Genomic DNA, 56,804 nt, shown 5'->3' on the forward strand with positions numbered 1-56,804 from the left:
AACTTCAAGAGCCCCATCGACTACGAACACGACTACTGGGCCAGCTTCACCGAGGAACTGGCTGTATAGGAAGGTCTCCACAGTTCGAGGGGATTGACACGTGTGGTAGGTGACGAACTGCATCTGCGCCCGAGTGGTTCCGCCGCAACGGCATCGATCGTCACGAGATCTTGCAATACTGCCGCAGGCCTTGCAGCGCCACTGGTTAGGGAACGGCTCGACGAGGACGCCACGGTGCTTGTTTAGCTCAACCACCTCGACTCTGATGCGAGCGCGTAGGTCGCGCTCCAGGCCGTCGTCATTCCTGGTCGCCGACCACGGTGTTATGGCTCCAAGTAGTGCTCTCCGTACTGCGTCCTGGTCGAGGGCCATGGGTATCGGATCGAGCCACTGCGTGACCTTCCAGATACGGCCCTCCAGGTCGGCGGTCTGCCCGGGGAGAAGGCCGAATAGAATCTGTGACGCACCACGCTCGACTTTCATGATCGACCTCCTCGCGAGAACACGGGTACCTGCTCCTCGACGTCCCGCAGAGACCGCATCGGCCCCCCAGTTGGGAAGAGATCGCTCACCCACTCTGCGCTGCTCGCCGGATCATTGAGCGCCCGGTAAAACTCGCGCAGGTAGCGCTCAAGGTCGCAACGGAGGTTCTCATCAAGGGGCCCTTCGATGTCGAGCATCTCAATGAGCGCCTGCAACTCGTCCTGCTCAAGCACCGGCAGCTGGCTGAAGGCTCGCCGCACCGTCATCGGTTTGGTCAGCTGGCGCATGTTCGCCGCGATCGCGGCGGGTTCGTGGATGCCGTATACCCGCGCCTGGACGAGGCCGGCGAAGGTGAGTTCCAGGACGCGACGGCTCTTTGCTGTGATCGGAACGGGATCGATCAGTCGGCTGGCATGTTCTACGAAGGAAGGAAAAGTTCGGTACACAGCGGCGTCCCGCTCACGCCCGATTTTGTGGAGGACAATCACGAGCCCGGGATGCGTGCGACCGACACGCGACGTTGTCTGGATGAACTCCGCGGTCGCCAGCGGCAGCCCGAGCATGACCATGACGTTGAGACGGTTCACATCGACCCCGTGAGAGAGCATTGACGAAGCTGCCACGAGATGGAGGCGATCATAGAAGTCAGGTTCGGGCGTTACGAGCCGTTCCAGATTAGTGCGGACCTCGTCTAGAGGAGTGCGCCCGGTGAGGGTCGCCGCATTGATCGTGCGGTCCAGCTGGAGCTGTGTGTCGAAGGACCTGGCGACGGCTTCGACGTCCTTGAGGTTGGAGCCATAGACGACGTCGACGCCATATGCGTCGACCAGGTGCGGAATCGCCGAAAGGTCGATGCCCGTTGCCTTGGCGATGGCTTCAGGGTTCTCGAGCGCGCTCCTGGTCACGCGCTGCAGCGATTCGGTCAGTTGGTCTGTGGCGTACTCAAGCGTGACGCCGCGCGGTGCGAGACCTGCGAAGCGGCGAGCGAGGTTGTCGGTCGTACGTGACCAGAACGACCAGCCTGCCCGGGGCCCGGGACGGGGGAAGGTACGACCGCTACGCCGGTACAGCGCGCGTACCTGGTCGTCGTGGCCGGCGAGGGTTGCCGACGAGGCGATGACCTTTGGAACTGATCCGTAGTGCTGCTGCAGTGCGTCGAGAACTGCCTCGTAGTGCGAGTCGACAGCACCGAGACTGTCTCGAAGCAGGTGCAGCTCATCCTGCATGCGCACGGTCGGGGCGTAGAGCGCCTCGGGTTGGGCGAGAGGCCCGGTTGCGGATTGACAGCCCGGGAAAAGGCAGCCTCCGGGGCCGGGTAAACCGCTACGAGGCGCATAGGTGAAGCCGTGCCCCATCTCCGGGCAGCGGCCAGACGGGGGGCCGTAAAAGCCCCGCATTGCTGCTTGCATCGCGATACTCGCGGCCTTGTCAAGGGTGCCCAACACCACGGTCGGAAGCGAGCGGAAGATCTCGTCATCGACGATGCGGAACGGCAGCGGCCGTCCCCCCCACGGACACTCGGGTGCTGTGCATATGTGATTGAGGGTCCAATATTTCTGATCGAAATCCATGCGCAGCTGCTCTGAGCCGCAGAATGGACAGCGCAACAGGATCTGATAGCGCTCTGGCATGCCAGGGTCATTCGGATCAGGCTCTCCGGGGCGGGCACTGTTGCCGCGCTGGATGCGGTTCGGAGTGCCGCCGGCCCCGACCAAAAAACCGAGTGAGAACTCCCGGCCAGCAATGCCCTCGTCGCGGCGGACCAGTTCGGCGGCGGCCATAACGTCGGCAAAGCGCTGGGTCTGCTGCAGTGAAAGCATTCGCAGGGGGAACCGGCCCCATGAAGTGATGCCTTCATATTTCCCGCGCAGGCGGTCGTAGAATGCAGTGGTCACTACATAGAGCAGGTAGGTCTCTGTTTTCCCCCCACCGGTTGCGAACCAGAGGGTGTCAACGATCGAGCGATCGCCGTCAGCAGATTCGTCGATGATGGAGGTGGCGTTCGCGAGTACGAAGCCGAGTTGGAAGGCGCGCCATTCGGTGTGAGTGATCAGTGGGGAATTGGCGAATGAGCGGTTGGCGAGCATGAAGCTGCGCCGTAGGTTGGCATCGGTTTCGAGCAGTGTCAGCCCGGAGCGTAGACGCTCTAGTTCCTCTTCGAATAAGGCTGCCTCGTCGGCGGCACTCTGCCGCATCCCGGCGTCCCACTCCTCGGCCTCGGCGCGACTGTCGAGCACGTGCTCGGCCCAGTGTGTGGCGCCCCATCTCTCGCATGCCGTGACCAGCGCGCGCAGAGACGGGAGGGGATCGGCGGCGAGCGTTGCGAAGCTCAGGTCCGGTATCGGCCCAACATCGGGGTCCCAGTAGGAGGGTCTTGGTTGATCGTGGGTCGCGGCGTCCTCCGTGCGGAACACATCCGCGGCGACCTGAACCACACCGCCGTTGATCCCGTAGGCAGGAACCTCCCTGCTGTAGCGGAACGAGTCAGGAAGATTGTCGAGAGTGAAGGGCTGGGTGCGACCGGCATGTACTTTGAGGCTTGCTTCGTAGACGTTGGTGTCCCAGTGAGGTATCTCCTGGAGTGAGACGTTCACGAGAGTAATCACTAGCTCAGGGCCGTCCTTGCCGGCCTCCAGTTCTGCGTGGAACTCGCATGCCATGCCGTCAGCGCCAATGGCATGAAAGGCAGCCTCGAAGTCGGCCCTACCGGCGCTCGTGGCGGCATCGCCGATGGCGGCGGGCGTCTGGAGGACAGCTGTGACCTCAATGGGGGTGCTCTTACGCCAGCGTGGCGCGTCGGGGGCGTCGTCTCCTCCGTCGAATTCGTTCCAGACGACGAGTCGGGCGTGACAGCTGACCGGTTGTCCGTCGAGCGCTTCGGGCCGAAGGCGTATGCCGACCTCGCAGGGCTCAAGTCGCTCGCTCCGCTCGCCTAGCGGGCTGCTTTGCACGACAGCTTGGGGTGCGAGCCTGCCGAGCCAGAGCCGACCATTGGGCGCCACTGGCAGAACTGTCATGTAGTCGCCACGAGCCTCGGCAACGACTGCATCAAGCATCCAGGCGATGAAACGGGTTGCGTCGGCATCGGTGAAGTTGGGCATCGGTCCTCCATGATTCCGAGGAGTGTGGCGGGGGCGGGCCGCGCACCCGGCGTGACCGCGAGGACCCTGGTTGGCTTCCCGCAGGTCAATGATCACGAACCTGGCCGTTCCGGCTACACATAGAGCTAGGCTCCGGCGGAAAAGCTCACGGCTCTTCCCCGCAACTGGCGCGGATCGCAATGACCTGCTGATAGAGATTTCCGACGGCCGCGATGTTGTCAATCACCCGCGGGCTAGCCACGTGACAGGGAGCTGTTGTGGCCGGGACCGGGCTTCACACCACCAGGACGGCCTCATTCTCGATCCCCCCATGCAGTCGGACTGACCCAGGCTGCAGCAACCCATGCGGATTTGCGAGTTGCCCTCTGCCCCTCAACGTAGCCTCGAGCTGAAGCATAGCGCCGCAGCGATCAAGACATGAGCTCTTTCAGCCCTCACTGTCTCGGCCGTCTCTGGGTCGTTCGAGGCCGCTCGACCGTGGCCAACGACGACCACTCTCGACCGCCTACGGCCGGCGGGGGACTCATCAAGACACTTGTGCCTGACAGCTCAGTGGCCCAGCCATGTGACTGACAGTCGGCTGACACGCCGGCTGCAAAGCCGGGTCAGCTGGCGAAGCCGTACTCAGCGTCGGTGTCGTTGGGTGCCTCGGCCGTTGCGGCGTTAAGCGCGGCACCGAGGTCTCTCATCGAGGCGACCTCTTCCTCACTCCGGAGGCTGACGCCTAGGTACCGCTCTGGCTCGTCAGCGTCGCAGAAGTCGTCGAAGAGTGTGTAGAAGACATGCTCCAGGTCTTCGTACGCCGACGGGTCGAGCCACACGTCCTGCTGCCACGGTGGATTGGCCAGGGCCAGCACAACGGGTACGACGTGAACTCTGTGGTTCGCTATGAGTCAGGCGGCTTCGCTCACGAGTCCGAGCGTAGCGACCGCACGGGGGCGCACACCAGCGTGCAACAACCTCAGGGGGCGCTTCATCAGCGCAGTTATCCGCGTGTGGTCCGCTTGGCCGTTGAGCTCGGCCGCGAGATCGTCAGGACACAACTCGTAGAGATCCCCCCACCATCGCCGTCCTCGGTTGTCCCAGATCCGGTATCCACCGGGCACGCCTCGGGCGACGTAGCGCCTCGTGCTCACAGTCCGTCGTTCCCGCAGAACCCGAGCCGTCCTTCAGCGACTCCCTTCATCGCAGGGAGCAACAACGGGAAATCGTCTGCTGAAGAACAGTAGAGAGACATTCCGCGACGTCCTTTAAAAAAATTAGATAGCCCTCCACCTCGAACCTCGTCGGCTTCTCGGATCTGTCACCGTGCGCTATCTTATTTCGCCTGCTTACGATTTCTTCGAGCTTGACACCTACCTTGATCCGCGTTGCGTCATCCCCGCGGTCAGAAAGAGCCTGGTTCACATGGCTATCCATTTGGGTAACGATGTCCTGGACATCAAGCAGGGAGAAAACGCTGTCCAAAACCTCGGGGCGAGCATTAGTAAATTGCCGGGTCAATACTCGAGCCGAGAGAATCCTTGGGTTAATCGTTCGATCTGCATCCCAGAGAGGTGCGTATGCGGAGAATAGTCGGCGGGTTTTGTGAATTCTGTCAGGTCCTGTTGTGCCGAAAATTTCCTGTATCCGCTCGCGAGTGTGCAGCTCGAGCAAGCCCTCCGGGATGCGGCGAGTCGGCGGCTGCGCTTCGCAAATCTCGTCAATCAACTCTGTGAGAGCAGACTTTACGAACCCCTCGAAATGCGAGACCAGCATCACCATGGCAGAGCGATTGACTGCGTTCACCAAGTCGCGATGCTGGGATTGGATGGAGGTGTCGCCCGCACCCAGCGGCTGTGACGGTGCTGCGGCAAGTAGAGTTTCAACTTCACCTAGGCTGTCAATGAACTCGGAGAGGGCCCCGAGAGGAGTGTCGGCCATAACCTTCCGCCTAGTCCGGGAGCCTAGGGAGATCGCAGCGTACACCGAGCTTCACCAGCCCTCTGGCGAAAGCTGAGATACGCCCATGCATACGGGTTCGGTCGGCCGTTGCGCGACCGATGGCGGTCAGAAAACTCTCGCGATCCAGCAACTCTGTTCGTAGCTCCCTGATCTCCTCCGCCTTACTTACAGCAGCGCCTCTGTCTGAGTATGCAAGGGGCAGCATGATGGAGTCAAAGAGCGCTTTATTGAAGGCGCCGAGCTTTCCTTCCCTGACCAGCCTGAAACCTTCATCCCCGAAGATTTGGTAAACCGCTTCACAGGTCTCAATGAAGACCCGTACGGCGTCGCCATCCGGAGTGCCCGTGCGGTGTTTCCGCATATATCTGTTCAGCAATTGCCTCAATGGAGGGCGATATCCCTCCAGATCCTCGTACAGGGCAAAGAAACGCAAGGCGAGCTCTTCGTAGGCCATCCGGCTGTTTTTGAGCCCTCCGAGGATGCGGGAGAAACGTCGGTTTTCTGCCATTTCCTTAAGGAAGGTGTTCAGATCCCCCCGGTAGATGCAATTTCTGAGTTCCTGGGCGGCCAGCATCGCCGACCCTGTGTTTAGGCGCTCAAAGACGTCAAACTTAATGTCAGGATGAGAGTCGTCGGTAATGACAATGCAGCGAATTGTCCTATTGCTGAGCCTCCGCTGCTCCTTCAATGGAAGTTCTTCGTAGTGGAGGCCCTCGAATTCGCTCACAACTGAGACACCACGCAGCGGGAATTTTCCGGTGAGGAAGTCCTTGACTGTCTGGATTCGCTGGAGTCCGTCAATTACCTCATAGGAGCCGTCCTCGTTTTCTGCAAAGTAGCAGACGGGGACGGGGATGTTCAGGAGGAAACTTTCGATGAGTCGACTGGCTTTCGACCTATCCCACACGTATTTCCTCTGATACTCGATACTCAAGAGGAGCCGTTCCCTCTCGATGTCATCGACCAGAGTGGCGAGCGACAAGTCGTACGGTTGGGTGACGAGCCGCCGCTCCTCCAGTGGCACCGAAAGGGGTTCTGACTGCTCGGCAGTCACGTCTTCCTCTTCCGTGTCGTCGAACAGGGGGGTCTGGTCAGACTGCCTCGCCACTATGCGGGTTCACCTCATTGGTCGCTTGTGCCCGATGTTGACGAGAGAACTGTAGATCGCTTCGGCCTGCTCGAGTATGGGATTGTCGGAACTTACGGCGCTGGCGCGCTGGCAACGAGGTCGGCGGAGCGGCTTTGGGGTGGCGCTGCTTTGGCGCGAGTGATCATGGCCCCGTAAGCTTGCGGCGCGTCGGGCAGTCTGTGGACCTGCCCGGTAAAGCACGACGTTGGGGCCATGATCTTCGAGGCTCGCGCCAAAGTGGCTCCGTAAAGCCGTGGAGCCGACCGCCCCAGCCACGACGTACCCCTTCTCTGACATCAGACGGCTGATTGCTGTGCGCGCGGCACGGGCGCCGGCCGGGCTGGAGCGGGACGGAGGCAGGAGCGCAGGCCCGGCCGGGGGCCGGGCCGCGCGCGGTGAGCGGAGCGAGCCGCCTTGAACCCGTGAAGAAGGTTGTTACTCAGTCGGCCGCGTGGGGCTGTCTGGTCCCGCGTTAGGCTTGAAGTCGTATGCGCATGCTGGGAGTTCGACGCCCTGCCGATGTATGAGCGGCAGGAAAATCACTGGGCGGATCGTCCATGTGATCCGAGTGCTGTCCTGGGTGACTGTCACTGTGCAGGGCTCGGCTCGCAGGAGTGCCTTCCTCGTGGCGATGCGGCCGTCGTACAGCCACTCCCATGTTTGCTGGGATGCGTCGGTGTCGAATGCTGGGGAGATCGTGCGGAGTGCGATCGCCACCCATCTGTCTGCCTGCGGTGCGGAGTAGGCGTCGAAGGACGCGCGGAGTACTGGCTGCTCCGCCTCAATGAGGTCTTCGGTCCAGCACTCGCACCAATAGCCGCGCGGCGGCTTGTCCATCAGCATCTTCCTGGGCGTGTCGGCCTGGTGGTCGTCCTGTTTGGGCCTTATGAGCACGCTGACGACTCCTGGAGGTGAGCCGCGATGCGGAGTTCGGCGGTCACGGTGCGGCCCGCCTCGTCGCCCTGGACTACGACCCTGTCGGCGAGGGCGGCGACCATGCCGAGTCCGCGGCCGTGGGTGGAGTTGAGGGATGGGCGCTGAACCTCGGGAGCGGTTTTGGTGTCTCCGGAGTCGGTCACTGCGATGGCGATGGTCAGCTCGGAGACCGTGAGCGTGACATGGAAGGCGCCGGCCGCGTCGCCGCTGGCGGTGTGCATGAGGGCGTTGGTGCCGAGTTCGGTCACGATCAGCGCGGCGTCTTCGGAGTGGGGGTGGCCGTTCAGCGTGGCGCGGGTCCAACTGCGTGCCGCGCGGAGTTCTTGAGGATCCCCGGGGAAGGTGCGTCGGTGGGTGGGCAAGGCGTCCTCCATGGCAGGTGACCTGCTGCTTCCCGTGCTTGCCGTGCCGACCGGCTGACACGGACCATGCAGAGCCGTACAATTAGTACTAGCACCGTACCGAATGTGCGCGTACTTGGAGTGCGGGTTCGTACTTTTCGTGCGGGCGGTCGGCGCATAGCGTTCGCCGCGCGGTCCGGTGTTGACCTGGATTCCGCTGGAGAGAGGACTTCGCATGTTCGGCCTGTTTGTGCGCTTCACCTGCAAGGACGAAGAGGCGGCGGCTGCGTTCGATGACCTGGTGGCTCGGACTGGCGAGCAGATCCGCGCGAATGAGCCCGGGACGGTGATTTACACCGTGCACCGCGTTGACGGCCGTCCGTTGGAGCGCGTGTTCTACGAGCTCTACAAGGACAAGGACGCCTTCGAAGAGCACGAGTCCAAGGACTACGTGCGTGTCTTCCTCTCCGAGCGGAACCAGTACCTCTCGGCCACGGAGGTCGATCGCTTGGATTTCGTGTCCGGCAAGGGTGTGGACGTTGAGCACTGAGTATCAGAAGGCGCTAGGTCGCAAGATCGCCTTCAATCGCAAGCGCCGAGGGCTGTCACAGAAGGAGTTCGCCGGCCTGCTGGGGCGCTCTGAAGCATGGGTGTCTCAGGTGGAGCGGGGCGTACGTCGCATTGACCGGATGACCGTGCTGGAGAAAGTCGCTGATGTCCTGGAGGTTCCGGTCGCCGAGTTGGCGGCTGAGGCCCCCATCGTGGCGTCGGTGGCCGAAGGCGAGCCGCCTGGGGCAAGTCGACTGCGCCTGGTGCTCAGTGCGGCACACTCGCTTAAGGCGATCCTCGGTCAGCAGAACCCCTCGCCCGATGTGCCGGCGCTTCGGGCCGAGGTCGACCGTGCCTGGTCACTCACGCACCAAGGCAACTACGCCGACCTGGCCGAGCTGCTCGAAGGACTGGTCCCTCGACTGGAGTCGGCCACCCGGTCGGTTCCTGAGTCCGACCGTCCTGAGCTGTTCCGGCTGCTTGCGGTCATGTATCACACCTGTAGTGGTGCGCTCGCGAACATGGGTGAGCCCGAGGCGGCATGGATCGCGGTCGACCGTGCCGTGGTCGCCGCCGAGAGGGCGAATGATCCGCTGCTGATGGCGGCCGGTGAGTTCCGGTTGTCGCTCGTCTTCCTCGGTGCGCGTCATTTCGAGCAGGCGGCCCAGGTGTCTGGGAGCGCGGCTGACGCGCTGCGGCCTCTGGCGGAGTCCGGACAGGTCGAGGCGGTGGCGCTACATGGTGCACTGACCCTCCAACGGGCGGTCGCCGCCGCCCGGTTGAACCTGGCCGATGACGCCTACGGGTTTCTACGCGCGGCTCGAGAGATGGCCGAACAGGTCGGAGACGGGCGGAACGACTACAACACCGAGTTCGGGCCCACCAACGTCGGCTTGCACGAAGTCTCCGTCGCGGTCGATCTGGGGGATGCCGGAGTCGCTCTACGGGCTGCGCAGGGCGTCGATGCGTCGGGGCTGTCCGCGGAACGGCAGACCCGTTTCCAGATCGATGTCGCCAGGGCCTACGCCCAGCGACGACAGGTAGCTGACGCCGTATCAGCCCTGCTGAAAGCGCGGGAGCTTTCGCCCGAGATGGTGCGTGCTCTGCCTGCCGTGAAGCAGCTTGCGGCGGACCTTCTGGCCATGAGTCCATCGCCGTCCGAGGATCTGAGGTCCCTGGCGCGGGAGTTGGGCGTACAAGAAGTACGGACTGGTACCTGAAGTACTAGACAGTACTTGGAGTGCGGGTTACTGTGGTTGGTGTCGGCGCACCCCTTCGCGTCCAGCGGAGTTGGTAGCGCGGGCATGCGAACGGGCCGGAGCAGGAAGGCAGACCTGCACCGGCGCGTAAGCGGAAGGGCCACAGAAAGAGATGTGGCCTGAGCGGGAGGCAGCCCACTCAGGCCGGGTGCGTCTTTGGCATCAACGCTCCTGGAGCGTATCGCGCCCTGTCGGTATGAGGTCAACCTCCCGTTGCGTAGTCATTCGTCACTACATGCGGCCGTACGCGTGTGCGGCGCAGCGCAAGGGAGAGCAGTTCTGTGCGTGTGATCCGTGTGGAGACTTCGGCGGCCACCATCCTGCTGACCGAAGCCCCGGAACCCAAGGTTCGGGACCGTCAGACCGGGGAGATCGCCAAGGACGCCGTCAGCGGCGAGGCGCTGATGACTATCGGCGCCGTCTACATCGAGGACGGCGATTCCTCGCTGATCAAGGTCACCGTTCCGGAAAGCGGCATCACCGAGGGCCTGGCGCTCGGTGCTCCGGTCTCGCTGCCGGGGCTGGTGGCCCGGCCGTGGGAAAGCGTGTTCAACGGTCAGCAGCGGCACGGCATAGCCTTTCGTGCTGCCGCTGTCACACCGGCCGCCTTCCCGGTTTCGGCCGAAGCCTCGGCCTGATGTCGGACTGGTCGACGCTACTGGAGGTAGGTGGTCCCCTCGCCGCGCTCGGTGGCGGGGCCGCCTACACCCGGGCTCGTCACCCGGGCGTCTACTGGCCCACGGTCGGCCTGCCGATATCGGCGGTCCGGCTTCTGTGCTCGTACGGCTCCGTCATGGAAGCGTGCGGCCTGACCGTCCAGCCTTCCCGGTTGCGGGCTCTGGCAGTCACGGCGACGACTCGACGTGAGGTCCGGCCTGTGCCTCCTCGCCGGGGGATCATCAGGCCTACATCGACGGGTCTGCGGGTTCGGCTTCGACTGGCTCCGGGGCAGGAGCCGGCGGACGTCGCCGCCTCGGCAGAGCGGTTGCGGCATGCCTGGGGCGTTCACGCCGTGTACGTGAGGGACGTGAAGCCGGGGGTGGTGGAACTCCGGCTCGTCGGTTTCGACGTACTTAGCAACGTCCGGATGCCAAGGAAGGCAGGCGGCGGACTCCTCAAAGTGCCGGTGGCCCTGAGGGAGGACGCTTTGGCCTTCGTACGTGACTACCGGACCATCCCGCATCAACTCACCCTCGGCGCAACGCTGTCGGGGAAGTCCATGTACCTGCGGCACCTGGTCACCGGGCTGGCACAGCAGTCGGTCGCACTGGTCGGAATCGACTGCAAGCGGGGCGTGGAGCTGGCGCCCTTCGCCCCGCGCCTGTCGGCGCTGGCGACCGATCCTCAGCAGGCGGCCGAGCTGCTGCCGGTCCTTGTGAGGGAGATGGAAGACCGGTACGACCTGATCAAGGCCCGGCAGGGCATCGCGCCCGACGCCCAGGACGAGGAGATCACCTCTGATATCTGGGGCCTGCCCGAACACGAACGACCCGTGCCCGTCGTCCTGTTCGTCGACGAGATCGCTGAGCTCTTCCTCGTCGCCACGAAGAAAGATGAGGAGCGGCGGGATGAGATGGTCACCCAGCTCATCCGGCTCGCCCAACTCGGCCGCGCCGCGGGCATCTATCTGGAGGTGTGCGGGCAGCGCTTCGGCGCCGAGCTGGGCAAGGGCGCGACCATGCTCCGCGCTCAGCTGACCGGCCGGGTCTGCCACCGCGTGAACGACGAAGCCTCCGCCAAGATGGCGCTGGGCGATATCGCCCCTGAGGCGGTCTTCGCCGCCTGCGCAATCGCCCCGGAACGGCCCGGCTTGGCCGTGGCCGGTGACACCTCTGGTGGCTGGTCCCGCATCCGTACGCCGTTCCTGTCCCTCGCCAATGCTGCTGCGGTCTGTCGGGAAACGGCGCACCTCGTCCCGGATCTGCCAGCACTGGCATCCTTCCGGCCCGCCGTACCGCTCAGGCCGACTGACGCCCCGGCATCGCTGCTCAAGCCCGCCTCGATCACCGAGTAGGCCGCTCGACCCACCTCATCGGTCAGCACGTCCGTCTCGTGCCAAGTCCCTACCCCGTCATGCCCAAACCCGAGGGGGCCACCTTGTCCCGCCCGTCCATCTCCGAAGTCACGGCACTGATCGCCGACCTGGCCGACCACCGCAAGTTCGGGCTCGGCAGCTACCGCGAACTCATGAGCCGTAAGGCGGACCTGCTGGAACGTATCGCCGCCGGCCTGCCCGGTGACACCGAAGCGGCCGAGATCGCCGCGGCTGCCCGAGCACGAGCCGATGAGCTCAAGTCCACTGGCTGACTACAGGGGAGGGAATCGAATCGTGCGCGCCTCCTTGGCCCGCGTCGACGCGGGGCTAGTTCAGGCCGTGATCGCCGCCGCACTGTCCTTCGCCCACCTGCACGACCTCGCCTCGGCGGCTGGGCAGCACGGGTGGAAGGCGTGGGCGTATCCGGTCTCTGTCGACCTGCTGTTGGTGGCGGCCTGGCGGCGACTGCGCTCCGGCGGATCGAAAGCGGCTGGGTGGTGCTGGTTTCTCGTCGCGCTGACCGCGTCACTGGGTGCCAACGTCGCCACCGCCGGCTTGCTCGATCTGGGTGCCGTACCCGCTTGGCTCCGCATCCTGGTCGCCGGATGGCCCGCGGTCGCCTTCTTGGGCGGCACCCTCCTCGCCCACACGGGAGGCGACTCGACCGGGAATCCCGAACCGGCGCTCCCTGAGCCCACTGCTCCTGAGCCGACCAGCCCTGAGCCGACTCGCTCGGCGCCCGAGCCGCGGCCGGTCAGCGTGCCTTCCCCCGCGCCGGTCCCGGCCGCCCTGGTCGACCACGCCCGAAAGGTCGCCGCCGAACACCGTGCGCGAACCGGGGCCGCCATCGACACCCCGATCCTCCGCGCACGACTCGGCGTCCCTCCGCAGCTTGCCGAAGCCATCGCCGCACAGCTCTGAAAGGAGCGCACATGCCCGCCAACCGCCGCTTTCGCAACGTCGTCCGTATCGGTCCGGTGCAGGTCGGCACCGCCTACGACGGTCGTGGCCGCGAGAAGCACACCGCCGTCTGCACCGCCCCTCGCTGCGGCTTCTCCAACGACTACGACACCCGCGCCGCCGCCGAACTCGCCGCCCGCACCCACCGCTGCCGCGTCCGCTGAGGAGATCCCGTGACCGTCTCCCTCCCACTCGTCTTCGTCCTGGGCGTCATCGCCTGGGCCGCGATCAAGTTTCTCGGCGTCCGCATGTGGGTCGCCGTCGTGATCGCTCTCTTCGGCTTCTGGCTCTCCCACACCTTCCTCGCCCCCGCAATCGAGTCCGGCACCCGCTCCGGTGTCGGCGTCGTCAACGGCGACAACCGCTGAAAGGAGCTCCGCCATGTTCCGTCCCAAGCTGCCCGACACCCCGCACGTACCGAGCATCACCACGCACGTCCCGCAGGACCACGCGCCCGCTCACCCGGTTGGTCGTCCGGTCGCCCCGTACGTGGGCATCGGGGCCGGCGTGGTCGTCGTCGGCATCGTGCTCACCGCGCTCCTGGCGGCCGTCGCCATATCGGCCGTGTCCGTGGCCATCGCCGCCGTCGTCCTGCGCTCTCTCCTCAACGGCGCGAACAGGCGCTGACCGGCCGCCGGGGCGGCAATAAGCCGCCAAGCATCCCGCCGCCCCGGGGCCGTCCCTTCCCACCGCCGAAACAGCCGAAAGGAAGTCCCATCATTACCCGGCAGACCCCGCCCCCGCTGGCGGAACTCTCCATGCTGGCCTCCCTCGGCACCATGCCCGAGCTGGCCCAGCAGCTCTCCGGCCTGGGTGGCTGCACCCACCCGGTCCGCCTCGACGGCCACCGCACGGAGTGCGCGGTCAACACGACAACCGGCGAGATCGGCAACGTCCTGCACCACCTGGACTCCGCCGCTCTCCCTGCCGGTCAGCTCCTCGTCCGCTGCAACAACCGCCGTGCCACCCGCTGCGCCGCCTGTGCCGAGACCTACCGCCGCGACACCTACCACCTGATCACCGCCGGACTGCGGGGAGGCAAGGGCACTTCGGAACGAGTAGCGACCCACCCTCGTGTCTTCGCCACGTTCACCGCCCCCGGCTTCGGCCCGGTCCACAACCGCCCCTCGGGCGGCCGCGACTGCCGCTGCGGCGTTCGCCACGACGAGCAGGACCCCGCGCTGGGTACGCCCCTCGACCCGAACACGTACGACTACGAAGCGGCCGTTCTCTGGAACGCGCACGCCGGTGCCCTGTGGCGGCGCTTCTCGATCTACCTCCGTAGGGAGGTCGCCAAGCGCGCCGGACTCACACAGCGGGAATTCCGGCACCATGCCCGCGTCTCCTTCGCGAAGGTGGCCGAGTACCAGAAGCGCGGTGCTGTCCACTTCCACGCCGTCATTCGCCTCGACGGGCCCGAGGGAGGCGACACGTCACCTCCGGACTGGGCCACGGCGGAGCTGCTCACGGACGCCATCCGAGCCGCCGCCACCTCCGCGTGCGTCGAGGGACCAGAGGTTGACGGCCGGGCGCACAGCTTCGTCTTCGGCCGCCAACTCGACGTCCGCCCGATCCGCTCCGCCGACTTCGACGACGGCCAGGATCTGACCGAGCGAGCCGTAGCGGCGTACATCGCCAAGTACGCCACCAAAGGTGCCGAGACAGCAACCGGCACACTCGACCGTCCAATCCGCTTCCTCGCCGAGCTGGCTCAAGCCCGAATCACCGACCACGCCCAGCGCATGATCCGCACCACCTGGGCCCTCGGCGCGCGCCCCGAGCTGGCAGACCTCCGCCTCCGGGCCTGGGCGCACATGCTCGGCTTCCGCGGTCACTTCTCCACCAAGTCCCGCCGCTACTCCACCACCCTCGGCGCCCTCCGCGACGCCCGAGCCGACTGGCGACGTGCCCAAGCCGCGCCCACAACAGCACTGCAGGACGGCGAGACCACGCTCGTCCTCGCCCACTGGGTGTTCGCCGGCACCGGTCTCAGCCATGGCGAGACCTGGCTTGCCGCCTCTCTGGAAGCCGCCCCCGGAACGGAAGGAGAACCGACATGGACCCCCGTCGCGACGAGCTGATGACCGTTCGCCAAGTCCTGGACGAGCTGGGCGGTGTTTCGCGCCGGACGTTCTACCGCTGGCGTGAGCTGGGATACGGGCCATCAGCGTTCAAGCTGCCCAACGGGGAGCTTCGGGTGTGGCGGAGCGACTTCACCACATGGCTGCGGCAGCTGGAGGCGGCGGCGTGAAGTCTCTCGACATCAAGGTCTGGGGCGTACGCAAACGCGATACCAAGACGCCCTCGTACGGCGTCCGCTGGTCCGTGGCGGGCAACGTCTTCTCCGACTCCTTCCGCACCAAGGCGCTCGCCGATCACTACCGCACGAAGCTCATGCGCGCGATGCGGGACGGCGAGGAGTTCGACACGGAGTCGGGCCTTCCAGCCTCGATGGAAGAACAGAAGTCGGCCGTTTCGTGGTACGCCTTCGCCCTCAGGTACCTCGCGATGAAGTGGCCCCATGCTGCCCCCAATACGCGAGACGGCGTCAACGAAGCGCTGACCAACGTGACGATGGAACTCCTGGACGAGCACGCCGGACGGCCGTCCGACGAGATGATCCGCAAAGCGCTCCGCAACTGGGCGTTCGTGTTGCCTGGGCCTGATGACCGGGAAGTCCCCGACGACGTGCGGAACGTCCTGCACTGGGTGTCGAAGGCATCCCGGCCCCTGGCCGATCTCGCCGAACCTGCCACGGCGCGCGCATTACTCGATTCGCTGAAACTCAAGCTCGACGGCACGTCGGCAGCCGCTGAAACCGTGCGGCGTAAGCGTCGGACGCTCGTCAACGCCGCGAATTACGCCGTCGACCTGGGGGAGCTGCGTGAGAACCCGATCACGGCTGTCCGCTGGCAGAAGCCGAAGGTGTCCAACCAGGTGGACCCGCGCGTTGTCGCCAACCCTGAGCAGGCTCGCAATCTCCTGGCGGCCGTTTCCTACGTGGGCGGGTACCGGCGTGCCCGTGGTCGGCGCCTTGTGGGTCTGTTCGCCGCCATGTACTTCGGTGGCCTCCGGCCGGCTGAAGCCGTCGGCCTCGTCGAGACGGACCTGTCCCTCCCTATGCAGGGCTGGGGATCGGCGCTGCTTCACCGAACTCGCCCGTCGGTCGGCAAGCAGTGGACCGACTCGGGGGAGACCCACGACGACCGTGGGCTGAAGAACCGACCGACCGAGGATGTCAGGCGGGTGCCTATCCCGCCTCACCTCGTCGCCATGCTCCGCGAGCACCTGGCCACCTTCGGCACGGCGGACGATGGGCGATTGTTCTTCAGCGAGAAGGGCTCAGTCGTCCCGTCGTCGACCTACTACCGCGTGTGGCAGGAGGCCCGGCTCCTCGCGCTCCCGCCGGCAGTCGCGGCCTCCCCACTCGCGAGTCGGCCGTACGACCTCCGTCACTCGGCGCTGTCGACCTGGCTCAACGCTGGTGTCGACCCGACCGAGGTGGCTGAGCGCGCTGGCAACAGCGTGGAGGTGCTGCTGTCCCGCTACGCGAAGTGCCTCGACGGACGGCAAGACGTTGCCAACCGGCGTATCGAGGATCTGCTTCGCGAGTACGAGTGAGCTCACTGGATGTGCCCGAGGCCCCTGGAGTTGTCCAGGGGCCTCACTGTGATGCGATGTGCGCGGGCCGATGGACGAATAGCCCTCAGACGCTCGCGGTGAAAGTCGTGGGGCCTGATCTCTTCGCCTACTTGCGGACCTTCGTCAGAGCCAGCTGCACGAGCTTCAGTGCTGCCTTAACGGAATCATCGTCGCGGAGTGGGCAGTTCACGACGTACTGGTGCCCCGGTCGGACATCGCGGTAGCTGACGTGCGACTCGTTGAGATCGGTTACGTCCTCCTTGGTCAAGCGCAACGTCAGGCCACCGTTCCGGGGCTTGACGTATGCCACAGCCCCGTAGCGGCGGATGCCGGCGTCGTGCACCATCACGTAGTCAGTGAGACCGTCCGGAGTGCGCTCGGACGTGCCTGGACCGATCTCGACATCGCCGAGGTCGACCACCCCCCGCAAGAAGTCCAGAACTCGCTTGGCGACATCTGCGCTGCGGGCTCGACCGTTTACTAGATCACTGATCTGGGCCCACTCCAGCGCGTCGACAGGTGTGTCGGTGGCAACCTCGACGGGCGCCCCCGAGTCGCTGTCCTCGTCCGTGCCGGTGAGCCGAAGGAACTCGGCGATCTCCTGCGGCGTGCCATCAATTAGGCGCATTGATCCCTCCCTCTCAGGAACACTTCAGGCTGTGTTCGCTGACTCAAGCTTACTCACACGTGCTCACGCGTGCACAAGCAATCGTGTGTAACTGCGTGTGCCCCGTTGGTGTGAGTCCGCGTCGCGAGTCAAAGGCGGGCTCCGCAGCGTGCGGACAAGGAAGGGGGCCTCGACTCGATCGAGTTGTTGAGCAGTGAGCTTGGCGCGGAGCTGCTGGCAGACGTGGTGAGCTCTTCAGTAATCGCTGTCTAGTTGCTTCGGTGAGCGCATAGGCGGACGCCGATCGGCCGGGGGTGCGGTTCGTGAGGTGAGCGGCGTCCCTGTCCGCGCTGGGTGCTGGCCCTGTAGGCCCCGCTTCAGCCGGCGCTTACCTGCGGCGATGCTTCAAGATCCCGTCCACGCCTCGTCCACGGATCCCGACATACAGCCGCTCCGGGCTGCATCTGCCTGCACATACGCGAAGACCCCGTCTCAGCGAAAGCGCTGATGGCGGGGTCTTTGGGCACTGAATCAAGGTGCCCCCGGCAGGATTCGAACCTGCGCACACGGCTCCGGAGGCCGTTGCTCTATCCCCTGAGCTACGGGGGCGTGTCGGTGGTGAGCTGTTTGCTCGCGGCGACGGGTAGAACACTACCAGCTCTGTCGGGGTGATCAGGAACGGGTTTTGAGGTCGCCGGGAGGCCGGTGTATCGCTCGAGTGGGGTGGAAGTCGGGAAAAGCCGGACGCGGTGGCCGGGTCCGACCTACTCTCGAGTTGTGCCAGGCGCGTCGGGTCGGGTGCTTGTTGTGGACGACAACAAGGTCATCCGGCAGTTGATCAGGGTCAATCTCGAGCTGGAGGGCCTCGAGGTCGTGACCGCGTCCGATGGTGCCGAGTGTCTTGATGTCGTTCATCAGGTGCGGCCCGATGCCATCACCCTCGATGTTGTGATGCCTCGGCTGGACGGGCTCAGTACCGCCGCCCGGCTGCGTGCCGATCCGCGGACCCGGGCCCTGCCTCTCGCCATCGTCAGTGCTTGTACGCAGTACGAGATCGAGGCCGGGCTCGATGTAGGCGTGGATGCCTTCCTCGCCAAGCCCTTCGAGCCTGCGGAACTCGTGCGGCTCGTCAGGCAGTTGGTCGAGATGGGGCAGGGGCGTGGCGACGGGGGGAGTGGGGGTGCTCTCGGTTCGGCGGGTGAGGCGGAGCGGGCCGGGCACGCCGGCGGCTGATCTTCCGACTGACCGTGCCCGTCTCTGCGGCCGTTCCCATCGCCCGGCCTCGAAGGTGTCCGGCCACCGGTCCCGTCGCCCGGCCTCGAAGGTGTCCGGCCACCGGTCCCATCGCCCGGCCTCGAAGGCGTCCGGCGACCGGCCCCGTCGCCCGCCTCGAAGACGTCCCCGCTGACCTTCGCGCCACCCCAGTCTGTCCACATCCCGGACCCCACCCAAACGGGCTCGCCTACCCACCCCCCTCCTCCCCTACGCTTGTCCCGTGACCCCCGTCGAGCTCTCGCGCACCGTGCTGCATGCCGTGCGTTGTGCTGTTGACGAGGGGGAACTGAATGTGACCGTGCCGGAACGGGTCGTGGTGGCGCCGCCGGGGCCCGGTGGGTGCGGTGACTACGCGACCAACGTCGCGCTGCAGCTCGCACGGCCCGCCGGGCAGCCTCCCCGGCGCGTTGCCGAGGTGCTTCGGCCGTACCTCGTGCGTTCGGACGGTGTCGACGGCGTCGAGATCACCGGGCCCGGGTTTCTCAACATCCACCTCGAGCGGTTCGCGTCCTTCTCCGTCGTGCGGGAGGTGCTTGAGGAGGGGGAGCGGTACGGGCACTCCGACGCCCTCGCCGGGCAGCTCGTCGAGTTGCGGGTGCCGTACGAGATCCGTGCCGAGGTTCTTGCCGACGCGCTGATCCGGATCGTCGGGGCGCAGGGCGGGCGGGTGGAGGTCGAGCATCGGGAGCCCGTCAATGTGCGGCCCGTGCCGGCGCCGGAGGATCCCGCCCCGCTCGGGCTGGATGCCGCCCGGTGGGCTCTTCTTCATCCCGCTCCGCACGACCGGCCGCGTATCAGTGCCGAGCACCTCGTCCAGCGGGAGAGCAACCCTCTCTTCCGGGTGCGTTACGCCCACGCCCGCACCCGGGCCGTGAGTCGCAACGCCGCCGACCTGGGCTTCACCGCTGACATCGGCTTCACTTCCGGCCCCGGCCCGGTCCACGGCGACCTCACCGCCCCCGCTCTCCTCGCCGCCCTCGCCGATCACCCCCGCGTCCTGGTCCAGGCGGCCGCGCACCGCGCGCCCCATCGCCTCGCCCGGCATCTCGTCACCGTCGCGGATGCCGCGCTCGCCGTGCTTCCCGGTGTCCTCCCGCGTGGTGAGGAGAAACCCTTGGCCGCCCACCGTGCCCGGCTCGCGCTCGCCGAAGCCGCCGGGGCGGTGCTGGCCGGCGGCCTGTCCCTGCTCGGCATCGACGCACCCGACCATCTCTGAGAGAACACAGATCAGACCATGAGCCGATCCGCACATCCCGCCGGGCCCCGTTACGCCGACGTCATTCCCGAGGGCCACTACTCCGCTCCGCCCGCCGACCTCAACGTCCTCGACCCCAAGGTGTGGGCCCAGACCGTCACCCGGGATCCCGACGGTGTCGTCACCGTCGGCGGGCTTGCGGTCACCCGGCTCGCCGAGGAGTTCGGCACGCCGGCGTACGTCCTCGACGAGGCCGACTTCCGGGCGCGTGCCCGTGCCTGGCGCAGCGCCTTCGGGGCCGACGCTGACGTCTTCTACGCCGGCAAGGCGTTCCTCTCCCGTGCCGTCGTCCGCTGGCTGCACGAGGAGGGGCTCAACCTGGACGTCTGCTCCGGTGGTGAGCTCGCCACCGCCCTCTCCGCCGGCATGCCGGCCGACCGCATCGCCTTCCACGGCAACAACAAGTCCAGTGACGAGATCCACCGGGCGGTCAGCGCGGGCGTCGGGCGGATCGTGCTCGACTCCTTCCAGGAGATCGTCCGCGTCGCCCACATCGCCGAGTCCCTCGGCAAGCGGCAGCGCGTCCAGATCCGTATCACCGTCGGCGTCGAGGCCCACACGCACGAGTTCATCGCCACCGCGCACGAGGACCAGAAGTTCGGGATTCCGCTCGCGGGCGGGCAGGCCGCCGAGGCCGTGCGGCGGGCGCTGCAGCTGGACGGGATCGAGCTCATCGGGATCCACAGTCACATCGGGTCGCAGATCTTCGACATGTCCGGGTTCGAGGTCGCCGCGCACCGGGTGGTCGGGCTGCTCAAGGACGTCCGGGACGAGCACGGCATCGAGTTGCCCGAGATCGACCTCGGGGGCGGGCTCGGGATCGCGTACACCAGCGACGACGATCCGCGTGAGCCGCACGAGATCGCCAAGGCGCTCACCGAGATCGTCAGCCGTGAGTGTGAGGCCGCCAAGCTGCGCACCCCGCGCATCTCCGTGGAGCCGGGGCGGGCCATCGTCGGGCCGACCGCCTTCACGCTGTACGAGGTCGGCACCATCAAGCCGCTCGACGGGCTGCGGACGTACGTCTCCGTCGACGGCGGCATGTCGGACAACATCCGTACCGCGCTGTACGACGCCGAGTACAGCGTCGCCCTCGTCTCCCGTACCTCCGACGCCGCGCCGATGCTGGCCCGGGTGGTCGGCAAGCACTGTGAGAGTGGCGACATCGTCGTGAAGGACGCGTTCCTGCCGGCCGATGTGGCACCGGGTGACCTCATCGCCGTGCCGGCGACGGGGGCCTACTGCCGGTCGATGGCGAGCAATTACAACCACGTGCTGCGTCCGCCGGTCGTCGCCGTCAACGATGGCGAGGCCCGCGTCATCGTCCGTCGCGAGACCGAGGAGGATCTTCTGCGTCTCGACGTCGGGTGAGCAACCTCCAAGCGGACAGCGCCCGGAGGACAACAACAAGAGGGGTGGAAGATCTACGGTTTTCCACCCCCGCACAAATGAAATCGACGTCTCACAATCCGGACATGGGATAGAAACTCCCGTTCGGTGAGTGAGACTGGTCCCACCGTAGACGGTATGAGGAAACGAGGTCGGATGATGCGTACGCGTCCGCTGAAGGTGGCGCTGCTGGGCTGTGGAGTGGTCGGCTCAGAGGTGGCGCGCATCATGACGACGCACGCCGACGACCTCGCCGCCCGTATCGGTGCCCCGGTGGAGCTCGCGGGTGTCGCCGTGCGGCGGCCCTCCCGGGTGCGGGAGGGCATCGCCCCCGACCTCGTCACCACCGACGCCACCGCCCTCGTCAAACGCGGTGACATCGACGTCGTGGTGGAGGTGATCGGCGGGATCGAGCCCGCGCGGTCCCTCATCACCACCGCCTTCGAGCACGGTGCGTCCGTCGTCTCCGCCAACAAGGCACTGCTCGCCCAGGACGGTGCCGCGCTGCACGCCGCCGCCGAGGAGCACGACAAGGACCTCTACTACGAGGCCGCCGTCGCCGGCGCCATCCCGCTGATCCGGCCGCTGCGCGAGTCCCTCGCCGGTGACAAGGTCAACCGGGTGCTCGGGATCGTCAACGGGACCACCAACTTCATCCTCGACAAGATGGACTCCACGGGCGCCGGTTACCAGGAGGCGCTCGACGAGGCCACCGCCCTCGGGTATGCCGAGGCCGACCCCACCGCGGACGTCGAGGGGTTCGACGCCGCCGCCAAGGCCGCCATCCTCGCCGGCATCGCCTTCCATACGCGCGTACGTCTCGACGACGTCTACCGCGAGGGCATGACCGAGGTGACCGCCGCCGACTTCGCCTCGGCGAAGGAGATGGGCTGCACCATCAAGCTGCTCGCCATCTGTGAGCGGGCGGTGGACGGCGGATCGGTCACCGCGCGCGTGCACCCCGCGATGATTCCGCTGAGCCACCCGCTCGCCTCCGTGCGCGGCGCGTACAACGCCGTGTTCGTGGAGTCCGACGCGTCCGGGCAGCTCATGTTCTACGGGCCGGGCGCCGGCGGCGCCCCCACGGCCTCCGCCGTACTCGGCGACCTCGTCGCCGTCTGCCGCAACCGGCTCAGCGGGGCAACGGGGCCCGGCGAGTCGGCCTACGCCGCGCTGCCCGTCTCGGGCATGGGCGACGTGGTGACCCGGTATCACATCAGCCTCGACGTCGCGGACAAACCGGGCGTTCTCGCCCAGGTCGCGACCGTGTTCGCCGAGCACGGGGTGTCGATCGATACCGTTCGCCAGCAGGGCAAGGATGGCGAGGCGTCCCTCGTCGTCGTCACCCACCGCGCGTCGGACGCGTCCCTCACCGGGACCGTCGAGGCGTTGCGCAAGCTCGACACCGTGCGGGGTGTCGCCAGCATCATGCGGGTTGAAGGAGAGTAACCAGCAATGACCCACCAGTGGCGCGGAATCATCGAGGAGTACCGGGACCGGCTGCCGGTATCCGACACCACGCAGGTCGTGACGCTCCGTGAGGGCGGCACGCCCCTCGTGCCCGCGCAGGTGCTCTCCGAGCGCACGGGCTGCGAGGTCCACCTGAAGGTGGAGGGTGCCAACCCCACCGGGTCCTTCAAGGACCGGGGCATGACCATGGCGATCACGCGGGCAAAGGAGGAGGGCGCCAAGGCCGTCATCTGTGCCTCCACGGGCAACACTTCCGCCTCCGCGGCCGCGTACGCGGTGCGCGCGGGAATGGTTTCGGCCGTTCTTGTGCCGCAGGGCAAGATCGCGCTCGGCAAGATGGGGCAGGCGCTGGTCCACGGCGCCAAGATCCTCCAGGTCGACGGCAACTTCGACGACTGCCTCACCCTGGCCCGTGCCCTGAGCGACAACTACCCGGTGTCGCTGGTCAATTCGGTCAATCCGGTACGTATCGAGGGCCAGAAGACGGCCGCGTTCGAGATCGTCGACATGCTCGGCGACGCTCCCGACATCCATGTCCTGCCGGTGGGCAACGCGGGCAACATCACCGCGTACTGGAAGGGCTACACGGAATACGCCACCGACGGCGTGGCCGGAAAGACGCCCCGCATGTGGGGATTCCAGGCCTCCGGCAGCGCCCCGATCGTGCGCGGCGAGGTCGTCAAGGACCCCTCGACCATCGCCACCGCGATCCGTATCGGCAACCCCGCGTCCTGGCAGTACGCGCTGGCCGCGCGGGACGAGTCCGGGGGCCTCATCGACGAGGTGACGGACCGTGAAATCCTGCGCGCCTACCGGCTGTTGGCGGCTCAGGAGGGTGTCTTCGTGGAGCCCGCGTCCGCCGCGTCCGTGGCCGGTCTGCTGAAGGCCGCCGAGCTGGGCAAGGTCGACCCGGGCCAGCGGATCGTGTGCACCGTCACCGGCAACGGCCTGAAGGACCCCGACTGGGCCGTCGCCGGCGCTCCGCAGCCCGTCACCGTCCCGGTCGACGCGGCGACGGCGGCCGAGCGCCTCGGCCTCGCCTGACCGCCGACCCGGCCGTCCTCCTGATCGGTCACCTGATCAGGCGCCTGAAGAGGTGACTGATCAGACGCATGAAACGGCGTTCAACGGGTTAACCCTTCCGAGGATGCACAGGGGGCTTACGACACGCATCGTGCGCCTCCTGTGCGCCCTATGTCGCCACAGAACCTTCCTTCGATAGGCTGTACTGAACCCGCCCGCCGCATATGCCCTCGCATATGGCCGGCGCCGTGCCGCTTTCCGCGGCCGAGGGTTTTCCCGTACGTATCGAATGTCATTCGACAGTCACGCTTCAAGGAGAGTCATCGAGCGATGGCCGGTCCAGCGTTCCGCGCCGCCGCCGTCCGGGTGCGCGTCCCCGCCACCAGCGCCAACCTCGGCCCGGGCTTCGACGCCCTCGGCCTGGCCCTGGGGCTGTACGACGACGTGGTCGTCCGGGTGGCCGACTCCGGGCTGCACATCGACATCGCGGGTGAGGGCAGCCAGACGCTCCCGCGCGACGAGAGCCACCTCCTCGTACGCTCCCTGCGCACCGCCTTCGACCTGCTGGGCGGCCAGCCGCGCGGCCTGGAGATCGTCTGCGCCAACCGCATCCCGCACGGCCGGGGCCTGGGCTCCTCCTCGGCCGCCATCTGCGCCGGCATCGTCGCCGCGCGAGCCGTGACCATAGGCGGCGAGGCCAAGCTCGACGACACGGCCCTGCTGGAGCTGGCCACCGAGATCGAGGGCCACCCCGACAACGTGGCGGCCTGTCTGCTCGGCGGCTTCACGCTCTCCTGGATGGAGGCCGGCAGCGCCCGGGCGATCAGGATGGAGCCAGCCGATTCCATCGTTCCGGTGGTTTTCGTACCGGGGAAGCCCGTCCTCACGGAGACGGCGCGAGGGCTGCTCCCGCGCACCGTGCCGCACGTCGACGCCGCCGCCAACGCGGGCCGCGCGGCCCTGCTCGTCGAGGCCCTGACCAGGCGCCCCGAGCTGCTGCTGTCCGCCACCGAGGACCGCCTGCACCAGGAGTACCGCGCCCCGGCCATGCCGGAGAGTGCCGCACTGGTGGAGCGGCTGCGGGCCGACGGGGTCCCGGCGGTCATCTCGGGCGCCGGACCCACCGTCCTCGCGCTGGTCGACGGCGACAGCGCCGACAAGGTGTCCCATCTGGCAGGCGAAGGGTGGGCCGCGAACCGGCTCGACCTCGACGCCCAGGGAGCGAGCGTGCTGCCGCTTGCCACCTGACACACGGTTGCCGGATTTCGAGAGGGGGAATGTTTGTTGGATCCGGTAGTGTTAACCTCAAGTCTGCACCCGACCCCACCATGGCGAGGTGCTTCGTGTCCCCGTCCGGGACAGACATTCTTCCGGGAGTCTCCCAAAAAACCACTCTGTGCTCTGTATGTCGTACCTGGGCAGTACGCCGTACGCGGGCATTGAGCGGGTCACTGGGCACGCTCCGGAACAGGTGCTACCACGCCACGTGACACCGGGTGTCACGGCTCGAGGAAGCGCCATCACCAGAAATCTCTTCCGCCGCTTTGGCGGACAACCGCCCCGGCTTCGTCCACACCACAAGGACCGGAGTCGGACAGCACAACCGGTCGCCGAGCCAGACAGGCCGACGTCCGCTCCAGGGAAGGACCCTTCGTGAGCGACACCACCGATCTGATGGGCGCACGTGTCGAGGAGACCGCTGCCGCGCCCGCCACGGACGCCTCCGCGCCTGCCAGCGGTGCCGGCTCCCGGCGGCGCCGCGGTACCGGCCTCGAGGGCATGGTGCTGGCCGAGCTGCAGCAGGTCGCATCCGGCCTCGGAATCAGGGGCACCGCGCGCATGCGCAAGAGCCAGCTGATCGAGGTCATCAAGGAGGCGCAGGCGGGAGGGGGTGCCGCCCCGGCCGCGAAGGCCGAAGCCGCCGGCGAGACCAAGCCGAAGCGCCGCGCCACCTCCAAGGCCCGTACGGGCGAGGCCGCCGCCGAGAAGAAGGCGGAGAAGGCGGCTGACGCCCCCGCCGAGAAGGCCGTGGCCCAGCAGCAGATCGAGATCCCCGGCCAGCCGTCCCCCAAGGCCTCGGCCCCGGCCGAGCAGGGCGCCCCCGCCGCCGACGACGCCCCCGTGGAGCGCCGTCGCCGCCGCGCCACCGCCGACGCGGGCGCGCCGGCGAGCAGCGGCGCCGAGACCGTCGTCGCCGAGGCCAAGAGCGAGCCCAAGGCCGAGACCCCGGCCCAGCCGCAGGGTGACGCCAAGGCCGACGCGGACGGCGGCGAGGGCCGTCGCCGGGACCGCCGTGAGCGCGGCCGCGACCGCGGTGAGCGAAGTGACCGCGGTGAGCGCAGTGACCGCAGCGACCGCGGTGACCGCCGTAAGGGCGACGACCAGCAGGGTGGTCAGCAGCGCGGTCAGCAGCAGAGCCAGCAGCAGGGCGGCGGCCGTCAGGACCGCAACACCGGTCCGCAGGACGACGACGACTTCGACGGCGGACGCCGGGGCCGTCGCGGCCGCTACCGCGACCGCCGTGGCCGCCGTGGTCGCGACGACATCGCCTCCTCCGAGCCGCAGATCGCCGACGACGACGTCCTGATCCCCGTCGCGGGCATCCTCGACATCCTCGACAACTACGCCTTCATCCGTACGTCGGGCTACCTGCCCGGGCCGAACGACGTGTACGTCTCCCTCGCCCAGGTCCGCAAGAACGGCCTGCGCAAGGGTGACCACATCACCGGCGCCGTGCGACAGCCCAAGGAGGGCGAGCGGCGCGAGAAGTTCAACGCGCTGGTGCGCCTGGACTCCGTCAACGGCATGGCGCCCGAACACGGTCGTGGCCGACCGGAGTTCAACAAGCTCACGCCGCTGTACCCGCAGGACCGGCTCCGTCTGGAGACCGACCCGGGTGTGCTCACCACCCGCATCATCGACCTGGTCTCGCCGATCGGTAAGGGCCAGCGCGGTCTGATCGTGGCCCCGCCGAAGACCGGCAAGACCATGATCATGCAGGCGATCGCCAACGCGATCACGCACAACAACCCCGAGTGCCACCTGATGGTCGTCCTCGTCGACGAGCGTCCGGAAGAGGTCACCGACATGCAGCGGTCGGTCAAGGGCGAGGTCATCTCCTCGACCTTCGACCGTCCGGCCGAGGACCACACGACGGTCGCCGAGCTCGCCATCGAGCGTGCGAAGCGGCTGGTCGAGCTGGGCCACGACGTGGTCGTGCTGCTCGACTCGATCACGCGTCTGGGCCGTGCGTACAACCTGGCCGCGCCCGCTTCCGGTCGCATCCTGTCCGGTGGTGTCGACTCGACCGCGCTGTACCCGCCGAAGCGGTTCTTCGGTGCGGCGCGCAACATCGAGGACGGCGGTTCGCTGACCATTCTGGCGACGGCTCTCGTCGACACCGGGTCCCGCATGGACGAGGTGATCTTCGAGGAGTTCAAGGGCACCGGCAACATGGAGCTCAAGCTCGACCGGAAGCTGGCCGACAAGCGGATCTTCCCGGCGGTGGACGTGGACGCGTCCGGTACCCGTAAGGAAGAGATCCTGCTCGGCAACGAGGAGCTCGCGGTCGTCTGGAAGCTGCGGCGGGTGCTGCACGCGCTGGACCAGCAGCAGGCGATCGAGCTGCTGCTGGACAAGATGAAGCAGACGAAGTCGAACGGCGAGTTCTTGATGCAGATCCAGAAGACGACGCCGACTCCGGGTAATGGTGACTAGGCGCTCCGCTGGGAGAGCCGAAAGGTTGTAGGCGGCTGCGGCTGAGTCGTGGCTTGTCGCGCAGTGCCCCGCGCCCCTGGAGGGGCGCGTCGGGGCCGCCCCCTGATTGCAGGGGGCGGCCCCTTTTTTGCTTGCCGGCTGCGAGATCTTTGCCACAGGAAGGTCGGGTGCGCGGCGCTCGGCGCAGTAGCGTCTCGGCGGGAAAAGGTGCAGGTGAGAGGGGCCTGAGGCCCGGTCGGCGACTACGGTGCGTGCACAATACTCCACAGGTCGGACACATTCCGTTGTGCAACCCTTTCCCGAGTTTCGCCGTCTGACCGGACGGAGTGACGATGGTGCGGTACAGGCGCCGACACACCAGGCCAGACCCTGACCGCAGGGGGTAACCGACCGGACGAAACCGAGGAGCACATGTCTGCCGAGAGCACGCCGGGTCCCGGCATACCGGGCCACAGCACCGGCCCGCGTCACCGCGCCAAGGGCCACCGTCGCAAGCCCAAGGGCCGGCGCAGAGGCCTGTTGGTCATGGCCTGGACGGCCGCGGGCATCGTCGTCCTCGGCGGCACCGGAGCCGGCTACCTGTACTTCAAGCTCAACGGCAACATCAAGAGCGTCGACATCGACCAGGCCCTCGGCACCGACCGGCCCGAGAAGGCCGACAACGGCTCCGAGAACATCCTGGTCCTGGGCTCGGACACGCGCGCCGGCAGTAACAAGAAGATCGGTGGCGGCACCGACGACGGCAGCGCCCGCTCCGACACGGCGATGATCATCCACGTCTACAAGGGCCACCAGAAGGCCAGCGTGGTCTCCGTCCCGCGTGACACCCTCATCGACCGCCCCGCGTGCACCGACACCAAGGGCGACACCCACGACGCCGCGTCCGACGTGATGTTCAACTCCGCCTACACCACCGGTGGCGCCGCCTGCGCGGTGAAGACGGTGGAGTCCCTCACCGGCGTGCGGATGGACCACTACCTCGAGGTCGACTTCTCCGGCTTCCAGAAGCTCATCGACCAGCTCGGCGGCGTCGACATCACCACCACCAAGGACATCGACGACCCCGACAGCCACCTGAAGCTGAAGGCCGGCGAGCACACGCTCAACGGCAAACAGGCCCTCGGTCTGGTCCGCACCCGGCACGGCGTCGGCGACGGCTCCGACCTCGGCCGCATCCAGCTCCAGCAGGCCTTCATCAAGGCCCTGGTCAACCAGGTCAAGCACATAGGCCTCTTCAGCGACGGCACCAAGCTGTACGACCTGGCCAACACCGCCACCAAGGCCGTGACGACCGACTCCGACCTGGGCTCCCTGAACTCCCTGATGTCGTTCGCGAACGGCCTGAAGGGCATCAGCGCCTCGCACATGAACATGGTGACGATGCCGGTGCAGTACGACCCGGCCAACCCCAACCGGGTGCTCATGGAGAAGACCAAGGCGCAGCTGGTCTGGAACGCCCTGAAGAACGACAAGCCGATCCCGAAGAGCGCCACGAAGGGAACGGCCACCGGCGAGGCCGGCGGCGTCGTCAGCGGCTCCTGAGGGCCGCGCGGCGACCCTCGACGACCCACCGGGAACAAACGAGCGCACCCCCTGGTTTTGGGGGATGGGCCCAGTCCTGGCAGACTGGTACGTCGGCTCCGGTTCACGCTTCCGCATCCCGCGGTCGCGACCCGGCGCCCTCCCGAAACTAGGAGACACCTTGAAGCGCGACATCCACCCCGAGTACGTCGAGACGCAGGTCAGCTGCACCTGTGGCGCGTCGTTCACCACCCGCAGCACCATCGAGAGCGGCACCATCCGCGCCGAGGTCTGCTCCGAGTGCCACCCGTTCTACACGGGCAAGCAGAAGATCCTCGACACCGGTGGCCGTGTGGCCCGCTTCGAGGCCCGCTTCGGCAAGGCTGCCGCCGGCTCCAAGAAGTAGCGAGCCCCTCTTCGCCGGTCCACGGCCGCGCGCTCTTCCGAGGCGTGCGCCGGGACCGGCGTTTTTGGTCGCCCGCCTTCCCTTCCCCCGCAGTACAGGAGCCGAAAGATGTTCGAGGCCGTCGAGGAGCTCGTCGCCGAGCACGCCGACCTGGAGAAGAAGCTCGCCGACCCGTCGGTCCACTCCGACCAGGCCAACGCGCGCAAGCTGAACAAGCGCTACGCCGAGCTCACCCCGATCGTCGCCACGTACCGCTCCTGGAAGCAGACCGGCGACGACATGGAGACCGCGCGCGAACTCGCCGCCGACGACCCCGACTTCGCCGCCGAGGTCAAGGAACTGGACAAGCAGCGCGACGAGCTGACCGAGAAGCTCCGCCTCCTGCTCGTCCCGCGCGACCCGAACGACGACAAGGACGTCATCCTGGAGATCAAGGCGGGCGCGGGCGGCGACGAGTCCGCCCTGTTCGCCGGTGACCTCCTGCGGATGTACCTGCGCTACGCCGAGCGGGTCGGCTGGAAGACCGAGATCATCGACGCCACCGAGTCCGAGCTCGGCGGCTACAAGGACGTCCAGGTCGCCGTGAAGACCAAGGGCGGCCAGGGCGCCACCGAGCCCGGCCAGGGCGTGTGGGCCCGCCTGAAGTACGAGGGCGGCGTGCACCGCGTGCAGCGCGTCCCGGCGACGGAGTCCCAGGGCCGTATCCACACCTCCGCGGCCGGTGTCCTGGTCACCCCGGAGGCCGAGGAGGTGGACGTGGAGATCAACCCCAACGACCTCCGCATCGACGTCTACCGCTCCTCCGGACCCGGTGGCCAGTCCGTCAACACCACCGACTCCGCCGTGCGCATCACGCACCTCCCGACCGGAGTCGTGGCCTCCTGCCAGAACGAGAAGAGCCAGCTGCAGAACAAGGAGCAGGCGATGCGTATCCTGCGCTCCAGGCTGCTCGCCGCGGCGCAGGAGGAGGCGGAGCGGGAGGCCGCGGACGCCCGCCGCAGCCAGGTCCGCACCGTAGACCGCTCCGAGAAGATCCGCACGTACAACTTCCCGGAGAACCGCATCTCGGACCACCGCGTCGGATTCAAGTCGTACAACCTGGACCAGGTCCTGGACGGCGACCTCTACGCGGTGATCCAGGCCTGCGTCGACGCCGACTCGGCGGCGAAGCTGGCCGCCGCGTAAGACGCGTAGGACACGTACGTACGAGTACGACACGGAGGACTTGCGTGAACCTGCTGCTCGCAGAGGTGGCCCAGGCCACCCAGCGGCTGGCCGACGCCGGCGTGCCCTCGCCGCGCAACGACGCGGAGGAGCTCGCCGCGTTCGTGCACGCCGTGAAGCGGGGCGAGTTGCACTCCGTGAAGGACTCCGACTTCGACGCCCGGTACTGGGAGGTCGTCGCGCGCCGTGAACAGCGGGAGCCGCTGCAGCACATCACCGGGCGTGCCTTCTTCCGGTACCTGGAACTCCAGGTCGGGCCCGGCGTGTTCGTCCCGCGCCCGGAGACCGAGTCGGTCGTCGGATGGGCCATAGACGCCGTCCGCGCGATGGACGTCGTCGAGCCGCTGATCGTGGACCTGTGCACCGGCTCCGGCGCCATCGCGCTCGCCCTCGCCCAGGAGGTCCCGCGCTCCCGCGTGCACGCCGTGGAGCTGTCCGAGGACGCCCTGCGGTGGACCCGCAAGAACATGGAGGGGTCCAGGGTCGACCTGCGCCAGGGCGACGCCCGGGACGCCTTCCACGACCTCGACGGCCAGGTCGACCTCGTCATCTCCAACCCGCCGTACATCCCGCTCACCGAATGGGAGTACGTCGCTCCCGAGGCGCGGGACTACGACCCCGACCTGGCCCTGTTCTCGGGCGAGGACGGCCTCGACCTGATCCGCGGTCTGGAACGCACCGCACACCGGCTGCTGCGCCCCGGCGGTGTCGTCGTGATCGAACACGCGGACACCCAGGGCGGACAGGTCCCCTGGATCTTCACCGAGGAACGGGGCTGGGCCGACGCGGCCGACCACCCCGACCTCAACAACCGCCCGCGCTTCGCGACGGCCCGCAGGGCGATGCCGTGAACGCGACCGCGACATTCGAGACCCCGACTTTCGACCCGCAGCACCCGCAGCAGTACGTGTACGAGGAGGCCCGCTAAATGGCACGGCGATACGACACCAACGACGCGACCGACCGCGTGACCGGTCTGCGTGAAGCCGCGTCCGCGGTCCGCCGTGGTGAACTGGTGGTCCTCCCCACCGACACGGTGTACGGCATCGGCGCCGACGCGTTCACCAAGGAGGCCGTGAGCGACCTCCTCGACGCCAAGGGCCGGGGCCGCAACATGCCCACCCCTGTGCTGATCGGCTCCCCGAACACGCTCCACGGTCTCGTCACCGACTTCTCCGAGCTGGCCTGGGAGCTCGTCGACGCGTTCTGGCCGGGCGCGCTGACGCTCGTCGCCAAGCACCAGCCGTCCCTCCAGTGGGACCTGGGGGACACCCGAGGCACGGTTGCCGTGCGCATGCCGCTGCACCCGGTCGCCATCGAGCTGCTGACGGAGGTCGGGCCGATGGCGGTCTCCTCCGCCAATCTCACCGGGCACCCCGCGCCGGAGAACTGTGACGCGGCGCAGGAGATGCTCGGGGACTCCGTCTCCGTCTACCTCGACGGGGGGCCGACGCCCGGCAACGTGCCGTCGTCGATCGTCGACGTCACGCGTGAGGTGCCGCTGCTGCTGCGCGCGGGCGCGATCTCGGCGGACGAGCTGCGGAAGGTCGTACCCGACCTCGAGGTGGCGAATTGACAGCCCCTGACACGGGGCGTGGCATAGGCAGCGGGGAGCGTACGGCGGAGGAAACGACCACTTTCGGGTTTCCGCGCGACAGCTTCCGCATCCTCCACGTCAGTACCGGCAACGTGTGCCGCTCGCCGATCACCGAGCGGCTGACCCGGCATTTCGTGTCGCAGCGGCTCGGGGTGCTGGGCGGCGGGCTGATCGTGGAGAGCGCGGGTACCTGGGGTCATGAGGGCGCGCCGATGGAGGCGAACGCGGAGGCGGTGCTGGCGGAGTTCGGGGCGGACACGTCGGGGTTCGTGGGGCGGGAGCTGCTCGACGAGCACGTCATCATGGCGGACCTGGTGCTGACGGCCACGCGGGACCATCGGGCGCAGGTGATCTCCATGGGGCATTCGGCGGGGCTGCGGACGTTCACGCTGAAGGAGTTCACGCGGCTGGTGAAGGCGATCGACCCGGCGACGTTGCCTCCGCTGGAGGACGGGGTGGTGGCTCGGGCCCGGGCGTTGGTGCGGGCCGCCGCCGCGTTGCGGGGGTGGCTGCTGGCGCCCACGGCCGAGGCGGACGAGGTGTATGACCCGTACGGGGCGCCGTTGCCGTTCTTCCGGTCGGTGGGGGACGAGATACATCAGGCGCTGGATCCGGTGGTGACCGCGTTGACCGGGGTGGCGGCGCGGGCGTAGGGCCGCTGTTCCACTGCCGGGCGGGGGTGGCCCCCGCGGCCTACATTGGTCGTACGTCACCGGCGACGTTCGGAGCACACCATGACGGTCAGCCCTGCCCTCGAGGCCGACATCCTGCGGCAGCGGGATCCTGAGCTCGCGGACGTGCTGCTGGGGGAGCGGGAGCGGCAGTCGACGACGTTGCAGTTGATCGCCGCGGAGAACTTCTGCTCGCCGGCGGTGCTCGCGGCGCTCGGCTCGCCGCTCGCGAACAAGTACGCGGAAGGGTATCCGGGCGCCCGGCACCACGGTGGCTGCGAGATCGTCGACGTCGCGGAGAGCATCGCCGTGTCGCGCGCGAAGGCCCTGTTCGGGGCCGAGCACGCCAACGTGCAGGCGCACTCCGGGTCCTCCGCCGTCCTCGCCGCGTACGCGGTCCTGTTGCGCCCAGGGGACACCGTCCTCGCGCTCGGGCTGCCGTACGGCGGACATCTCACGCATGGCTCGCCCGCGAACTTCTCCGGCCGCTGGTTCGACTTCGTGGGGTACGGCGTCGACGCGGAGAGCGGGCTCATCGACTACGAGCAGGTGCGGACGCTGGCCCGCAACCACCGGCCCAAGGCGATCGTGTGCGGGTCGATCGCCTACCCACGCCACATCGAATACGCCCTGTTCCGGGAGATCGCCGACGAGGTCGGGGCCTATCTCATCGCCGACGCGGCGCACCCGATCGGGCTGGTCGCCGGGGGAGCGGCGCCCAGTCCGGTGCCGTACGCCGACATCGTGTGCGCCACCACGCACAAGGTGCTGCGCGGGCCGCGCGGCGGGATGCTCCTGTGCGGCTCCGAACTGGCCGAGCGGGTGGACCGGGCCGTGTTCCCCTTCACTCAAGGCGGGGCTCAGATGCACACCATCGCCGCCAAGGCCGTCGCGTTCGGGGAGGCGGCAACTCCGGCGTTCGCGGTGTACGCCCATCAGGTGGTCGCCAATGCGAGGGTTCTCGCCGACCGTCTCGCGGCCGAGGGGCTGGCGGTCACCACCGGCGGGACCGACACCCACCTCATCACCGTCGACCCCGCGCCCCTCGGTGTCGAGGGGCGCGCCGCGCGCGGGCGGCTCGCCGCCGCCGGGATCGTGCTGGACTGCTGTGCCCTGCCCCATGACTCCGCCCGCGGCCTGCGGCTGGGCACCGCGGCGCTGACCACGCAGGGCATGGGGGAGCGGGAGATGGAGCGCGTCGCGGCGCTGCTGGCCGGCGTGCTGCGGGAGGACGTGGAGGCCAAGCGCGCACGTGAAGAAGTGCGGGATCTCACTGGGGGATTTCCGCCGTATCCCCGCTGAACGGGGGTAGGCGCGCATCCGTACACAGCCACACGTGCAACCATCGTCGATACCCGGAAGTCCCCAACCATATGCAGCCGTCGCTAGGGTGTGGGGCTGAGATGGCCAGCGAGACCTGTGGGGAAGCCCGTGCGTGAATACCTGCTGACGCTCTGCATCACGGCCGCGGTGACGTATCTGCTGACAGGGCCGGTACGGAAGTTCGCGATCGTGGCCGGAGCGATGCCGGAGATCCGGGCACGTGACGTGCACCGGGAGCCCACTCCGCGGCTCGGCGGGATCGCGATGTTCTTCGGCCTGTGCGCGGGCCTGCTCGTCGCCGACCACCTCACCAACCTCAACGAGGTCTTCGAGAAGTCGAACGAGCCGCGCGCGCTGCTGTCCGGGGCGGCGCTGATCTGGCTGATCGGTGTCCTCGACGACAAGTTCGAGATCGACGCCCTGATCAAGCTGGGCGGCCAGATGATCGCCGCCGGTGTGATGGTCGTGCAGGGTCTGACGATCCTGTGGCTGCCGATCCCCGGAGTCGGCACGGTCGCGCTGACGCAGTGGCAGGGCACGCTGCTCACGGTCGCGCTGGTCGTCATCACGATCAACGCGGTCAACTTCGTGGACGGCCTCGACGGCCTCGCCGCCGGCATGGTGTGCATCGCCGCGGCCGCGTTCTTCATGTACGCCTACCGCATCTGGTACTCGTACGGCATCGAATCGGCTGCCCCGGCCACACTGTTCGCGGCGATCCTGATGGGCATGTGCCTGGGCTTCCTGCCGCACAACATGCACCCCGCGCGGATCTTCATGGGCGACTCGGGCTCGATGCTGATCGGCCTGGTGCTGGCGGCCGGCGCGATCTCCGTCACCGGGCAGGTCGACCCGGACGTGATGAACATGTTCTCCAAGTCGGAGCGGGCCACCGTGCACCAGATGGTGCCGGTCTACATCCCGCTGGTGATGCCGCTGACGATCATCGCGATCCCGGCCGCCGACCTGATCCTCGCCATCGTGCGGCGCACCTGGCGCGGTCAGTCGCCGTTCGCCGCGGACCGCGGGCACCTGCACCACCGGCTCCTGGAGATCGGGCACTCGCACAGCCGCGCGGTGCTGATCATGTACTTCTGGTCGGCGCTGATCGCGTTCGGCGCGCTCGCCTACTCCGTCAACTCGGCGTCCATGTGGATCGTCCTGGGCGTCGTCGTCCTCAGCGCGATCGGTCTCGCGCTGCTCCTGCTGCCGCGCTTCACGCCGCGCGCGCCGCGCTGGGCCGAGCACTTCGTGCCGCCGCGCTACCGCCGCCGCCGGGCCGCCGTCGCGGCGGCGCGGGAGTCGGCGCGGGAGGCGGTGCCTGCGGCCGTGCCGGCCGCCTCGGTGGTCGTGGCGGAGGGGAACACGGAAGAGCAGCGCACGCCCGTTGTGGCAGGAGTGTCCGGAGTCAACGGAGCGACTGCTGTGGGCCCCCGTTCACGGCTCCCAAGGTAAGAATCTGACTAGAGCATTGCCAAGTCGTGGGAGAGCAATGGGGGGCCAAAGCGCCTCTATATCAGACAAAAGGGCGCGGTTCCTGCACAGACGCGCACTGTCACTCTCATGTGTGACAGCTGGCACACCTTCGAGGTAAAGACCTCATCAAATAGTTTGTGATACCGTTCACGAGAACCCCGGACAGAGTCGAAGGACCGCAGTGCGACGGTCCATGGGCGCGAGTCTCCAGCACTCCACCCCGGGGACTACGCTCGTCCATGACGACACCCCTGCCCCCCTGCGAAAGCGGAGTTGCCGCCATGCCGTCCAATGACGCCCGGATCCTGGCCCAGGCCGCTGTGCCCACAGCCGCCGTCGGCGCTGTCGCCGCCGTCATCAGTGCGGTCGTGGCCGGTGGCGAGGGTGCGATCGGGGCGGTCGTCGCGACGCTGGTGGTGATCCTCTTCATGGGGATCGGCCTGTACGTCCTGCAGCGCACTGCCAAATCGCTTCCGCATCTCTTCCAGGCGATGGGCCTCATGCTCTACGCGGCGCAGATCCTGCTGCTGTTCATCTTCGTCGCGGCCTTCAAGCACACGACGTTGTTCAACCCCCGGGCCTTCGCTCTCACGCTCGTCGCCGGCACCCTCGCTTGGATCGGCGCGCAGACGCGTGCCCACATGAAGTCCAAGATCCTCTACGTCGAACCTGATTCGGGCACCTCCGCCAACGGTGACAAGCCCGAAAAGACGGGGCACTCGTCGTGAGAGGTAGGGCCGGGATAAAGGCGCACGAGAAGTCCTGCTATCGTCCGGTGCCAACTGCGGCATCGCGGGCGCGGGCATCCGAGCTGACGCCTGCTCAAGCGCGAGGCGAGATGCCCCTGAGCCGCCCCCACATCCGTAACACCAGTCCCGTGCCGAACCGCGGCAGCGTGCCGCGCCGACACAACGAGGTTGCCGTACCTATGCGCCACGCTGAAGGAGCCCGCGGTGAGTGCTGACCCGACGCAGGTGCTCGCCTTCGAGACCGATTGCCACATCTTCGACGGCTGTGGATTCCCCTCTCCTGGCCTGCACTCGTTCCTGTTCGAGCCCATCTGGGGCGACGGGGACAGCAACGTGTACTTCAACAAGACGATGCTGCTGGCGCTGCTCGGCTCGATCATCATCGTCGGGTTCTTCTGGGCCGCGTTCCGCCGGCCGCAGGTCGTCCCGGGCAAGCTGCAGATGGTCGCCGAGGCGGGCTACGACTTCATCCGGCGGGGAGTCGTCTACGAGACGATCGGAAAGAAAGAGGGTGAGAAGTACGTACCGCTCGTCGTCTCCCTCTTCTTCTTCGTCTGGATGATGAACCTCTGGGCGATCATCCCGCTCGCCCAGTTCCCGGTCACCTCGGTCATCGCCTACCCGGCGGGACTCGCGGCCATCGTCTACATCCTGTGGGTCTCACTCACCTTCAAGCGGCACGGATTCGTCGGCTTCTTCAAGAACGTCACCGGCTACGACAAGTCGCTCGGCCCGGTGCTCCCGCTGGCGATGGGCATCGAGTTCTTCTCGAACCTGCTGATCCGCCCGTTCACCCACGCCGTGCGACTCTTCGCGAACATGTTCGCTGGTCACACCCTGCTGCTGCTCTTCACGATCGCCAGCTGGTACCTGCTGAACGGCATCGGCATCGCGTACGCGGGTGTCTCGTTCATCATGACCGTCGTGATGACCGCCTTCGAGCTGTTCATCCAGGCCCTGCAGGCCTACGTCTTCGTGCTGCTGACCTGCACCTACATCCAGGGCGCGCTGGCCGAGCACCACTGAGTCACCGCGCCGTCCGCCCTCAACGAATCGTCCGGTGGCCAACCCCCACCGGGTCCGTAAAGGAAAAGGAAGAACTGGCATGTCCCAGACCCTTGCCGCCGTCACCGGCTCGCTCGGTTCCATCGGTTACGGCCTTGCTGCCATCGGCCCCGGCGTCGGCGTCGGCATCATCTTCGGCAACGGCACCCAGGCCCTGGCCCGCCAGCCCGAGGCCGCCGGCCTGATCCGTGCCAACCAGATCCTCGGCTTCGCCTTCTGTGAGGCGCTCGCCCTGATCGGTCTGGTTATGCCGTTCGTCTACGGCTACAACTAAACCGCCACCCGGACCAGCCGACTAGACGAAAGGCCATACACATGAGCCCGCTGCTCACGATCGCGGCCGAGGAGATGGAGAATCCCCTCATCCCGCCGATCCCCGAGCTTGTCATCGGCCTTATCGCCTTCGTCATCGTCTTCGGCTTCCTCGCCAAGAAGCTCCTCCCGAACATCAACAAGGTTCTGGAAGAGCGCCGCGAGGCCATCGAGGGCGGTATCGAGAAGGCCGAGGCCGCCCAGACCGAGGCCCAGAGCGTCCTCGAGCAGTACAAGGCCCAGCTCGCCGAGGCCCGTCACGAGGCCGCGCGGCTGCGCCAGGAGGCGCAGGAGCAGGGCGCGACGCTCATCGCCGAGATGCGCGCCGAGGGCCAGCGGCAGCGTGAGGAGATCGTTGCCGCCGGTCACGCGCAGATCGAGGCCGACCGCAAGGCCGCCGCGTCCGCGCTGCGCCAGGACGTCGGCAAGCTCGCGACCGAGCTGGCCGGCAAGCTCGTCGGTGAGTCCCTCGAGGACCACGCCCGCCAGAGCCGTGTCATCGACCGCTTCCTCGACGAGCTCGAGGAGAAGGCCGAGGCCACGCGATGAACGGAGCGAGCCGCGAGGCCCTGGCAGCCGCACGCGAGCGTCTCGACGCGCTGACGGACTCCACGTCCGTGGACGCGGCGAAGCTCGCCGACGAGCTGGCCGCCGTCACCGCGCTGCTCGACCGCGAGGTGTCGCTGCGTCGGGTCCTCACCGACCCGGCGCAGTCCGGCGAGGGCAAGGCCGAGCTGGCCCAGCGCCTGTTCGGCAGCCAGGTCAGCGGGGAGACCGCTGACCTGGTGTCCGGACTGGTGCGCTCCCGCTGGTCGCAGTCGCGCGACCTGGTGGACGCGCTGGAGGACCTGGCGAACATCGCCGACCTCACCGCCGCGCAGCAGGCCGGCACGCTCGACGACGTGGAGGACGAGCTGTTCCGCTTCGGGCGGATCGTCTCCTCGAACACCGAGCTGCGCGCCGCGCTGACCAACCGCAAGGCCAGTGTCACGGCCAAGGGCGAGCTGCTGCGCAGCCTGCTCGGCGGCCGGGCCGTCCGGGGCACCGAGCGTCTGGTGACGCGCCTCGTGACCGCGCCGCGGGGACGTAGCCTGGAGGCGGGACTCGAGTCCCTGTCCAAGCTGGCCGCCGAGCGGCGGGACCGTGTCGTGGCCGTCGTCACCTCGGCGGTGCCGCTGAGCGACCCGCAGAAGCAGCGCCTGGGCGCCGCCCTCGCGAAGCTCTACGGGCGCACGATGCACCTCAACCTGGACGTGGACCCCGAGGTCCTCGGCGGGATCCGGGTGCAGGTCGGCGACGAGGTCATCAACGGATCTCTCGCGGACCGCATCGAGGACGCCACCCGCCGTATGGCGAGCTAGCAGCAACACAAAAAGACGTAGAAATACGGCCCGAGTTGGGCCGTGCAGAGGATTCACCTCGTTCAGGGGGGAGTCCCCCATCCCCCCAAGTGAAACTTCGGGCCCAACAAGGAGAGCAGGGAACCCAGATGGCGGAGCTCACGATCCGGCCGGAGGAGATCCGGGACGCGCTGGAGAACTTCGTCCAGTCGTACAAGCCGGACGCGGCCTCGCGCGAGGAGGTCGGTACGGTCACCCTTGCCGGCGACGGCATCGCGAAGATCGAGGGTCTTCCCTCGGCCATGGCCAACGAACTGCTGAAGTTCGAGGACGGCACCCTCGGCCTCGCGCTCAACCTGGAAGAGCGCGAGATCGGCGCCATCGTCCTCGGTGAGTTCAGCGGCATCGAGGAGGGTCAGCCGGTCACCCGTACCGGTGAGGTGCTCTCCGTGGCCGTCGGCGAGGGCTACCTCGGCCGCGTCGTCGACCCGCTCGGTGCCCCGATCGACGGCCTCGGCGAGATCGAGACGTCCGGCCGCCGCGCCCTTGAGCTGCAGGCCCCGGGCGTCATGGCCCGTAAGTCGGTGCACGAGCCGATGGAGACCGGCTACAAGGCCGTCGACGCGATGACCCCGATCGGCCGTGGCCAGCGTCAGCTGGTCATCGGTGACCGTCAGACCGGCAAGACCGCCCTGGCCGTCGACACGATCATCAACCAGCGCGACAACTGGCGCTCGGGCGACCCGAAGAAGCAGGTCCGCTGCGTCTACGTCGCCATCGGTCAGAAGGGCTCGACCATCGCCTCCGTGCGTGGCGCCCTCGAAGAGGCCGGCGCGCTGGAGTACACGACCATCGTCGCCGCCCCGGCGTCCGACCCGGCCGGCTTCAAGTACCTGGCGCCGTACACCGGCTCGGCCATCGGCCAGCAGTGGATGTACGAGGGCAAGCACGTCCTGATCATCTTCGACGACCTGTCGAAGCAGGCCGACGCCTACCGCGCCGTGTCGCTGCTGCTGCGCCGCCCGCCGGGCCGTGAGGCCTACCCGGGTGACGTCTTCTACCTGCACTCCCGGCTGCTGGAGCGCTGCGCGAAGCTCTCCGACGAGATGGGCGCCGGTTCGATGACCGGTCTGCCGATCGTCGAGACCAAGGCCAACGACGTCTCGGCGTTCATCCCGACCAACGTCATCTCCATCACCGACGGCCAGTGCTTCCTGGAGTCGGACCTGTTCAACGCCGGTCAGCGTCCCGCGCTGAACGTCGGTATCTCCGTCTCCCGAGTCGGTGGTTCCGCGCAGCACAAGGCGATGCGCCAGGTGTCCGGTCGTCTCCGCGTCGACCTCGCCCAGTTCCGTGAGCTGGAGGCGTTCGCCGCCTTCGGTTCCGACCTGGACGCCGCGTCGAAGGCGCAGCTGGAGCGCGGTTCGCGCATGGTCGAGCTGCTGAAGCAGGCCCAGTACCAGCCGATGGCCACCGAGGACCAGGTCGTCTCCATCTGGGCCGGCACCAACGGCAAGATGGACGAGGTTCCCGTCGCCGACATCCGCCGCTTCGAGAAGGAGCTCCTGGAGTACCTGCACCGCAAGGAGCAGGGCCTCATGACCTCCATCAAGGAGGGCGCGAAGATGTCGAACGACACCATCCAGGCGATCGACGACGCCATCGCGGAGTTCAAGAAGCAGTTCGAGACGTCCGACGGCAAGCTGCTCGGCGAGGACGCCCCGGCGGCTGTCAACGTCTCCAAGTGACGTAAGGAAGGGACCTGACTCATGGGAGCCCAGCTCCGGGTCTACAAGCGTCGCATCCGATCCGTCACCGCGACCAAGAAGATCACGAAGGCGATGGAGATGATCGCCGCCTCGCGCGTCGTCAAGGCGCAGCGCAAGGTGGCGGCCTCCACGCCGTACGCGCAGGAACTGACCCGCGCGGTCACGGCGGTCGGTACCGGTTCGAACACCAGGCACCCGCTGACCACCCAGGCCGAGACGGTCACCCGGTCCGCGGTGCTGCTCCTGACGAGCGACCGTGGTCTCGCCGGTGCCTTCAACTCCAACGCCATCAAGGCCGCGGAGAAGCTGACCGAGCGCCTGGAGCGCGAGGGCAAGCAGGTCGACACGTACATCGTCGGCCGCCGCGGTGTCGCCCACTACAACTTCCGTGAGCGCACCATCGCGGAGTCGTGGACCGGCTTCACCGACGAGCCCACGTACGCGGACGCCAAGAAGGTCGCGGCTCCCCTGATCGAGACCATCGAGAAGGAGACCGCGGAGGGCGGCGTCGACGAGCTGCACATCGTCTTCACCGAGTTCGTCTCGATGATGACGCAGACCGCGCTCGACGACCGTCTGCTCCCGCTCAGCCTCGAAGAGGGCGAGCAGGAGAAGACGACGAAGGACGAGATCCTTCCGCTGTACGACTTCGAGCCGTCGGCGGAGGACGTCCTCGACGCCCTGCTGCCGCGCTACGTGGAGAGCCGGATCTACAACGCGCTGCTCCAGTCGGCCGCCTCCAAGCACGCCGCCACGCGGCGCGCGATGAAGTCGGCGACCGACAACGCGGGAGAGCTCATCGAGACGCTGTCCCGGCTTGCCAACGCGGCCCGCCAGGCCGAAATCACCCAGGAAATCAGCGAGATCGTCGGAGGCGCGAGCGCCCTGGCCGACGCGACCGCGGGGAGTGACCGCTAATGACCACCACTGTTGAGACGGCCACGGCTACGGGCCGCGTCGCCCGGGTCATCGGCCCGGTCGTCGACGTGGAGTTCCCCGTCGACGCGATGCCGGAGATCTACAACGCCCTCCACGTCGAGGTCGCCGACCCGGCGAACGCCGGCGAGAAGAAGATCCTGACCCTGGAGGTCGCCCAGCACCTGGGTGACGGCCTGGTCCGCACCATCTCCATGCAGCCCACCGACGGTCTGGTCCGCCAGGCCGCGGTCACCGACACGGGTACGGGCATCACCGTCCCGGTCGGCGACTTCACCAAGGGCAAGGTGTTCAACACCCTCGGTGAGGTGCTGAACGTCGACGAGCAGTACGAGGGCGAGCGCTGGTCCATCCACCGCAAGGCCCCGAACTTCGACGAGCTCGAGTCGAAGACCGAGATGTTCGAGACCGGCGTCAAGGTCATCGACCTTCTCACCCCGTACGTCAAGGGTGGAAAGATCGGTCTGTTCGGTGGTGCCGGCGTCGGCAAGACGGTGCTCATCCAGGAGATGATCTACCGCGTCGCCAACAACCACGACGGTGTCTCCGTGTTCGCCGGTGTCGGTGAGCGCACCCGTGAGGGCAACGACCTCATCGAGGAGATGTCGGACTCGGGCGTCATCGACAAGACCGCCCTGGTCTTCGGTCAGATGGACGAGCCCCCGGGCACCCGTCTGCGCGTCGCGCTGGCCGGCCTCACCATGGCCGAGTACTTCCGTGACGTCCAGAAGCAGGACGTGCTGTTCTTCATCGACAACATCTTCCGCTTCACCCAGGCGGGCTCCGAGGTGTCGACCCTGCTCGGCCGTATGCCCTCCGCGGTGGGTTACCAGCCGAACCTGGCCGACGAGATGGGTCTCCTCCAGGAGCGCATCACCTCGACCCGTGGTCACTCGATCACCTCGATGCAGGCGATCTACGTCCCCGCGGACGACCTGACCGACCCGGCCCCGGCCACCACCTTCGCCCACCTCGACGCTACGACGGTTCTCTCCCGTCCGATCTCCGAGAAGGGCATCTACCCGGCCGTGGACCCGCTGGACTCCACGTCCCGGATCCTGGACCCGCGCTACATCGCGCAGGACCACTACGAGGCCGCCATGCGCGTCAAGACGATCCTGCAGAAGTACAAGGACCTCCAGGACATCATCGCGATCCTCGGTATCGACGAGCTCGGCGAGGAGGACAAGCTCGTCGTCCACCGTGCCCGTCGCGTGGAGCGCTTCCTGTCCCAGAACACCCACGTCGCCAAGCAGTTCACCGGCGTCGACGGGTCGGACGTCCCGCTGGACGAGTCGATCGCGGCCTTCAACGCGATCTGCGACGGCGAGTACGACCACTTCCCGGAGCAGGCGTTCTTCATGTGCGGTGGCATCGAGGACCTCAAGGCCAACGCCAAGGAGCTGGGCGTCTCCTGAACTCCCTGAGTTCCGGTGAGGGGGCGGGCGCGTCCCGCCCCCTCATCCACGCCCACTAGACTTGTAACCAACACCCGGCCGAACCGCCGGGTGGTGACCCGAGGAGCCACCTTGGCTGCTGAGCTGCACGTCGCGCTGGTCGCGGCCGACCGAGAGGTCTGGTCCGGCGAGGCCACCCTGGTCGTCGCGCGCACCACGTCCGGCGACATCGGCGTCATGCCCGGTCACCAGCCGCTGCTCGGTGTGCTGGAGTCGGGCCCGGTGACCATTCGTACGAGTGACGGTGGAACGGTCGTCGCCGCGGTGCACGGCGGTTTCGTCTCGTTCGCCGACAACAAGCTGTCGCTGCTGGCCGAGATCGCCGAGCTGTCGGACGAGATCGACGTCCAGCGCGTGGAGCGGGAGCTCGAGCGCGCGAAGGCGGAGGGCGACGCCGCCGCCGAGCGCCGCGCGGACGTACGACTGCGTGCGGCGGCGGCGCGCTGACCCCAGCGCCCGTCACGCGATGACGTCACTCAGCCGCGGCCGGCACCGGAGCAATCCGGAGCCGGCCGCGGCTGAGGCAGATTTGGATGTTTTTTCCGTTCCGTTACCTGTATTGAAGGTACCTAGGAGACGAGGAGGTCGGTGCCGATGGTCCTCGCTCTGACTGTGTGCGGAATCGTCGTGGCCCTGGTGGTACTGGGGCTGTTCGTCTTCGGCCTGCGCCGCAGGCTCATCCAACGCTCCGGCGGTACCTTCGACTGTTCCCTGCGCTGGGACGTCCCCGACCATCCGGACACCAGCGGCAAGGGCTGGAGCTACGGTGTCGCCCGATACAACGGCGACCGTGTCGAGTGGTACCGCGTCTTCTCCTACGCCTACCGCCCGCGCCGCGTTCTGGAGCGCGCGTCGATCGAGGTGGCCGGCCGCCGGCTGCCCGAGGGCGAGGAGGAGCTGGCGCTGCTCTCCGACGCCGTCATCCTGACCTGTCTCCACCGGGGCACGCGCCTCGAACTCGCGATGAGCGAGGACGCGCTGACCGGTTTCCTCGCGTGGCTGGAGGCAGCCCCGCCCGGTCAGCGCGTGAATGTGGCGTAACTCGCCGAACTGTTCTACGACAGTCCGCTGTTGATGGCGCTCACCAGCTCGCCGCCGGCGGTGTCGCCGCTGAACTCCCAGAAGAACGCGCCGCCCAGGCCCTGGTTCTTCGCCCAGCTCATCTTCCCGGCGATCGTGGCCGGGGTGTCGTAGGACCACCAGTTGGTGCCGCAGTGCGCGTACGCCGTACCGGCGATCGTGCCGGTGACCGGGCAGGACGTCTTGAGGACCTTGTAGTCCTCGATGCCCGCCTCGTAGGTGCCGGGTGCCGCGCCGGTCGCCGTGCCGCCGGGGGCGGACTGGGTGACTCCGGTCCAGCCGCGGCCGTAGAAGCCGATGCCGAGGAGCAGCTTGGCCGAGGGGACGCCCTTCGCCTTCAGCTTGGCGATGGCGTCGGCGGAGTCGAATCCGGCCGTCGGGATGCCTGAGTACGAGGTGAGCGGCGAGTGCGGGGCGGTCGGGCCGGTGCCCGCCCAGGCGCCGAAGTAGTCGTAGGTCATCACGTTGTACCAGTCGACGGAGGCCGAGGCGCCGCCGTAGTCGGCCGCGTCGATCTTGCCGCCGGAGGAACCGTCGGCGGTGATGGCCGCGGTGACCAGGTAGTCGGGGCCGAACTCGGCCCGCAGGGCGGCCATCAGGTTCCTGAAGGCCGCGGCACCGGAGGTGTCGCAGCTCAGGCCGCAGGCGTTCGGGTACTCCCAGTCGATGTCGATGCCGTCGAAGACGTCGGCCCAGCGCGGGTCCTCCACCACGGCCTTGCAGGACTTGGCGAAGGCCGTCGGGTTCTGCGCGGCCTGGCCGAAGCCGCCGGAGTAGGTCCAGCCGCCGAACGACCACAGCACCTTGAGGTGCGGGTACTTGGCCTTCAGCTGGCGCAGCTGGTTGAAGTTGCCGCGCAGTGGCTGGTCCCAGGTGTCGGCGACGCCGCTCACGGACTGGTCGGCGGTGTAGGCCTTGTCGGTGGCCGCGTAGGAGTCGTCGAGGACGCACTGGCCGTTCTTGACGTTGCCGAACGCGTAGTTGATGTGGGTGATCTTGGCCGCCGAGCCGGAGGTCACCAGGTTCTTGACGTGGTAGTTGCGGCCGTAGACGCCCCACTCGGTGAAGTAGCCGAGCTTGACCTTGCCGCCGGTGGGCGGGGGCTCGGTCGTACCGCCGGTGGTGCGCACGGCGCGGGCGCCGCTGACCGGGCCGGTCTGGTCGGCGGTGTCGCGGGCCTGGACGGTGTAGGAGTAGTCGGTGCCCGCGGTCAGGCGGGTGTCGGTGTACGACGTGGCCGTCACCGTGGCGACCTTGGCGCCGTCGCGCAGCACGTCGTAGTTCTTGACGCCCTTGTCGTCGGTGGCGGCGCTCCAGGCCAGCTTCACCGAGGTGTTGGTGATGTCGGAGGCGGTGGGGGTGCCGGGCGCGGAGGGAGCCGCGTCGCCGGGGACGGAGGTGCCGTCACAGCTGCCGCCGTTGAGCTTGCAGTTGGCCGGGGAGCCGGATCCGGTGCCGTTGAAGCCGAAGGAGACGGCGGCGCCCGGGGCGAGGGAGCCGTTCCAGGACTTGTTCCTGGCGGTCCAGTGGGTTCCGGAGGAGGTGACGTCGGCGTCCCAGGCGGAGGTGACGGACGTGCCGGAGGGGAAGTCCCACTCCACCGTCCAGGAGTCGATGGTGGTGGTACCGGTGTTCTTGACGGTCCACTTGCCTTCGAATCCGGTGCCCCAGTCGGAGGCCTTGGTGTAGGTGGCGGTCGCGGTCGTCGCGGCCTGGGCGGGGCTCGCGAGGCCGACGAGTCCTGCCAGCGGGAGCAACAGGGTCGCGAACCCTGCCGCGGCTCGGTGTCCGAAGCGCATGCTGCGCCTCCTTGTGTGGGGTTGGGGGAGCGCGTGACTGAGCCTCACGCCCTCGCACGGTGCCGCGAGAATAGAAAGGTCTGGACCAGACCGTCAATAGGTCTGGACCATCGAGGGGTTGCTGCTGCTAGATCCCCAATTCCTGTGCCAGTACGGCCGCTTGCACCCGGCTGCGCAGCTCCAGCTTCCCCAGCAGACGGCTGACGTGCGTCTTCACCGTCGCCTCCGCCATGTCGAGCCGGACCGCGACATCGGCGTTGGAGAGCCCCTCGCCGAGGCAGGACAGCACGTCCCGCTCGCGCCGGGTCAGCGTCTCCAGGACGGCCGGATCGGCCTTCGGCTCCCGTACGGGTTTGGCGGCGAACTCGGCGATGAGCCGGCGGGTGACGGCCGGAGCGACGATGCCCTCGCCGCCCGCCACCGTGCGCACGGCCGTGAGCAGGTCCTTGGCTTCCGTGTTCTTCAGCAGGAACCCGGCCGCACCGGCCCGCAGCGCCCCGAAGACGTACTCGTCGAGGTCGAAGGTGGTCAGCACGAGCACGTCGGCGAGCCCCTCGGCCACCACCTGCCGGGTGGCCGACACCCCGTCCAGACGCGGCATCTGCACGTCCATCAGCACCACGTCCGGACGCAGTTCCCGCGCCCGCGCCACCGCCTGCTCACCGTCCGCGGCCTCCCCGACCACCTCGATGTCGGGCGCGCTGCGCAGGATGAGGACAAGACCGGCCCGGACGGCGGACTGGTCCTCGGCGACGAGGACCCGGACGGGCCGGCTCATACGGGGTCTCCTTCAAGGGCGAGGGGCAGGGTGGCGCGTACGGTCCACAGGGTGCCGTCCGGTCCGGCCGCCAGCGTGCCGCCGAGCAGCGTGGCCCGCTCCCGCATGCCGACCAGACCGGCGCCCGAGCCCGGCGCGCGGGGGCCGTTCCGGCGACCGTACGGGCTGCTCACCCGCACGTCGAGGGCGGCGTCGAGCCGGGTGAGCGAAACGGTGACACGGCCCGGACCGGCGTGCTTGAGGGCGTTGGTCAGCGACTCCTGCACGATGCGGTAGGCCGCGAGCTCCACCGGTGCCGGGACCGTGCCGTGGGCGGTGTCGAGAACGACGTCGAGGCCGTTGGCACGCGCGGTGTCGACCAGGGCCCCGAGGCCGTCGAGGGTGGGAGTGGCGGCCGGCTCGCGCTCCGGATCGCTGTCGCGGAGGATGCCGATCAGCCGCCGCATCTCCGCCAGTCCCTCGACGCTGTTCTCGCGGATGACGGTGAGGGCCTCGCGTGAGGTCGCGGGGTCGTCGAGGGAGAGCGCGGCGGTGGAGTGGATGGCGATGGCGGAGAGATGGTTGGCGACCATGTCGTGCAACTCCCTCGCCATCCGGGCGCGTTCCGCGGTGACCGCCTGGGTGCGGTCCATCTCGGCGAGCAGCGCGGTCTGCTCGGCGCGCAGCCGGGCGGCCTCGGCGGCGTCGCGGTGGTTGCGGACGATGAGCCCGGTGGACGCGGGCGCCAACGCCACGATGCCCACGGCCACGCCGATCAGCAGCGCCTCGGGCACCCGCCACAGCGCGAACGGCACCACCGTCGCCGTCACCGACAACAGCCCGGAGATCCAGGGGATACGCCGGGCCGACCCGGGAGTGCCGTACAGGACGGCCGCGTAGATGACGTCCGTGAACATCAGGAGGGTGACCAGATTGCCCTGGGTGACAGTGTCCAGTGTCAGCGCGGCCATGGCGGTGAGCAGCGCCGTACGCGGGGCGGCCCGACGCAGCAGCTCGCAGCCGGCCGTCACGGCGAGCGGTAACAGGATCGGCCAGCGGCCCGGGAGGAGCACGATCGGTTCGGCGGCCGGCCGGGTGCCCAGCCCGATCCCCCACAGCAGGATCCCGCCGAGCAGCCCGCCTCCCGCGATGTACATGTCGATGCGGTGCGGGCGGGGGAGTCGTACGGCCATGACTCCATCAAACACGGCTGGGGGGCCGTCCGCCTGCTCCATGGGAACGGTCCTCAACTGCATCTTTCGATGTACCGCGAGTTCGTCACCGACGACGACGAAGGGCGCGGATCCCGACGGGAGCCTGGAAGGGGGAACGAAGGGAGTCCGTCGTGATCGTCGCGTTGATCGTCGCCTGCGAAGTCGGTTTCTGGGTGCTGCTGGCCCTGGGCCTGGCGGTGCGTTACCTGCTGAAGTGGCGGCGTACGAGCGTCGTCCTGCTGTTGTGCGAGCCGGTTCTGGAGCTGGTCCTGTTCATCGCGACGGCGATCGACCTGAAGAACGGCGCGGAGCCGAGCTGGGAGCACGGCGTGGCGGCGCTGTACATCGGTTACACGGTCGGATTCGGCCACTACACGATCCGCTGGATCGACGGTCACGCCGCCCACCGCCTGGCCGGCGGGCCGCCCCCGCCCAAGCCGCCGCGTCACGGCGTCGCCCGCGCCCGGCACGAGACGAAGCTGTGGCTGCGCGGGGTCCTCGGGGGCGCGGTGGCGCTGGCGCTCCTCCAGTCCGCCGTCTGGTACGTCGGCGACTCGGGCGACGTCGGTTCCCTGCGCGCCTTCCAGTGGGCGGCCCTGCGTGCGGTGGGCATCTACGGCCTGATCACCCTCGCGTACTGGATCTGGCCGAAGAAGGCGCCGGCCGAGCCGCGGAAGCTGTCCGAATCCGGGACGGAGAGGGGCCGATCATGAGCCGGGCGTCGAAGAACCTGCTGGAAGGGGCCGTCACCCTCGTGATCGGCCTGGCCCTGAAGCTCTTCGCCGTGGGAGTGGACCTCCCGGTCGTCGCCCCCACGAAGGTCGGCGTGGTCCTGATGTGCGTCGGGGGCGCACTCGTCGCGACGGGCCTCTACCAGGCGACGCGGGCGGACTAGCGCTCCCCGCCCGGCACCCACAGCACATCGCCGACCTCCCCGTTGGCCGCCCGCGCCAGGATGAACAGCAGGTCGGAAAGGCGGTTGAGGTAGGTCGCGGTGAGGGGGTTCATGAGCTCGCCGTGGGCCTCCAGGGCGGCCCAGGTCGACCGCTCGGCCCGGCGGACCACCGTGCAGGCCTGGTGGAGCAGGGCCGCGCCCGGGGTGCCGCCGGGCAGGATGAAGGAGCGGAGCTTCTCCAGCTGTTCGTTGAAGCGGTCGCAGTCCGCCTCCAGCTTGTCGATGTAGAACTGCTCGACCCGCAGGGGAGGGAACTCGGGGTTCTCGACCACCGGCGTCGACAGGTCCGCGCCCACGTCGAACAAATCGTTCTGCACGCGGGTGAGGACCTTCACGATCTCCTCGTCCAGGCTCCCGAGCGCGATCGCCGTCCCGATCACCGCGTTCGCCTCGTTGGCGTCCGCGTACGCCGCGATCCGCAGATCGGTCTTGGCGACCCGGCTCATGTCACCGAGGTTGGTGGTGCCCGTGTCCCCGGTCTTGGTGTAGATGCGCGTCAGATTGACCATGAGGCCAGCCTAATTACGCCCCCGACGTGCGGAAGACCCTTGTGCCCACCGTCACGGACACGATCGTGAGACCGACGGCCGCCAGCACGCCGTAGAGCATGTGGGTGCTCGTGTACGAGCCGACGTACGCGTCGCGCACGGCGTCCACCAGGTAGCGGAACGGCATGAGGTGGGAGAGGAAGTCCAGCCAGGCCGGGCCGAGGGTCATCGGGAGCATCAGGCCGGACAGGAGCATGGCCGGCATCGTCATCGCGTTGACGGCGGGGCCGAACTCCGTGGGGGTGCGGACCTTCATCGCCAGGGCGTACGACAGCGAGGCCAGCGACGCCGTCAGCAGGGCCACGAACACGAAGCCGATCAGGACCCCGGCCAGGGGAGCCCGCAGCCCCATCGCCAGTGCCGCCAGCACCAGCAGCACCGCCTGGAAGACGAACACCGTGGCGTCGCGCAGGACGCGGCCGAGCAGCAGGGCCAGGCGGCTGACGGGCGTGACCCGCATGCGCTCCAGTACGCCCTGCTGCTTCTCGATGATGATCGCGAAGCCCGCGAAGGACGATCCGAACAGGCCGAGCTGGAGCAGCAGTCCCGGCACCAGCAGCTGCCAGGAGCTGCCCCGCCCGCCGAGGGGCAGGTCCGTCAGCAGCGGGCCGAAGAACAGCAGGTACAGCAGCGGCATCAGCACGCCGAAGAGCAGCGCGAAGCGGGAGCGCAGGGACTGGCGCAGATAGCGGCCGTAGACGAGGGCGATGTCGTGAAGCAGCATTCCGGGACTCCTATACGGCTACGGGAGCGGCGTCGGCCGGCGCGGCGCTGCGGCCGGTGATGGCCAGGAACGTGTCCTGCAGCGAGGCGTCGATCGAGCCGCCGTACTCGAGTTTCAGCGCGCTCGGCGTGCCCTCCGCCACCACCACGCCCGCGTCGACGACCACCAGACGGTCGGAGAGCGCGTCCGCCTCGTCGAGGTAGTGGGTGGTCAGGAAGACGGTGGTGCCGTGCTCGTCGCGCAGCCGGCGCACCAGGTCCCACAGATCCGCGCGGCTGCCCGGGTCCAGGCCCGTCGTCGGCTCGTCGAGGAACAGCACCTTCGGGCGGTGCGTGAGCGCCATCGCGATGTCGAGGCGGCGCCGCTGACCGCCGGAGAGCGCGCCCGCCCGGCGGTCGAGCAGGCCGGTCAGGTCCAGATCCCGCGCCAACTCCTCGGTGCGCGCGACGGCCTGGGCCTTGGTCAGGCGGTAGAGCCGGCCCTGGGTGACCAGCTCCTCCCGCACGGAGATCTGCGGATCCACCCCGCCCGACTGGGCCACGTAACCGCAGGCCCGCCGTACTCCGGCGGGATCGGTCGCGAGGTCGCAGCCGGCGACGGTGGCCGCGCCGCCGGTGGGGGCGAGCAGGGTGGTCAGCATCCGCAGGGTGGTGGTCTTGCCGGCCCCGTTCGGGCCGAGGAAGCCGAGGATCTCGCCCTCGCGCACGGTGAGGTCGATCCCGCGCACGGCCTCCACGGGGCCGCGCTTGGTCTGGAAGGTGCGGGCCAGTCCGGCCGCACTGATGATTGCCATGGCCCCAGAAAAACAGAGTCCCTTAAATTTTGCAATGTCTCCAAAGTTTCAGAGAGCCCAAGCGGCGTTAGGATTCGGACATGACAGAGGGGCTCAGGGAGCGGAAGAAGCGCGAGACCAGGCAGCGGATCTCGGACATTGCCACGGGACTGTTCCTGGAGCGCGGCTTCGTGCCGGTGACGATCGCGGAGGTGGCCGAAGCGGCCGACGTCTCCGTGAACACCGTCTACAACTACTTCCCGGCCAAGGAGGACCTCTTCTTCGACCGCTCCGCGGGCGTCGTCGACCGGCTCCCGCGCTGGGTGCGCGGCCGGGACGCGGGGGAGTCCGCCGCCCGGGCCGTCCTGCGCGAGCTGCGCGCCGAGGTCGAGGCGGTCTCCCCCCGGGTCGGGCTGATGGAGGGCTACGACCGTTTCCTGCGCGTCATCCACGAGGCCCCGCCGCTCCGCTCCCGGCTGTGGAGCCTGCAGCAGGAGGTCCTGGAGAACCTGGAGGCCACCCTGCGCGAGGAGACCGGGGCCGCCGCGGACGACCCGCTGCCGAACCTGATGGCAGGTCAGATCGGCTGGATCCACCAGACGGTCTTCGCGACCATCGGCCGTGAGATGGTCGCGGGGCGCAATCCGGACGAAGTGTCCCGAGAGATGCTCGTGCTTCTCGACGGTATCGAAGAGCTGTTGAGCGAGAAGGTGCTCAACTACGCCGTCCGGGGCGCGGGCTGAGCGGTCTTGGTGTGATGTCCGTCATGTGAGACGTGACGCGCATTACTTACTGGTCACACAGCCCTTCCCGAGCGCTAGTGTCCGCCTCAGAGGCGTACGTAAACAGCGTGTAAGGGGAGTCGGAGTGGCACGGAAGCTCGCCGTCATCGGGGCCGGTCTCATGGGGTCCGGCATCGCCCAGGTCTCCGCGCAGGCGGGCTGGGACGTCGTCCTGCGTGACGTCACCGACGAGGCACTGAGGCGTGGCACCGACGGCATCAAGGCCTCGTACGACAAGTTCGTGAGCAAGGGGAAGCTGGAGGCGCACGACGCCGACGCGGCCCTCGCCCGCATCACCGCCACCACCGATCTGGACGCCGTGGGCGACGCCGACATCGTCGTCGAGGCCGTCTTCGAGAAGCTGGAGGTCAAGCACGAGATCTTCCGCGCACTCGACAAGATCACGCGCGAGGACGCCGTGCTCGCCTCCAACACCTCCGCCATCCCGATCACCAAGATCGCGGCTGTGACGGAGCGCCCGGAGCGGGTCGTCGGCACCCACTTCTTCTCACCGGTGCCGATGATGCAGCTGTGCGAGCTGGTGCGCGGCTACAAGACCAGCGACGAAACACTCGCCACCGCACGGGAGTTCGCCGAGTCCGTCGGCAAGACCTGCATCGTCGTCAACCGCGACGTGGCCGGCTTCGTCACCACCCGGCTGATCTCCGCCCTCGTCGTCGAGGCCGCCAAGCTCTACGAGTCGGGCGTCGCGACCGCCGAGGACATCGACCTCGCCTGCAAGCTGGGCTTCGGACACGCCATGGGCCCGCTCGCCACCGCGGACCTCACCGGCGTCGACATCCTGCTGCACGCCACCAGCAACATCTACACCGAGTCCCAGGACGAGAAGTTCGCTCCGCCGGAGCTGATGCGCCGGATGGTTGACGCCGGTGACATCGGGCGCAAGAGCGGGCAGGGCTTCTACAAGCACTGACACCGCACACGCCCCGCAGGCGTCACGCCATGGGGTGAATTCGGTATCGGTTCGCTTACAGACGGCAACCTCCGACGGGCTCGTGCCGTCAGAGCTTGCATCACCTAGACGTGTCACATCGCTGAGCACGACGACGTACTCACGGGAGCGCATATGCACATCAGGGGCGACCACGCCGAGCTGGTCGTCGGGGGCCGCCTCGACGTCCGCAGCGCGGCGGACGCCCGTACGGTCCTGCACTCGGCCATCGACGACGGCGCCGGCGACCTCGTGCTCGACCTGTCCGAACTGGAATTCTGGGACGCCACCGGACTCGGTGTGATCATGGGCGTCCACCGGCGCGCCGGCCGCTGCGGCCGACGCCTGGTGCTGCGCGGCGTACCGCCGCAGATGCAGCGCCTGTTGGTGGCGACCCGGCTGCACCGCATCCTGGCGATCGAGGGCGGCATCGGGGTGGAGTCGCTGCCCCGGGTGTAAGACCTGTCGCGGGTGTGAATCCGCGGACGGGGGAGACCCGGGCAGCGCGAAGCGAAACGAACCGCGCGCACAATCCTCACGAGACTGTGATGTCTCCGACGGCGCGGTACCCCGGACTGTCGTAGATACTGTGCGAAGGTTTAGGGTTCGGCTGCCCGCCGCCCTGACAGCTCCGAGCGGGCACCGGACCAGAAGCGACAGCGAGGTGTGCGGCAAGGCCGGGAGGGGCTCGCACATGCACACGAACGCTTGGGGGGCTTGAACCCATGGACCCGAACACCCGGGGCCCCGAGGAGTACGGCCACGAGGGCGACGGCCACACACCGCGCCCACGCCCGCCCAGGGACCCCCTCACACCCGACTTCGGCCAGTCCGCACCGTCGCTCGCCCGCACGGTCCAACTGGTCTGCGGCGAGCACCTGCTCACCGTCAACCCCGTCGACGGCAGCGAGATAGAGCTCTGCCCCCCGTCCGAGCGCCCCGGCAGGCCCGAGAAGCTCACCGAGGCCGCGCGCGCCGAAGCCGCCCGCGCCGCCAAGCCGCCCGTCCCCCCGGGACCCGCGCAGCCCGCGCTGCCGCTCCTGGGCCGCCAGGACGAGCGTGAACAGCTGGTGCGGCTCCTCGCCCGAGGCCGCTCGGTCTGCCTCACCGGCCCCGCCGGCTCCGGCCGCACGAGCCTGCTCGACATCGTCGCCGAGGACTGCGCCGACCTCGCCCCCGACGGCGTGATCCGCCTGGGCGGCTTCCACCGCACGGCGAGCGACCTCCTGCACGACCTCTTCTACGCCGCCTACGACGCACCCCTGTACCGCCCCGAACGGGACGAACTGCTCACCCTGGTCCGTGAGATCGGCGCGGTCGTCGTCGTGGACGACCTCGAGTTCGGCGGCGCCGGGCTCGACGAACTGCTGGACGCGACCCCCGAGTGCGCCTTCCTGTTCGCCGCGACCCCCGACGCGCCCGCCCCCTCCGCCGACGCGGCCGTCGAGGAGGTCCTCCTGGGCGGCCTCGACCGGGCCGGCGGCGTGGACCTCATCGAGCGGGTGGCGGGCCGCGCGCTCACCGAGGAGGAGTCCAACTGGGCCGGTGACCTCTGGTTCGAGTCCGAGGGCCTGCCGCTGCGCTTCCTCCAGGCCGGCGCACTGCTGAGCCAGCGCGACCAACGGCGCGCCGACGCCGCCGCCGTCGACGAGTTCGGCGTCTTCGAGGACGCCCGCCCCGACGACGCCGCCGTCGACGCGCCCTTCGACATCGATGCCGAGGACGGCGAGCGGATACCGCTTCCGTCGCTCGGCGAGGCCGCCGCGCCCGCGCCGCTGCTCGCTGCCCGGCTGAGCGACTCCGCCCGCAGCACCCTGCGCTTCGCCCTCGCCCTCGACGGCGAGGTCCCGCACCAGGCCCACCTGCCCGCGCTCGTCGGCGACACCCACGCGGACGCCGCCCTCGGCGAGCTGGCCGCCTGCGGACTGGTCACGCCGGTCGGCTCCCGCTACCGGCTCGCCGCCGGGGTCCCCGCCCAGCTGGTGGCCGCCGGATACGGCGACGACATCGAGGAACGGGCCCTCGCCGCCGCCCAGCACTACACCTGGTGGGCCGGGCACCCCTCCGTCACTCCCGAGAGGGTGTGCGCGGAGGCGGACGCACTGCTCGCCGCGCTGGGCGTCCTGGTTCCGCTCACCTCGCCGGCCGACGCCGACGCCGGCGAGAACATCGCCGTCCAGCTCGCCCGCACCGCCGCGCCCGCGTTCGCCGCGGGGCTGCACTGGAGCGCCTGGGAGCGGGCGCTGCGGGCCGGCGCGGAGGCCTCCCGGCTCGCCGGGGAGGTCGCCGAACAGGCCTACTTCCACCATGAACTCGGCATCCTCGCCCTCTGCGAGGGACAGCTCGACCGGGCCCGTGCGGAGCTGGAGGCGTCCATCGGGCTGCGCGGCGCGCTCGCCGACAAGCGCGGCACCGTCGCCGGCCGGCGCGCCCTCGCCCTGGTCGCCGACCGCATGGGCGATGTGCCGGGCCTCGCGGCCGCGATGGCGGGGGAGGAGGTGCCGGACGCGCGCTCCGAGGAGTCGGCGTCCCCCGCGGGCGGCGTGCCCGCGGCACTGTCGGCGTTCCCGCAGCTTCAGCCTCCGTCGGGCGACACCCTCGTCACCCACCAGCTGTCCGCCCCGCCCGGCCCCTCGGTCCAGCCCGGCCCGTCCGGCGCGCCCCCGCGGCACGGCCGGGGCGGTCTCACGGGGCTCGTCCGCCGCAACCTCGTGGCGGTCGGCGCGGGCACGCTCCTCGCGGCGGTGCTCGGCACGGTCGTGACGCTCGGCGCCACCTCCGACAACGACGCCAACCCCCCGTCCGACAAGGTCCGCGTCAACCCGTCCGCCAGCCAGGACGTGGAGGACGGCAGCCTGGGCGCGGACGTGCCGAAGCAGGACGCGGGCAACGGCGACGCCGACAAGGTGACCAGCCGGCCGACGGATCCGGGCCCCGACGGCACGTTCGGCACGACCGACGATCCGACGCCGACACAGGCCACCGAGCCGTCGGACAAGCCGAGCGGGACGCGGGGGACAGAGAGCCCGTCGTCGCCGTCCCCGTCCCGTACGACTCCCAAGCCGACGTCCCCGAAGCCGCCGTCGTCGCCGAGTCCGTCGGCCCCGTCGAGCCCCACGGACACGTCCCCCGACCCGACCGACTCCGGCACCACGCCTCCGGCGACGAGCCCGTCGCAAACGCCGCCCTCCACCAACACGGCCGGCGGCTCCACCGACACCGACACCCCGAGCAACACGACGGCCGGCGCGCCCCGGAGCACGGACGGCACCCCGACCCATTCGGACCCCGTGATCTGATCCCCTGGGCAGAGCGAAGGGCCGGGTTCGCTTCTCAGGGACCCGGCCCTCCTCGTCGTACCACCACGGTGGTCAGAACAGGCGCAGCTTGTCGTCCTCGATGCCTCGGAGGGCGTCGTAGTCCATGACGTGGCAGCCGATGCCTCGGTCGGTGGCGAGGACCCGTGCCTGGGGCTTGATCTCCTGGGCGGCGAAGATGCCGCGGACCGGGGCGAGATGGGGGTCGCGGTTGAGCAGCTCCAGGTAGCGCGTGAGCTGCTCGACGCCGTCGATCTCACCGCGCCGCTTGATCTCGATCGCCACCGTCTGCCCCTCGGCGTCCCGGCAGAGGATGTCGACGGGCCCGATGGCGGTCATGTACTCGCGCCGGATCAACGTGTAGCCCTCGCCCAGGGTCTCGATGCGGTCGGCGAGGAGCTCCTGGAGGTGCGCTTCCACGCCGTCCTTGATCAGGCCCGGATCGACGCCGAGTTCGTGCGACGAATCGTGGAGGACTTCCTCCATCGTGATGATGAGCTTCTCGCCCGCCTTGTTGATGACGGTCCAGACGCCCTCCTCCTCGCCCGTGCCCTCCTTCAGCGTGCAGGGCGGCGACATCCAGTTCAGGGGCTTGTAGGCCCGGTCGTCCGCGTGGATGGAGACGCTGCCGTCCGCCTTCACCAGGATGAGACGGGGGGCGGAGGGAAGGTGGGCGGTGAGCCGGCCCGCGTAGTCGACGGAGCATCGGGCAATGACGAGACGCATGGTCGGCAACGCTACTCGACGGGCGTGGGTGCACGCGATTCGCCCTGGATGACCCCTGTTACCCCGTGGCCGATTGTGTGCCGCACGGGAGTTGCCCATGTTCGCATTCTCCTGGTGCCGTCACCGTCTGTTGCCTACCGTAGTGAACGGGAGGTCGCGGATTGTGTACTCAGCGTGCTCGACGTCTTGGCGTGCGGTCTCCCTATTCCGTGTCCGG

The 56,804-nt window shown here is 68.3% G+C and carries 58 protein-coding genes and 1 tRNA gene; 43 read left to right on the forward strand and 16 right to left on the reverse strand.

Annotation, left to right across the window (positions count from 1 at the left end; translation table 11 throughout):
* The 7 genes from IG99_RS50715 to IG99_RS32945 form a co-directional block, all read right to left on the reverse strand.
* Window positions 1-483 (reverse strand): hypothetical protein (locus IG99_RS50715; RefSeq protein ID WP_234312047.1); only part of this gene is annotated, 483 nt, incomplete at its 3' end.
* Window positions 480-3,584, reverse strand: a complete 3,105-nt coding sequence (locus IG99_RS32925) for a helicase-related protein (protein WP_037680529.1) — start codon at window positions 3,582-3,584, stop codon at window positions 480-482. The genes IG99_RS32925 and IG99_RS50715, both read right to left, overlap by 4 nt.
* A 605-nt stretch (window positions 3,585-4,189) precedes the next feature.
* Entirely contained in the window at window positions 4,190-4,474 is a 285-nt protein-coding gene (locus tag IG99_RS32930) for an SCO4402 family protein (protein WP_463607329.1), read from the reverse strand.
* A 292-nt stretch (window positions 4,475-4,766) separates the two neighbouring features.
* Window positions 4,767-5,507: an MAE_28990/MAE_18760 family HEPN-like nuclease gene (locus IG99_RS49140; RefSeq protein WP_158973286.1), complete on the reverse strand. Its 741-nt coding sequence runs from the start codon at window positions 5,505-5,507 to the stop codon at window positions 4,767-4,769.
* 10 nt (window positions 5,508-5,517) lie between these two features.
* The gene (locus tag IG99_RS44405) at window positions 5,518-6,636 is read right to left on the reverse strand and encodes a DUF262 domain-containing protein (RefSeq protein WP_051866174.1); all 1,119 of its coding nucleotides are present in this window, start codon (window positions 6,634-6,636) and stop codon (window positions 5,518-5,520) included.
* Between the two features lie 456 nt (window positions 6,637-7,092).
* A complete protein-coding gene (locus IG99_RS32940) occupies window positions 7,093-7,500 on the reverse strand; it encodes a hypothetical protein (protein ID WP_037680640.1) in 408 nt (135 codons plus the stop codon).
* A 41-nt stretch (window positions 7,501-7,541) separates the two neighbouring features.
* The gene (locus IG99_RS32945) at window positions 7,542-7,955 is read right to left on the reverse strand and encodes an ATP-binding protein (RefSeq protein ID WP_324606155.1); all 414 of its coding nucleotides are present in this window, start codon (window positions 7,953-7,955) and stop codon (window positions 7,542-7,544) included.
* A gap of 214 nt (window positions 7,956-8,169) precedes the next feature.
* Here IG99_RS32945 and IG99_RS32950 point away from each other — a divergent pair, with 214 nt between their 5' ends.
* From IG99_RS32950 to IG99_RS33005, 12 genes are all read left to right on the forward strand, one after another.
* The gene (locus IG99_RS32950; protein WP_037680533.1) at window positions 8,170-8,484 is read left to right on the forward strand and encodes a putative quinol monooxygenase; all 315 of its coding nucleotides are present in this window, start codon (window positions 8,170-8,172) and stop codon (window positions 8,482-8,484) included.
* A complete protein-coding gene (locus tag IG99_RS32955; protein WP_234312049.1) occupies window positions 8,465-9,703 on the forward strand; it encodes a helix-turn-helix domain-containing protein in 1,239 nt (412 codons plus the stop codon). The genes IG99_RS32950 and IG99_RS32955 overlap by 20 nt, the downstream gene beginning before the upstream one ends.
* A 320-nt stretch (window positions 9,704-10,023) precedes the next feature.
* Window positions 10,024-10,380 carry an SCO3933 family regulatory protein gene (locus IG99_RS32960; protein WP_037680534.1) on the forward strand — a complete coding sequence of 119 codons (357 nt, stop codon included), beginning with the start codon at window positions 10,024-10,026 and terminating at the stop codon, window positions 10,378-10,380.
* Window positions 10,380-11,756, forward strand: coding sequence for an FtsK/SpoIIIE domain-containing protein (locus IG99_RS32965; RefSeq protein WP_037680535.1), 1,377 nt, complete (start codon window positions 10,380-10,382; stop codon window positions 11,754-11,756). Before IG99_RS32960 ends, IG99_RS32965 begins: the two co-directional genes overlap by 1 nt.
* 83 nt (window positions 11,757-11,839) lie before the next feature.
* On the forward strand, window positions 11,840-12,049 hold the full coding sequence (locus tag IG99_RS32970) for a hypothetical protein (protein WP_037680645.1): 210 nt from the start codon (window positions 11,840-11,842) through the stop codon (window positions 12,047-12,049).
* A 22-nt stretch (window positions 12,050-12,071) separates the two neighbouring features.
* Window positions 12,072-12,698 (forward strand): DUF2637 domain-containing protein, encoded by a 627-nt coding sequence (locus tag IG99_RS32975; RefSeq protein WP_037680536.1) that lies wholly within the window; start codon window positions 12,072-12,074, stop codon window positions 12,696-12,698.
* A gap of 11 nt (window positions 12,699-12,709) precedes the next feature.
* Window positions 12,710-12,901 (forward strand): mobile element transfer protein, encoded by a 192-nt coding sequence (locus IG99_RS32980; protein ID WP_037680539.1) that lies wholly within the window; start codon window positions 12,710-12,712, stop codon window positions 12,899-12,901.
* Between the two features lie 9 nt (window positions 12,902-12,910).
* Window positions 12,911-13,105 (forward strand): hypothetical protein, encoded by a 195-nt coding sequence (locus IG99_RS32985; RefSeq protein WP_037680541.1) that lies wholly within the window; start codon window positions 12,911-12,913, stop codon window positions 13,103-13,105.
* Window positions 13,106-13,118: 13 nt separating this feature from the next.
* Window positions 13,119-13,364, forward strand: a complete 246-nt coding sequence (locus IG99_RS32990) for a hypothetical protein (protein ID WP_037680543.1) — start codon at window positions 13,119-13,121, stop codon at window positions 13,362-13,364.
* A gap of 131 nt (window positions 13,365-13,495) precedes the next feature.
* The gene (locus IG99_RS32995) at window positions 13,496-14,818 is read left to right on the forward strand and encodes a replication initiator (protein WP_037680545.1); all 1,323 of its coding nucleotides are present in this window, start codon (window positions 13,496-13,498) and stop codon (window positions 14,816-14,818) included.
* Entirely contained in the window at window positions 14,794-14,988 is a 195-nt protein-coding gene (locus IG99_RS33000; RefSeq protein WP_037680548.1) for a helix-turn-helix transcriptional regulator, read from the forward strand. Before IG99_RS32995 ends, IG99_RS33000 begins: the two co-directional genes overlap by 25 nt.
* On the forward strand, window positions 14,985-16,358 hold the full coding sequence (locus tag IG99_RS33005) for a tyrosine-type recombinase/integrase (RefSeq protein ID WP_037680549.1): 1,374 nt from the start codon (window positions 14,985-14,987) through the stop codon (window positions 16,356-16,358). Before IG99_RS33000 ends, IG99_RS33005 begins: the two co-directional genes overlap by 4 nt.
* Before the next feature lie 127 nt (window positions 16,359-16,485).
* On the opposite strand, the gene IG99_RS50720 is transcribed toward IG99_RS33005, so the two are convergent.
* Together IG99_RS50720 and IG99_RS33015 are read right to left on the reverse strand one after the other, a co-directional pair.
* A complete protein-coding gene (locus tag IG99_RS50720; protein ID WP_234312050.1) occupies window positions 16,486-17,007 on the reverse strand; it encodes a hypothetical protein in 522 nt (173 codons plus the stop codon).
* Window positions 17,008-17,523: 516 nt separating this feature from the next.
* Window positions 17,524-17,595 (reverse strand) — tRNA-Arg (locus tag IG99_RS33015).
* 114 nt (window positions 17,596-17,709) lie between these two features.
* Between IG99_RS33015 and IG99_RS33020 the strand changes: the two genes are divergently transcribed.
* The 25 genes from IG99_RS33020 to IG99_RS33140 all read left to right on the forward strand — a co-directional run bounded on the left by IG99_RS33020 (window position 17,710) and on the right by IG99_RS33140 (window position 44,002).
* Entirely contained in the window at window positions 17,710-18,219 is a 510-nt protein-coding gene (locus tag IG99_RS33020) for a response regulator (protein WP_078948047.1), read from the forward strand.
* A gap of 262 nt (window positions 18,220-18,481) precedes the next feature.
* Window positions 18,482-19,477, forward strand: a complete 996-nt coding sequence (gene nrtL / locus IG99_RS33025) for an ArgS-related anticodon-binding protein NrtL (RefSeq protein WP_037680554.1) — start codon at window positions 18,482-18,484, stop codon at window positions 19,475-19,477.
* A gap of 18 nt (window positions 19,478-19,495) precedes the next feature.
* Entirely contained in the window at window positions 19,496-20,887 is a 1,392-nt protein-coding gene (gene lysA, locus IG99_RS33030; protein ID WP_037680555.1) for a diaminopimelate decarboxylase, read from the forward strand.
* A gap of 174 nt (window positions 20,888-21,061) precedes the next feature.
* Entirely contained in the window at window positions 21,062-22,354 is a 1,293-nt protein-coding gene (locus tag IG99_RS33035; protein WP_037680557.1) for a homoserine dehydrogenase, read from the forward strand.
* 6 nt (window positions 22,355-22,360) lie between these two features.
* Window positions 22,361-23,419, forward strand: coding sequence for a threonine synthase (gene thrC, locus IG99_RS33040; protein WP_037680560.1), 1,059 nt, complete (start codon window positions 22,361-22,363; stop codon window positions 23,417-23,419).
* A gap of 309 nt (window positions 23,420-23,728) precedes the next feature.
* Complete coding sequence (gene thrB / locus IG99_RS33045; RefSeq protein WP_037680561.1) at window positions 23,729-24,646, forward strand: homoserine kinase; 918 nt, start codon at window positions 23,729-23,731, stop codon at window positions 24,644-24,646.
* Window positions 24,647-25,051: 405 nt separating this feature from the next.
* Complete coding sequence (gene rho / locus IG99_RS33050) at window positions 25,052-27,115, forward strand: transcription termination factor Rho (RefSeq protein ID WP_037680563.1); 2,064 nt, start codon at window positions 25,052-25,054, stop codon at window positions 27,113-27,115.
* A gap of 411 nt (window positions 27,116-27,526) precedes the next feature.
* The gene (locus tag IG99_RS33055) at window positions 27,527-28,657 is read left to right on the forward strand and encodes an LCP family protein (protein WP_037680564.1); all 1,131 of its coding nucleotides are present in this window, start codon (window positions 27,527-27,529) and stop codon (window positions 28,655-28,657) included.
* A 160-nt stretch (window positions 28,658-28,817) separates the two neighbouring features.
* Complete coding sequence (rpmE, locus tag IG99_RS33060) at window positions 28,818-29,042, forward strand: 50S ribosomal protein L31 (protein WP_019326867.1); 225 nt, start codon at window positions 28,818-28,820, stop codon at window positions 29,040-29,042.
* A gap of 108 nt (window positions 29,043-29,150) precedes the next feature.
* On the forward strand, window positions 29,151-30,227 hold the full coding sequence (gene prfA / locus IG99_RS33065; protein WP_037680565.1) for a peptide chain release factor 1: 1,077 nt from the start codon (window positions 29,151-29,153) through the stop codon (window positions 30,225-30,227).
* 44 nt (window positions 30,228-30,271) lie between these two features.
* Window positions 30,272-31,117 carry a peptide chain release factor N(5)-glutamine methyltransferase gene (prmC, locus tag IG99_RS33070; protein ID WP_037680566.1) on the forward strand — a complete coding sequence of 282 codons (846 nt, stop codon included), beginning with the start codon at window positions 30,272-30,274 and terminating at the stop codon, window positions 31,115-31,117.
* 77 nt (window positions 31,118-31,194) lie between these two features.
* Window positions 31,195-31,842, forward strand: a complete 648-nt coding sequence (locus IG99_RS33075) for an L-threonylcarbamoyladenylate synthase (protein WP_037680567.1) — start codon at window positions 31,195-31,197, stop codon at window positions 31,840-31,842.
* Window positions 31,839-32,516 (forward strand): arsenate reductase/protein-tyrosine-phosphatase family protein, encoded by a 678-nt coding sequence (locus IG99_RS33080; protein ID WP_037680568.1) that lies wholly within the window; start codon window positions 31,839-31,841, stop codon window positions 32,514-32,516. Before IG99_RS33075 ends, IG99_RS33080 begins: the two co-directional genes overlap by 4 nt.
* Window positions 32,517-32,597: 81 nt before the next feature.
* Complete coding sequence (locus IG99_RS33085) at window positions 32,598-33,836, forward strand: serine hydroxymethyltransferase (protein WP_037680569.1); 1,239 nt, start codon at window positions 32,598-32,600, stop codon at window positions 33,834-33,836.
* A 129-nt stretch (window positions 33,837-33,965) separates the two neighbouring features.
* The gene (locus IG99_RS33090; RefSeq protein ID WP_037680570.1) at window positions 33,966-35,312 is read left to right on the forward strand and encodes an MraY family glycosyltransferase; all 1,347 of its coding nucleotides are present in this window, start codon (window positions 33,966-33,968) and stop codon (window positions 35,310-35,312) included.
* A 302-nt stretch (window positions 35,313-35,614) separates the two neighbouring features.
* On the forward strand, window positions 35,615-36,061 hold the full coding sequence (locus tag IG99_RS33095; protein WP_037680572.1) for a hypothetical protein: 447 nt from the start codon (window positions 35,615-35,617) through the stop codon (window positions 36,059-36,061).
* A 225-nt stretch (window positions 36,062-36,286) separates the two neighbouring features.
* Entirely contained in the window at window positions 36,287-37,108 is an 822-nt protein-coding gene (gene atpB, locus IG99_RS33100) for a F0F1 ATP synthase subunit A (protein ID WP_037680574.1), read from the forward strand.
* Window positions 37,109-37,187: 79 nt separating this feature from the next.
* The gene (atpE, locus tag IG99_RS33105) at window positions 37,188-37,421 is read left to right on the forward strand and encodes an ATP synthase F0 subunit C (protein ID WP_033275524.1); all 234 of its coding nucleotides are present in this window, start codon (window positions 37,188-37,190) and stop codon (window positions 37,419-37,421) included.
* Window positions 37,422-37,462: 41 nt separating this feature from the next.
* Complete coding sequence (locus IG99_RS33110; protein WP_037680575.1) at window positions 37,463-38,008, forward strand: F0F1 ATP synthase subunit B; 546 nt, start codon at window positions 37,463-37,465, stop codon at window positions 38,006-38,008.
* Complete coding sequence (locus IG99_RS33115) at window positions 38,005-38,820, forward strand: F0F1 ATP synthase subunit delta (RefSeq protein WP_037680577.1); 816 nt, start codon at window positions 38,005-38,007, stop codon at window positions 38,818-38,820. Before IG99_RS33110 ends, IG99_RS33115 begins: the two co-directional genes overlap by 4 nt.
* Before the next feature lie 128 nt (window positions 38,821-38,948).
* Complete coding sequence (atpA, locus tag IG99_RS33120) at window positions 38,949-40,547, forward strand: F0F1 ATP synthase subunit alpha (RefSeq protein ID WP_037680578.1); 1,599 nt, start codon at window positions 38,949-38,951, stop codon at window positions 40,545-40,547.
* A gap of 21 nt (window positions 40,548-40,568) precedes the next feature.
* Window positions 40,569-41,486: a F0F1 ATP synthase subunit gamma gene (locus IG99_RS33125; RefSeq protein ID WP_037680579.1), complete on the forward strand. Its 918-nt coding sequence runs from the start codon at window positions 40,569-40,571 to the stop codon at window positions 41,484-41,486.
* Window positions 41,486-42,922 carry a F0F1 ATP synthase subunit beta gene (atpD, locus tag IG99_RS33130; protein WP_037680581.1) on the forward strand — a complete coding sequence of 479 codons (1,437 nt, stop codon included), beginning with the start codon at window positions 41,486-41,488 and terminating at the stop codon, window positions 42,920-42,922. The genes IG99_RS33125 and atpD overlap by 1 nt, the downstream gene beginning before the upstream one ends.
* 111 nt (window positions 42,923-43,033) lie before the next feature.
* The gene (locus IG99_RS33135) at window positions 43,034-43,408 is read left to right on the forward strand and encodes a F0F1 ATP synthase subunit epsilon (protein WP_037680582.1); all 375 of its coding nucleotides are present in this window, start codon (window positions 43,034-43,036) and stop codon (window positions 43,406-43,408) included.
* Window positions 43,409-43,555: 147 nt separating this feature from the next.
* Window positions 43,556-44,002 carry a DUF2550 domain-containing protein gene (locus IG99_RS33140; protein ID WP_037680584.1) on the forward strand — a complete coding sequence of 149 codons (447 nt, stop codon included), beginning with the start codon at window positions 43,556-43,558 and terminating at the stop codon, window positions 44,000-44,002.
* Window positions 44,003-44,016: 14 nt separating this feature from the next.
* Here the strand turns inward: IG99_RS33140 and IG99_RS33145 are convergent, their stop codons facing one another.
* The 3 genes from IG99_RS33145 to IG99_RS33155 form a co-directional block, all read right to left on the reverse strand.
* Entirely contained in the window at window positions 44,017-45,840 is a 1,824-nt protein-coding gene (locus tag IG99_RS33145) for a glycoside hydrolase family 18 chitinase (RefSeq protein WP_037680586.1), read from the reverse strand.
* A gap of 127 nt (window positions 45,841-45,967) precedes the next feature.
* Entirely contained in the window at window positions 45,968-46,618 is a 651-nt protein-coding gene (locus IG99_RS33150; protein ID WP_037680587.1) for a response regulator, read from the reverse strand.
* A complete protein-coding gene (locus IG99_RS33155) occupies window positions 46,615-47,790 on the reverse strand; it encodes a sensor histidine kinase (protein ID WP_037680589.1) in 1,176 nt (391 codons plus the stop codon). The genes IG99_RS33150 and IG99_RS33155 overlap by 4 nt, the downstream gene beginning before the upstream one ends.
* Window positions 47,791-47,942: 152 nt before the next feature.
* On the opposite strand from IG99_RS33155, the gene IG99_RS33160 reads away from it, so the two are divergent.
* Complete coding sequence (locus IG99_RS33160) at window positions 47,943-48,524, forward strand: hypothetical protein (protein ID WP_037680590.1); 582 nt, start codon at window positions 47,943-47,945, stop codon at window positions 48,522-48,524.
* On the forward strand, window positions 48,521-48,706 hold the full coding sequence (locus tag IG99_RS33165; protein ID WP_037680592.1) for a DUF5708 family protein: 186 nt from the start codon (window positions 48,521-48,523) through the stop codon (window positions 48,704-48,706). The genes IG99_RS33160 and IG99_RS33165 overlap by 4 nt, the downstream gene beginning before the upstream one ends.
* On the opposite strand, the gene IG99_RS33170 is transcribed toward IG99_RS33165, so the two are convergent.
* From IG99_RS33170 to IG99_RS33180, 3 genes are read right to left on the reverse strand one after another with little or no spacing between them, the layout of a single operon-like run.
* The gene (locus IG99_RS33170) at window positions 48,703-49,275 is read right to left on the reverse strand and encodes a cob(I)yrinic acid a,c-diamide adenosyltransferase (protein WP_037680594.1); all 573 of its coding nucleotides are present in this window, start codon (window positions 49,273-49,275) and stop codon (window positions 48,703-48,705) included. The genes IG99_RS33165 and IG99_RS33170 overlap by 4 nt on opposite strands.
* A 13-nt stretch (window positions 49,276-49,288) precedes the next feature.
* Window positions 49,289-50,038, reverse strand: a complete 750-nt coding sequence (locus IG99_RS33175; RefSeq protein ID WP_037680596.1) for an ABC transporter permease — start codon at window positions 50,036-50,038, stop codon at window positions 49,289-49,291.
* A 10-nt stretch (window positions 50,039-50,048) separates the two neighbouring features.
* A complete protein-coding gene (locus IG99_RS33180; protein ID WP_037680597.1) occupies window positions 50,049-50,831 on the reverse strand; it encodes an ABC transporter ATP-binding protein in 783 nt (260 codons plus the stop codon).
* A gap of 80 nt (window positions 50,832-50,911) precedes the next feature.
* On the opposite strand from IG99_RS33180, the gene IG99_RS33185 reads away from it, so the two are divergent.
* From IG99_RS33185 to IG99_RS33200, 4 genes are all read left to right on the forward strand, one after another.
* The gene (locus IG99_RS33185; RefSeq protein ID WP_037680598.1) at window positions 50,912-51,553 is read left to right on the forward strand and encodes a TetR/AcrR family transcriptional regulator; all 642 of its coding nucleotides are present in this window, start codon (window positions 50,912-50,914) and stop codon (window positions 51,551-51,553) included.
* Window positions 51,554-51,677: 124 nt separating this feature from the next.
* Window positions 51,678-52,526 carry a 3-hydroxyacyl-CoA dehydrogenase family protein gene (locus tag IG99_RS33190; RefSeq protein WP_037680600.1) on the forward strand — a complete coding sequence of 283 codons (849 nt, stop codon included), beginning with the start codon at window positions 51,678-51,680 and terminating at the stop codon, window positions 52,524-52,526.
* A 153-nt stretch (window positions 52,527-52,679) separates the two neighbouring features.
* Window positions 52,680-53,003 (forward strand): STAS domain-containing protein, encoded by a 324-nt coding sequence (locus tag IG99_RS33195; RefSeq protein WP_037680601.1) that lies wholly within the window; start codon window positions 52,680-52,682, stop codon window positions 53,001-53,003.
* Window positions 53,004-53,269: 266 nt separating this feature from the next.
* Entirely contained in the window at window positions 53,270-55,843 is a 2,574-nt protein-coding gene (locus IG99_RS33200) for an ATPase AAA (protein ID WP_037680602.1), read from the forward strand.
* A gap of 72 nt (window positions 55,844-55,915) precedes the next feature.
* Here the strand turns inward: IG99_RS33200 and nucS are convergent, their stop codons facing one another.
* A complete protein-coding gene (gene nucS, locus IG99_RS33205) occupies window positions 55,916-56,587 on the reverse strand; it encodes an endonuclease NucS (protein ID WP_037680604.1) in 672 nt (223 codons plus the stop codon).
* Between the last annotated feature and the right edge of the window lie 217 nt (window positions 56,588-56,804).

Origin of the sequence: Streptomyces griseus subsp. griseus (assembly GCF_000720255.1) — a bacterium.
Classification (GTDB): Bacteria; Actinomycetota; Actinomycetes; order Streptomycetales; family Streptomycetaceae; genus Streptomyces; species Streptomyces griseus_I.

Bases quoted from the DNA above. Each gene is read 5' to 3' on its own strand.
- IG99_RS32925 (WP_037680529.1), bottom strand. From the start codon at position 3,584: ATGCCCAACTTCACCGATGCCGACGCAACCCGTTTCATCGCCTGGATG.
- IG99_RS49140 (WP_158973286.1), bottom strand. From the start codon at position 5,507: ATGGCCGACACTCCTCTCGGGGCCCTCTCCGAGTTCATTGACAGCCTA.
- IG99_RS32940 (WP_037680640.1), bottom strand. From the start codon at position 7,500: ATGCTGATGGACAAGCCGCCGCGCGGCTATTGGTGCGAGTGCTGGACC.
- IG99_RS32950 (WP_037680533.1), top strand. From the start codon at position 8,170: ATGTTCGGCCTGTTTGTGCGCTTCACCTGCAAGGACGAAGAGGCGGCG.
- IG99_RS32965 (WP_037680535.1), top strand. From the start codon at position 10,380: ATGTCGGACTGGTCGACGCTACTGGAGGTAGGTGGTCCCCTCGCCGCG.
- IG99_RS32980 (WP_037680539.1), top strand. From the start codon at position 12,710: ATGCCCGCCAACCGCCGCTTTCGCAACGTCGTCCGTATCGGTCCGGTG.
- IG99_RS32990 (WP_037680543.1), top strand. From the start codon at position 13,119: ATGTTCCGTCCCAAGCTGCCCGACACCCCGCACGTACCGAGCATCACC.
- IG99_RS32995 (WP_037680545.1), top strand. From the start codon at position 13,496: ATGCTGGCCTCCCTCGGCACCATGCCCGAGCTGGCCCAGCAGCTCTCC.
- IG99_RS33000 (WP_037680548.1), top strand. From the start codon at position 14,794: ATGGACCCCCGTCGCGACGAGCTGATGACCGTTCGCCAAGTCCTGGAC.
- IG99_RS50720 (WP_234312050.1), bottom strand. From the start codon at position 17,007: ATGCGCCTAATTGATGGCACGCCGCAGGAGATCGCCGAGTTCCTTCGG.
- lysA (WP_037680555.1), top strand. From the start codon at position 19,496: ATGAGCCGATCCGCACATCCCGCCGGGCCCCGTTACGCCGACGTCATT.
- IG99_RS33035 (WP_037680557.1), top strand. From the start codon at position 21,062: ATGATGCGTACGCGTCCGCTGAAGGTGGCGCTGCTGGGCTGTGGAGTG.
- thrC (WP_037680560.1), top strand. From the start codon at position 22,361: ATGACCCACCAGTGGCGCGGAATCATCGAGGAGTACCGGGACCGGCTG.
- thrB (WP_037680561.1), top strand. From the start codon at position 23,729: ATGGCCGGTCCAGCGTTCCGCGCCGCCGCCGTCCGGGTGCGCGTCCCC.
- IG99_RS33055 (WP_037680564.1), top strand. From the start codon at position 27,527: ATGTCTGCCGAGAGCACGCCGGGTCCCGGCATACCGGGCCACAGCACC.
- prfA (WP_037680565.1), top strand. From the start codon at position 29,151: ATGTTCGAGGCCGTCGAGGAGCTCGTCGCCGAGCACGCCGACCTGGAG.
- IG99_RS33075 (WP_037680567.1), top strand. From the start codon at position 31,195: ATGGCACGGCGATACGACACCAACGACGCGACCGACCGCGTGACCGGT.
- IG99_RS33085 (WP_037680569.1), top strand. From the start codon at position 32,598: ATGACGGTCAGCCCTGCCCTCGAGGCCGACATCCTGCGGCAGCGGGAT.
- IG99_RS33095 (WP_037680572.1), top strand. From the start codon at position 35,615: ATGCCGTCCAATGACGCCCGGATCCTGGCCCAGGCCGCTGTGCCCACA.
- atpE (WP_033275524.1), top strand. From the start codon at position 37,188: ATGTCCCAGACCCTTGCCGCCGTCACCGGCTCGCTCGGTTCCATCGGT.
- IG99_RS33110 (WP_037680575.1), top strand. From the start codon at position 37,463: ATGAGCCCGCTGCTCACGATCGCGGCCGAGGAGATGGAGAATCCCCTC.
- IG99_RS33115 (WP_037680577.1), top strand. From the start codon at position 38,005: ATGAACGGAGCGAGCCGCGAGGCCCTGGCAGCCGCACGCGAGCGTCTC.
- atpA (WP_037680578.1), top strand. From the start codon at position 38,949: ATGGCGGAGCTCACGATCCGGCCGGAGGAGATCCGGGACGCGCTGGAG.
- IG99_RS33125 (WP_037680579.1), top strand. From the start codon at position 40,569: ATGGGAGCCCAGCTCCGGGTCTACAAGCGTCGCATCCGATCCGTCACC.
- atpD (WP_037680581.1), top strand. From the start codon at position 41,486: ATGACCACCACTGTTGAGACGGCCACGGCTACGGGCCGCGTCGCCCGG.
- IG99_RS33140 (WP_037680584.1), top strand. From the start codon at position 43,556: ATGGTCCTCGCTCTGACTGTGTGCGGAATCGTCGTGGCCCTGGTGGTA.
- IG99_RS33145 (WP_037680586.1), bottom strand. From the start codon at position 45,840: ATGCGCTTCGGACACCGAGCCGCGGCAGGGTTCGCGACCCTGTTGCTC.
- IG99_RS33150 (WP_037680587.1), bottom strand. From the start codon at position 46,618: ATGAGCCGGCCCGTCCGGGTCCTCGTCGCCGAGGACCAGTCCGCCGTC.
- IG99_RS33155 (WP_037680589.1), bottom strand. From the start codon at position 47,790: ATGGCCGTACGACTCCCCCGCCCGCACCGCATCGACATGTACATCGCG.
- IG99_RS33165 (WP_037680592.1), top strand. From the start codon at position 48,521: ATGAGCCGGGCGTCGAAGAACCTGCTGGAAGGGGCCGTCACCCTCGTG.
- IG99_RS33170 (WP_037680594.1), bottom strand. From the start codon at position 49,275: ATGGTCAATCTGACGCGCATCTACACCAAGACCGGGGACACGGGCACC.
- IG99_RS33175 (WP_037680596.1), bottom strand. From the start codon at position 50,038: ATGCTGCTTCACGACATCGCCCTCGTCTACGGCCGCTATCTGCGCCAG.
- IG99_RS33180 (WP_037680597.1), bottom strand. From the start codon at position 50,831: ATGGCAATCATCAGTGCGGCCGGACTGGCCCGCACCTTCCAGACCAAG.
- IG99_RS33185 (WP_037680598.1), top strand. From the start codon at position 50,912: ATGACAGAGGGGCTCAGGGAGCGGAAGAAGCGCGAGACCAGGCAGCGG.
- IG99_RS33195 (WP_037680601.1), top strand. From the start codon at position 52,680: ATGCACATCAGGGGCGACCACGCCGAGCTGGTCGTCGGGGGCCGCCTC.
- IG99_RS33200 (WP_037680602.1), top strand. From the start codon at position 53,270: ATGGACCCGAACACCCGGGGCCCCGAGGAGTACGGCCACGAGGGCGAC.
- nucS (WP_037680604.1), bottom strand. From the start codon at position 56,587: ATGCGTCTCGTCATTGCCCGATGCTCCGTCGACTACGCGGGCCGGCTC.